Origin of the sequence: Pseudomonas sp. B21_DOA, assembly GCA_030544685.1 — a bacterium.
GTDB lineage: Bacteria > Pseudomonadota > Gammaproteobacteria > Pseudomonadales > Pseudomonadaceae > Aquipseudomonas > Aquipseudomonas fluorescens_AO.
The window spans coordinates 2,996,131-3,053,801 of the sequence record CP086683.1; the positions used below are offsets into that span (position 1 = coordinate 2,996,131).

General features: G+C 62.6%; 16 protein-coding genes and 15 pseudogenes (2 of these 31 only partly in view). 13 read left to right on the forward strand and 18 right to left on the reverse strand.

Annotation, left to right across the window (positions count from 1 at the left end; all coding sequences use genetic code 11):
• Positions 1 to 324: the 3' portion of a hypothetical protein gene (locus tag LJU32_13725; protein WKV86947.1), read on the forward strand. The gene continues 30 nt to the left of window position 1, outside the view; 324 of the gene's 354 nt are visible here — the last part of the coding sequence; the start codon falls outside the window, past its left edge; its stop codon occupies positions 322 to 324.
• 294 nt (positions 325 to 618) lie between these two features.
• Here LJU32_13725 and LJU32_13730 read toward each other — a convergent pair whose 3' ends face one another.
• The 5 genes and pseudogenes from LJU32_13730 to LJU32_13750 all read right to left on the reverse strand — a co-directional run bounded on the left by LJU32_13730 (position 619) and on the right by LJU32_13750 (position 4,931).
• Positions 619 to 1,038 carry a type II toxin-antitoxin system YafO family toxin gene (locus LJU32_13730; protein ID WKV86948.1) on the reverse strand — a complete coding sequence of 140 codons (420 nt, stop codon included), beginning with the start codon at positions 1,036 to 1,038 and terminating at the stop codon, positions 619 to 621.
• Between the two features lie 6 nt (positions 1,039 to 1,044).
• Positions 1,045 to 1,191 carry a hypothetical protein gene (locus tag LJU32_13735; protein ID WKV86949.1) on the reverse strand — a complete coding sequence of 49 codons (147 nt, stop codon included), beginning with the start codon at positions 1,189 to 1,191 and terminating at the stop codon, positions 1,045 to 1,047.
• A gap of 346 nt (positions 1,192 to 1,537) precedes the next feature.
• On the reverse strand, positions 1,538 to 3,103 hold the full coding sequence (locus tag LJU32_13740) for a methyl-accepting chemotaxis protein (protein ID WKV86950.1): 1,566 nt from the start codon (positions 3,101 to 3,103) through the stop codon (positions 1,538 to 1,540).
• A gap of 100 nt (positions 3,104 to 3,203) precedes the next feature.
• The gene (locus LJU32_13745) at positions 3,204 to 3,995 is read right to left on the reverse strand and encodes a CPBP family intramembrane metalloprotease (GenBank protein ID WKV86951.1); all 792 of its coding nucleotides are present in this window, start codon (positions 3,993 to 3,995) and stop codon (positions 3,204 to 3,206) included.
• 250 nt (positions 3,996 to 4,245) lie between these two features.
• Positions 4,246 to 4,931: pseudogene (locus LJU32_13750) on the reverse strand (DJ-1/PfpI family protein).
• 89 nt (positions 4,932 to 5,020) lie between these two features.
• On the opposite strand from LJU32_13750, the gene LJU32_13755 reads away from it, so the two are divergent.
• Entirely contained in the window at positions 5,021 to 6,004 is a 984-nt protein-coding gene (locus tag LJU32_13755; protein ID WKV86952.1) for a GlxA family transcriptional regulator, read from the forward strand.
• On the opposite strand, the pseudogene LJU32_13760 reads toward LJU32_13755, so the two are convergent.
• Positions 5,973 to 6,859 (reverse strand): annotated as a pseudogene (locus LJU32_13760) (alpha/beta hydrolase). The gene LJU32_13755 and the pseudogene LJU32_13760 overlap by 32 nt on opposite strands.
• A 90-nt stretch (positions 6,860 to 6,949) precedes the next feature.
• Here LJU32_13760 and LJU32_13765 point away from each other — a divergent pair.
• Positions 6,950 to 7,579, forward strand: coding sequence for a hypothetical protein (locus LJU32_13765; GenBank protein WKV86953.1), 630 nt, complete (start codon positions 6,950 to 6,952; stop codon positions 7,577 to 7,579).
• Here the strand turns inward: LJU32_13765 and LJU32_13770 are convergent.
• From LJU32_13770 to LJU32_13780, 3 pseudogenes are all read right to left on the reverse strand, one after another.
• Positions 7,551 to 7,939: pseudogene (locus tag LJU32_13770) on the reverse strand (hypothetical protein). The gene LJU32_13765 and the pseudogene LJU32_13770 sit on opposite strands and share 29 nt — an antisense overlap.
• A 309-nt stretch (positions 7,940 to 8,248) precedes the next feature.
• Positions 8,249 to 10,073: pseudogene (locus LJU32_13775) on the reverse strand (glycoside hydrolase family 15 protein).
• A pseudogene (locus LJU32_13780) lies at positions 10,066 to 10,865 on the reverse strand (SDR family oxidoreductase). Before LJU32_13780 ends, LJU32_13775 begins: the two co-directional pseudogenes overlap by 8 nt.
• Before the next feature lie 233 nt (positions 10,866 to 11,098).
• On the opposite strand from LJU32_13780, the gene LJU32_13785 reads away from it, so the two are divergent.
• Positions 11,099 to 12,271, forward strand: coding sequence for an MFS transporter (locus tag LJU32_13785; GenBank protein WKV86954.1), 1,173 nt, complete (start codon positions 11,099 to 11,101; stop codon positions 12,269 to 12,271).
• Between the two features lie 148 nt (positions 12,272 to 12,419).
• Here LJU32_13785 and LJU32_13790 read toward each other — a convergent pair.
• A pseudogene (locus LJU32_13790) lies at positions 12,420 to 13,551 on the reverse strand (cupin-like domain-containing protein).
• Between the two features lie 135 nt (positions 13,552 to 13,686).
• On the opposite strand from LJU32_13790, the gene LJU32_13795 reads away from it, so the two are divergent.
• From LJU32_13795 to LJU32_13820, 6 genes and pseudogenes are all read left to right on the forward strand, one after another.
• Entirely contained in the window at positions 13,687 to 14,427 is a 741-nt protein-coding gene (locus LJU32_13795; GenBank protein WKV86955.1) for an alpha/beta fold hydrolase, read from the forward strand.
• Positions 14,428 to 14,462: 35 nt separating this feature from the next.
• Positions 14,463 to 15,445 (forward strand): annotated as a pseudogene (locus LJU32_13800) (TauD/TfdA family dioxygenase).
• Between the two features lie 187 nt (positions 15,446 to 15,632).
• Positions 15,633 to 19,034, forward strand: a complete 3,402-nt coding sequence (locus tag LJU32_13805; GenBank protein WKV86956.1) for an amino acid adenylation domain-containing protein — start codon at positions 15,633 to 15,635, stop codon at positions 19,032 to 19,034.
• Positions 19,031 to 26,851, forward strand: a pseudogene (locus LJU32_13810) (amino acid adenylation domain-containing protein). The gene LJU32_13805 and the pseudogene LJU32_13810 overlap by 4 nt, the downstream one beginning before the upstream one ends.
• A 13-nt stretch (positions 26,852 to 26,864) precedes the next feature.
• Positions 26,865 to 39,179, forward strand: a complete 12,315-nt coding sequence (locus tag LJU32_13815; GenBank protein ID WKV86957.1) for a non-ribosomal peptide synthase/polyketide synthase — start codon at positions 26,865 to 26,867, stop codon at positions 39,177 to 39,179.
• A gap of 69 nt (positions 39,180 to 39,248) precedes the next feature.
• A pseudogene (locus tag LJU32_13820) lies at positions 39,249 to 40,210 on the forward strand (alpha/beta hydrolase).
• An 842-nt stretch (positions 40,211 to 41,052) separates the two neighbouring features.
• Here the strand turns inward: LJU32_13820 and LJU32_13825 are convergent.
• The 5 genes and pseudogenes from LJU32_13825 to pvdM all read right to left on the reverse strand — a co-directional run bounded on the left by LJU32_13825 (position 41,053) and on the right by pvdM (position 48,980).
• Positions 41,053 to 43,536 (reverse strand): TonB-dependent receptor, encoded by a 2,484-nt coding sequence (locus LJU32_13825; GenBank protein WKV86958.1) that lies wholly within the window; start codon positions 43,534 to 43,536, stop codon positions 41,053 to 41,055.
• A 115-nt stretch (positions 43,537 to 43,651) separates the two neighbouring features.
• Positions 43,652 to 45,300 (reverse strand): annotated as a pseudogene (locus tag LJU32_13830) (cyclic peptide export ABC transporter).
• A gap of 109 nt (positions 45,301 to 45,409) precedes the next feature.
• A pseudogene (locus LJU32_13835) lies at positions 45,410 to 46,296 on the reverse strand (formylglycine-generating enzyme family protein).
• A 36-nt stretch (positions 46,297 to 46,332) separates the two neighbouring features.
• Positions 46,333 to 47,619: an aminotransferase class V-fold PLP-dependent enzyme gene (locus LJU32_13840; GenBank protein WKV86959.1), complete on the reverse strand. Its 1,287-nt coding sequence runs from the start codon at positions 47,617 to 47,619 to the stop codon at positions 46,333 to 46,335.
• A complete protein-coding gene (gene pvdM, locus LJU32_13845; protein WKV86960.1) occupies positions 47,616 to 48,980 on the reverse strand; it encodes a pyoverdine-tailoring dipeptidase-like protein PvdM in 1,365 nt (454 codons plus the stop codon). Before pvdM ends, LJU32_13840 begins: the two co-directional genes overlap by 4 nt.
• A gap of 207 nt (positions 48,981 to 49,187) precedes the next feature.
• On the opposite strand from pvdM, the pseudogene LJU32_13850 reads away from it, so the two are divergent.
• Positions 49,188 to 50,810, forward strand: a pseudogene (locus tag LJU32_13850) (PvdJ/PvdD/PvdP-like protein).
• A gap of 99 nt (positions 50,811 to 50,909) precedes the next feature.
• Here the strand turns inward: LJU32_13850 and LJU32_13855 are convergent.
• The 3 genes and pseudogenes from LJU32_13855 to LJU32_13865 all read right to left on the reverse strand — a co-directional run bounded on the left by LJU32_13855 (position 50,910) and on the right by LJU32_13865 (position 55,440).
• A pseudogene (locus LJU32_13855) lies at positions 50,910 to 52,297 on the reverse strand (efflux transporter outer membrane subunit).
• 7 nt (positions 52,298 to 52,304) lie between these two features.
• A complete protein-coding gene (locus LJU32_13860; GenBank protein ID WKV86961.1) occupies positions 52,305 to 54,275 on the reverse strand; it encodes a MacB family efflux pump subunit in 1,971 nt (656 codons plus the stop codon).
• A 192-nt stretch (positions 54,276 to 54,467) separates the two neighbouring features.
• Positions 54,468 to 55,440: pseudogene (locus LJU32_13865) on the reverse strand (efflux RND transporter periplasmic adaptor subunit).
• A 282-nt stretch (positions 55,441 to 55,722) separates the two neighbouring features.
• Between LJU32_13865 and LJU32_13870 the strand changes: the two are divergent.
• Both LJU32_13870 and LJU32_13875 read left to right on the forward strand, forming a co-directional pair.
• A pseudogene (locus LJU32_13870) lies at positions 55,723 to 56,201 on the forward strand (sigma-70 family RNA polymerase sigma factor).
• A 133-nt stretch (positions 56,202 to 56,334) separates the two neighbouring features.
• On the forward strand, positions 56,335 to 57,671 hold the 5' portion of the coding sequence (locus tag LJU32_13875; GenBank protein WKV86962.1) for a SidA/IucD/PvdA family monooxygenase. It continues 1 nt past the right edge of the window; the window shows 1,337 of its 1,338 coding nt (coding positions 1-1,337); its start codon is at positions 56,335 to 56,337; the stop codon is cut by the window's right edge — 2 of its three bases fall inside, at positions 57,670 to 57,671.

The window sequence follows — 57,671 nt, forward strand, 5'->3', positions numbered from 1 at the left end:
CCACACGACCGCGCACTAGACCCGCAAAAAATCCAGGAAGCCACCGACCGCGCCCTCGATTACTACCTCAAACCCGAAGACCTGGCAGCCCCGCCAAGTTCGCCGAAATATCGTCCCATCTATGTTGTCGACCCCACGCTGGATGACGAAACCCTGTTGGTCGAGGCCTGCGAGTCGCTTTCATACGCCCATGCCATGGCCGGTAACATCGCCAACTCAATCGGTGGCCCGGAACGCAAACCACTGCTGGCGCTGCAACAGGTGATCATGCTCAACGAACTGTTGGTCAATCGGCTGCTGGACAAGCTGAAGTTGCCTCAATAATTTCATTGGCTGTTATGGCCTCTTCGCGAGCAGGCTCGCTCCCACAGGGGATTGTCGTCGGGCACATATCTGTGATCCCACTACGTTCCAAAGTGGGAGCGAGCCCTGCTCGCGAAGGTGGTCTGCCAAGCACTATCAATTTCAGACACGCAATTAAAAAAACCGGAAGCTTTCGCTGCCCGGTTTTGCAGTATCAAAGGATCGCAGCCTGCCACAGCCCCTACAGATCATCGGCATGGACGGTGCGCAGGTAGCGATCTTTCGCTTGTTGCCGGTCTCGATTAGCTCTTTGAGTCACAAATCATCCAGATCGGGAAAGATAATCCTGCCTAATGCCCAGGGTTCAACGATTTCACAATGCACGGTGCGCAAAAATGACCCCCACTCGCTTCGGTTATGGGCATCCGGGCCGGTGATCGTCAGTAGCAAGTACTCATCCCGAAAAGAGTCATAGGCATAAATCAGCCAAAAGTCATTGTCAGCATCATTTACCAATGCTGTCCGGTAATACTGACGATTGATTTTTGCCCATCGAGCCTGCAGTGCCTGTGTACTGGCAAGGTGGATATGGTGCATGTCGTTCAGATCGAGTCGTTCATCCCGTCCGAAAATGGCAGGTAATTCATCGCAGATTTTGTAGTTGTAGAAGTGTGCAGCGAAGTTTTGCCAGTTATTGATTCGTTCAAAAAGTGCAGAGATTTTGATTGCTGGCATTCAGGCCTACTTTGTGATCGGTAGCCTGCCAGTGATCACAAATTTATCGAACACTTTCTGCCCATCACGCGCGGCTTGCCGAACATCGAGGAATGTCAGTTCTTCACGAACTTCCTTTTTGCTGGGTTTGTCGGTTTTTCGGGTGGTGGCCATCGGAGCCTCCGAAGGATGTGTATTCATGCTGACCAGCTTATGTGAATAAGTTTTGACCGGCAAACAATAGAACCTGGCCTCAACGAGCACCAGTCGGCTCATTCTGGGCGAGTTGTAGGCAGTGTCTGCATTGCTTGAGGGAGATCGACTTCGGCAGAGAAGGCCTCTTCGCGAGCAGGCTCGCTCCAGGGGATTGTCGTCGGACACAAAACTGTGGTCCCGAGCAGTTCCAATGTGGGAGCGAGCCTGCTCGCGAAAGCGGCCTGCCAAACAACATCTGTTTCAGACAAACAACAAAAAACCCGGAAGCTCACGCCATCCGGGTTTTTTGTGATCGCCAGTTCAATCAGCGGTTAAACCGTTCCACCAACGAATACTGCGTGTTGGCCGTCTTCGTCAGCTCTTCGCTCAGCAACGCCGAGTTGTGCGCTTGCTCGGACGTCTGATCCGCCAGTTCCGAAATATTGCTGATGTTGCGGCTAATCTCCTCAGCCACGGCACTTTGCTCTTCCGTCGCGGCGGCGATCTGGGTGGTCATGTCGGTAATGTTGGCCACTGCTTCGCTGATGCCGACCAGTGCCTGATCCGCTTCCAGCACCCGCGCCACGCCTTCTTCGGCCTGGCGATGCCCGGCTTCCATGGTTTGCACGGCGCTGGAGGCGGTCTGTTGCAACTTGGCGATCAGGGCATGAATCTGCCCGGTCGATTCGCTGGTGCGTTGTGCCAGTTGGCGGACTTCGTCAGCCACGACCGCAAAACCTCGGCCCATTTCGCCGGCACGTGCAGCCTCGATGGCGGCGTTGAGGGCGAGCAGGTTGGTCTGGTCGGCGATGCCTTTGATCACGTCGACCACCCCGCCGATTTCGTCGCTGTCCTTGGCCAGTTGCGTCACGGTCAGGCCGGTTTCGCCGACGACCACTGACAGGCGCTGAATCGCTTCGCGGGTTTCCCCGGCGATGTCGCGGCCGCGGCCGGTCAGGCGGTTGGCTTCCTGGGTGGCGTCAGCAGTGCGCTGTACGTGGCTGGCGACTTCCTGGGTGGTGGCGGCCATCTGGTTGACGGCGGTGGCAACCTGTTCGGTTTCCACGCGCTGGCGTTCCAGGCCGGTCGAGCTGTTGTGCGCCAGGGCGTCGGACTGCTTGGCCTGATCGGTCAGGTGTTCGGCGGTGTCCTGCAGGCGAGTCAGGCAGGTTTTCAGGCGCGCTTCCTGACTGAGGATCGACATCTCCAGACGCGCCTGCGCGCCACGGCTGTCGGTGTACATCTGCGCGATCAGCGGATCGGAGGTGGTCTGTTCGGCCAGGCGCAGCAGGCGCTTGAGCCCGCGTTGCTGCCATTGCAGGCCCATCAGGCCCAGCGGCACCGACAGCGCGGCGGCGAGGGCAAAGCCCCATTGCGAGTTCAGCGTCGCGCCGATCATGAAGCTCAGCTGGCTGACCAGAATGAACGGCAGCCAATCCTGCAGGATCGGTAGCCATTTGTCCGTCGAAGGAATCGCCGACTTGCCCTGGTTGATGCGTTGGTAAAGCGCTTCGGCGCGACGGATCTGTTCGGCGGTGGGCTTGACGCGCACCGACTCGTAACCGACCACCTGGCTGCCATCAAACACCGGCGTGACGTAGGCGTTAACCCAATAGTGGTCACCGGATTTGCAGCGATTCTTGACGATGCCCATCCATGGCAAGCCTTGTTTCAATGTGCCCCACATGTGCGAGAACACCGCCGACGGCACGTCAGGGTGACGGACCAGATTGTGCGGCGCCCGGATCAGTTCCTCCCGCGAAAACCCGCTGATTTCAACGAACGCGTCGTTGCAGTAGGTGATCACGCCCTTGGCATCGGTGGTGGAAATCAACCGTTGCTGAGCTGGAAAGGTCCGCTCGCGTTGTGTAATGGGCTGGTTGTTACGCATGGTTTTTCAATCCGCAAGGCTTTGAAAGGTTGTCGGCGCTGACAGGTTTTTATTGAAGTTTTTTCAAATTCAGGGACGCCGTCGCAAAACCGCGCTTGCGTCAACTGGCCAGCATCGGATAGGTGAACAGGCCAAAGTGCAACAGATTCAGGCCGAAATGCGTGGCGATCGCCGCGCCCAGTCCGCCGAAACGATAGGCCAGACCATAGCCGACCCCGGCCACTCCTGCCAGCAACACCCAAGTCCAGCCGGCACCGGCATGCACCAGACCAAACAGCAGCGACGCCGACAGCAGCGCAAGGTTATCGCCGTAGGGCAGATGTTTAAGGCGACGGCTGAGTCCGCCCTGTATATAACCGCGAAACAGCGCTTCCTCGACCAGCGTCACCAGCAGCAGATTGTTCAGCACCCACAGCCAGGCCTGATCCGGCCACTTCGGCGCCCAGGCGATGACGCCCAGCAACAGCGCGCCGCCGAGGGCGAGAATCGCGCACAACGTAAGGGCGAGGGCGGTGGCATAAACAGTCAGGCGCAACGAACGCCGAGCGACGATCCACGGACAGACCAGCAGCAGCCAGAAGCCCACCAGCGGTTTGTCGAGGTTGAGGTACATCGCAAACGGCACGGCGTTGTCAGTGAAGCGTTGCGGGTTGATCGTGCGTCCGTTGGCGAAGCCCGGTAACCAGTGCAGCGCAAGTGCCACGGCCAAAACAATGAACAGGCCATGGCCAAGCCAGCGCGCAAACGGTACTTGTTGCTGGCGCACGGCGAACGCGGCGAACAGCAAAAGCCCCACGGAGATCAATGCCAGCCAACCGAGTTGGCCATAGCTCAGGGCCAATCCGTAACCGAGGCCGAGCAGCGCGAGATAAAGCCAGGGCAGCGCCTTCATCGAAAGTCCTTGTGCGAGATTTCTGGGAAGGGGCTTTCTACACGGGCGAGGGAGGTGGGACAAGTAAAGGTGTGGCGACAAACCGGGACAACGTAACGCTGGATAGTCATATACGGAACCTAATGTGGGAGCGGGCTTGCTCGCGAATGGGGTGTCACCGATACAGAACAGGTGACTGACACAGCGCATTCGCGAGCAAGCCCGCTCCCACATTGGATCATTTCAGTCAGAAATCGGTGGGCGTTCGGTATCAGCGCAGGCCCAGTTTCGCCGCCGCGCGCTCGGTAATTTCGGTGCGCAGTTTCAACGAAGGCGCCGCGCGCAACCGTGCTTCATCGACCACCGCAGTCGGCGCCACGTCCGGGCTGCCGGCATTGAACGGCGGGGCCGGGGCATATTCCAGTTGCAACTGCACCAGTTGCGCCGTGTCGGCATCGACCAGTTCCGCCGCCAGCACCAAAGCGAAATCGATGCCAGCGGTAATTCCGCCACCGGTAAACAGATTGCCGTCGCGTACCACCCGATCCTTCACCGCAATCGCCCCCAGCGTCGGCAGCAACTCGTGATATGCCCAATGCGTGGTCGCGCGCTTGCCCTGCAGCAGGCCAGCCGCGCCGAGCACCAGCGAGCCGGTGCACACCGAGGTCACGTAACGTGCCTGCGCGGCCTGGCGTTTGATGAAATCCAGCGTCTGCTGATCTTCCATCAGGGCCCGACGCCACTGCCGCCGGGCACGCAGATTACGTCCAGATCCGGGCAATCCTCAAAGGTCGTAGTCGGTTTCAGCAGCAGGCCGGTGCTGGCCGTCACCGGCATCAGGTCCTTCCAGATCAGGTGCACCTGCACGCCGGGCAACGAGGCGAGTACGTCGTAAGGGCCGGTCAGGTCGAGTTGCTGAACCTGCGGGAATAACAGAAAACCGATCTGCAGCGTCATCGTTCTTGCTCCGTTGAAAGAAGTGGACGACTGCACTGTAGGCGCGTAGGTTCTGGCGCATACGCCAATCACCCCACGAATTACGCCAAATGCCTAAAGCCATTCACGTCCTCGCGTTCGCCAACATGCAGATTCTTGATGTCACCGGACCGCTGCAGGTGTTCGCCTCGGCCAACGATCTGGCCCGCCAGCGCGGTTTGCCGATGCCCTATGCGCCGAGCGTGATCGCCAGTGGCGGCGGGGCGGTGATGTCATCGGCGGGGTTGGCGGTGCTCGCCGAACCCTTGCCACAAACGCCCAGCGACACCTTGATCATCGCCGGCGGCTGGGGCATTTATCCTGCCGCCGAAGACCCGCAATTGGTCGACTGGGTGCGCGAGCACGGCTCTCATTGCCGGCGCGTGGCTTCGGTGTGCACCGGGGCCTTTCTGCTCGCGGCCAGCGGCTGGCTCGATGGCCGCCGCGTGGTGACGCACTGGACGCGTTGCGAGCAACTGGCCGCGCAACATCCCAATCTGCACGTGGAAGCCAATCCGATTTTCATCAACGATGGCCCGGTGTGGACGTCCGCCGGGGTCACGGCAGGCATCGATCTGGCGTTGGCCATGGTCGAAGAAGACCTCGGCCGCGATATCGCCCTCGACGTCGCCCGGCACTTGGTCGTTTTCCTGAAACGCCCGGGCGGACAGTCGCAGTTCAGCGTGACGCTGTCGCTGCAGCAACAGGGCAACCGCTTCGATGAACTGCACGCCTGGATCGCCGAAAACCTGACCTGCGACCTCGGCATCCCGACCCTCGCCGAACAGGCCGGCATGAGCGAACGCAGTTTTATCCGCCACTACCGCGCCGACACCGGCCAGACCCCGGCGCGGGCGATCGAATTGATCCGCGTGGAAACCGCTCGACGACTGCTCAGCGATACCGGCCTGCCGGTGAAACGCATCGCCGCCAATTGCGGCTTTGGCAGCGAAGAGACGCTGCGGCGCAGTTTTCTGCGAGCGATTGGCGTGACGCCGCAGGCTTATCGGGAGCGGTTTTCGGTCAGCGTTGCAGCAGATCCAGTATCGCCTTGAGGGTTTCCTGGGGCGCTTCTTCGGGAATGTTGTGGCCGACACCCGCCAGCACGCGCCGCTCATAGAAGCCGCTGAAATGTTCGGCATCTTCATCAATCAGCGAAGGCGGGCCGACGCCATCATCGGCGCCGCACAGCGAAATGCTCGGCACGCTGATCACCGGCTGTGTGGCCAGCGCTTCTTCCATCCACTCCAGGGCTGGATCGCCCGGGGCGTAGCCGAAGCGATGCCGATAGGAATGAATCACCACGTCGACAAAGTCAGGATTATCAAAAGCGCCAGCGGTCAGCGGATAGCGTTCGTCCTTTCGCGCCCATGTCGGCGACCACAGCCGCCAGAGTAACTGACACAACTCCCGGCGATTCTGCTTAAGGCCCTCGACGCCACGGGGCGTGTGGAAGTAGTACTGATACCAGAGCCGATGCTCGTCTTCGGGGTCCAACGGCTGTTTCGCATGGGCGATGTCCTGCACGAGGTAGCCGTCGCCGCTGACCAGCCCGCGCACTCGCGCCGGAAACAGCGCCGCGACAACACACGCCGCCCGACCGCCCCAGTCATAACCGCAAAGCGTGGCCCGTTCGATGCCCAGCGCATCCATCAGATCGAGCAAGTCCTGCGCCATCGCAGCTTGCTGACCGGAGCGCAGGGTTTGCGCACTGTTGAACCGGGTCGGCCCGTACCCGCGCAAGTACGGCACGATGACGCGGTAGCCTTGCGCGGCCAGCGCCGGGGCGACTTCGTCGAAGGCGCGCGGGGAATAGGGAAGCCGTGGAGCAGAATCACTGCGGGGCCGCTGGCAGGGCCATGCTGTTCGTAGGCGATGATCAGAAAAGGGGTAAGGACTGACTGAATCATGACTGACAACTCCGTGCAAACGTCTTCCAAACCGTAGACCATCGGATAGACTGCGCAGCTCATTCTGTCGACTGGCTTCAAGGACGATACATGTCATTCAAAACGCTGCTTGTTGTGTTGGGACTCGTCGTGATGCTGACCGGTTGCGCATCGCCACCGGCACTGCCGGACACCCCGCAGCGCCGTGAACTGATGGAACGCATGTTTGCCAAGTCGACGATCATGCTGTCCTTCAAGGAGTTGGACGCGCGATCCGCCGCCGTGCCGGGCGAACCGCAACGCCAGCTCAGCGCCGATGAGGCATTGGCCCGACACAAGAAACAAATGAATGTCGACCTGCCGGCGGCGTACTGGGAGCAGCGCCGGGCAAACCTCGCGCAACTTATCGATGCCAGAGCAAAAGGTGAAGCCATCGGTCTGGCGGCATACAAGCAAAAGTACTTCGAGCAACTGTCCCAGGCGCCGACGCCAATGCTCGCGGCGCTGGCCAATGCGCCGAGGATGGACGCGCTGGCAGAGTTTCCATTGGTGCTGCCCAATGATCATCAGCTCAGTTACTTCTACCTGATGACCGTTGCGGATGAAACGTTTTGGGAAATCGAGCAGTTCTACCAGCACATGGCCGATCTGGACGCCCAGTACGGCGTCTGTGCCCTGTACCCGGATTGCTACCGCCCGGACTTCCGCACGGCTAAGCCTCAAGCTCCGCGATCTGATTGAAATATTTCGCCCGATCCGGCGTAAACGTCACCTTCATCTTCGTCCGCGAGCACGTCAGCGCGCGCTCCTGCGCCAGATCAATATCCAGATCCTCGCCGCGCAGACCCTGCCACTGCGCCAGATATTTCAGCGAGCCGTACTTCTCGTTTTTCTTCAGGCTGCGACTGACGCCGCCCTTCCAGCCGAGCACCGGCAGTTCTCCGGAGAGGCATTTCAACGCGAGGTCGGGAAAGCGTTCGGCGCGCTGGCGGCCGATTTCCCAGCATTTGATCAGGCCTTGGTCGGCGGCTTCCCAGAGCTGGGTGCGGCTCAGCCCGGTGCGAAGGGGGAGTCGATGCTGCGCTGGATGTGGTGAGGCATTCCGCTTCCTTGAATTCGGGGTGGCTGGACAGCTCCGCTGTGCCCGTTGCGTTGGATGGTAGGTGCGGATGTAACGGCTGGCAACAAGGTATTTCGGCGTGTAAGCGCACGTTGCGCGAGGCGTTTCAACGTGACGTGAGTGGTTTTTGCAGGTGCGGTTTTTTCACAGACTGTCGCCAGACGTAACCGGCGTAAGGGTTTGACAGCGGATACGGGCCTGAACCAGTTATCTGGCATGCAGGCCCATTGTGGAAAAATACCTGTCGATCAGGGATCAGTCTGACAGGCGCTGGCGAAAAAGCTCAGCGCCTACGGCTGCCAGGAACTCTTCTCGCCACTCAACTTGCGATCAAGGAAACTCGCCGCACTGATCAACGCCAGATGCGTCAGCGCTTGCGGCGTGTTGCCCAGATGCCGGCCATGGCTGTCGAACTCTTCGGCGTACAGCCCAAGCGGGTTGGCGTATCGCAGCAATTGCTCGAACTCCAGATGAGCCTTTTCTACTTGCCCGGCCCGAGCCAGGCATTCGACGTACCAGAACGAACACGCAGCGAACGCGCCTTCGGTGCCGCTGAGGCCATCGATGTTGGCGTCTTCGTTGCGATAGCGATAGACCATGCCGTCGCGCACCAGGGTTTTTCGATCGCCTCGAGGGTCGACAGCCAGCGCGGGTCCTTGGCGCTGACGAAACGTACCAGCGGCATCAGCAGCATCGAGCCGTCCAGCGCGGTGCCGCCCTTGTACTGGACGAAATGCCCGCGTTCTTCATCCCAGAAGTTGTCCCAGATGTCGGTGTAGATCGCTTGCCGGGTCTGATCCCAACGGGCGAACGGTGCCGGCAGCGAACGCTTGGAGGCCAGACGTATCGCCCGGTCCAGCGCCACCCAGCACATCAGCCGCGAGTGCAGGAAGTGATGGGTCTCACCGCGCATTTCCCAGATGCCGACATCTTCGCTCTGCCAGGTCTCGCAAACCTGATCGACCACCTCGCCGACGTGCCGCCAGCCTTCGTGGGAAATCGCGTCGCCGTACTTGTTGACCAGATACACGGCGTCCATCAGCTCACCGAAGATGTCGAGCTGGATTTGGTCATAAGCGCCATTACCGATGCGCACCGGTTGCGCCCCGCCGTGACCGGACAGGTGCGCGAGTTCGGTTTCCGGCAATTCCTGCTGGCCGTCGATGGCATAGAGGATGTTGAGTTTCATCGGTTTGCCGCAGCAATCGCTGACCCGTCCGCGCAGCCACTGCATGTAATGGTTGGCCTCGTCGACAAAACCCAGGCGCATGAACGCGTAAACGGTGAACGAGGCATCGCGGATCCATGTGTAGCGATAGTCCCAATTGCGCTCGCCGCCGGGAGTTTCCGGCAGGCCGAAGGTGGCGGCGGCAAGGATCGCACCGTGCCGGCGTGAGGTCAGCAGTTTCAGGGCGAGGGCGGAGCGGTTGACCATTTCCCGCCAGCGTCCGCGATAGTTGGATTGGCCGATCCAGCCACGCCAGAATTTCAGGGTGCGCTGCATGCACAGCTCGGCGGCGCCTTCAGTAAAGCGCGGGTCGTCGCTGCCGCCGAGCATGAATGCGGCGGTTTCGTTGTGCTCGAGGGTGAACTGCGCGACGGCGGCTTGCGCGTCGATTTGCAGCGCCTGATCCGAGGCAAGGCGTATCGACGGCTGGCCAACGGCGTGGAACGTCACGTCCTTGGCGCCCATCTCTGCCCGGGTGTCGGCGCGACCGTAGTCGTGGCGCACCGCGCAACGCAGGTTGAACGTCGCCGAGCCGCTGACCACGCGCACCCGGCGCATCAGCAGGGGCAGGGCGTCGACATCGTCACCGATGGGCAGCAGATCGGTGACTTCCACCACCGCGTGTTCGCTCAGCCAGCGGGTCTGCAAGACGTTGGTGTCGGGCAGATAAATCTGTTCCCGGCGCGCATCCGGCAAGTCCGGCGCGAGCTGGAAAATCCCTGCTTGCGGGGTGTCGAGCAGCGAGCAGAAAATCGTCGGGCTGTCGAACTCCGGCCAGCAGAAAAATCCACGCTGCCCTTGTCGTTGACCAGTGCGGCGCTGCGCATGTCGCCGATGATGCCATGGGCACCGATGGGACTTTGTTGTTCCACTTCAGGCTCAGCCATTGCCGCGAAACTCCGGATAGAGGCTCATCCCGCCATCGATGAACAGGGTGGTGCCGACGATGTAGTCAGACACATCGGAAGCGAGGAAAACCACTGCGTTGGCAACATCCTCGACATCGCCAATGCGTCCGTAGGGAATCAGTTCGAGGAGTTTTTCGCCGGCTTCGCCTGCGGTGGTGTCAGCGTTGATCGCGGTGCTGATCGCACCGGGCGCAATGCTGTTGATGCGGATGCGCTGGTGGCTGACTTCCTGGGCGAGGCTCTGCATCAACTGATCGACGCCGCCCTTCGATGCCGCGTAATTGACATGCCCGGCCCACGGAATGCGCTGGTGCACCGAACTCATGTGAATGATCTTGCCCGCCGCGCGCGACACGCCTTCGCGCACGCCCTGACGCTGGAAAATCCGCAACGCCGCCCGCGCGCAGAGGAACTGCCCGGTGAGGTTGACGCCGATTACCGTGTTCCAGTCGTCGAGCGTCATGTCCACGGCGGCAGCGTCTTTTGCAGGCCGGAATTGGCGACGAGAATGTCCAGCGAGCCGAAGGCTTCGACGGTCTTGGCGAACAGCCTTTCGACCTCTTCTTCCTTCGAGACATCGGCGCCGATGGCGAGGGCCTTGCCGCCTTCGGCGTTGATCTGTGCAGCCAGTTCTTCGGCGGGTTTGGCGCTGCTGTTGTAGTTGATCACGACCGCAGCGCCGGCGGCGGCCAGTGCTTTAGCGGCGGCATGGCCGATGCCGGAGCTGGCACCCGTGACCAGCGCCACCTGATGAGCGAGGGAAATCTGCATGACGATTCGCGCCTTGGTTCCAGAGACTTAAGTAGCTGACTGATGGCAGACGCTGAGAGTTCATTTGCTGGAAGCGGTGATTGCGCTGGCCCCTTCGCGAGCAGGCTCGCTCCCACAGGGGACGGCATTTCGAATGTGCGAGCGAAGGGGCCTTCACAGACCGCTAACAATTGCGCGCTTCCACGGCATTCAAGGCTATGGCAACTTGGCCGCCCCTGATGAGGCTGCAATCGATGGCAAATCCCTACCGCGAATTGTTCACCGCCCCCGGCGCCCGTGCGTTTGTGCTGGCCGGGATGCTGGCGCGCATGCCGATTTCCATGACCGGCATTGGCCTGATCACCATGCTCGCGCAGTTGAACGGTGGTTATGCGCTGGCGGGTGCGGTGGCGGCGACGTTTGCCTTGGCCACGGCGTTTTGCGCGCCGCAGGTATCGCGACTGGTTGACCGCTACGGGCAGGGGCGGGTGCTGCCGATCGCAGCGCTGACCGGTGGCGGTGGGTTATTGATGTTGCTGCTGTGCACGCGTTTGCAGGCGCCGGACTGGACCTTGTTCGTCTTCGCCGCGCTGGCCGGGTGCATGCCGAGCATGTCGGCGATGGTGCGGGCGCGCTGGACCGAGATCTATCGTGGCCAGCCGCAATTGCAGACGGCGTATGCGCTGGAGTCGGTGCTCGACGAAGTGTGTTTTATCGTCGGGCCGCCGCTGTCGGTGGGCCTGTCGGTCGCGGTGTTTCCCGAAGCCGGGCCGCTGGCGGCGCTGTTGGCCCTGGCCATCGGCGTGACGGTGTTTGTCGCCCAGCGCAGCACCGAGCCGCCCGTGCACGTGCAGGAGTCGCAGCATCAGGGCTCGATCATTCGCTCGACCGACGTGCAATGGCTGCTGGCGTTGATGCTGGCGATGGGCGTGATCGTCGGAGTCATCGATGTGGTCAGCGTCGCTTTCGCTCAACATCAGGGCCAGCCGGCAGCGGCGAGTATTGTCTTGTCGGTATACGCGATTGGCTCATGCCTGGCCGGCATCGCCTTCGGTGCGATGCGTTCGAAACTGCCGTTGCCGCGCCTGTTTCTCTACGGCGGCGTGGCGACGGCGGTGACCACGCTGCCGCTGCTTTTGGCGAGCAACATCCTCGGCTTGTCGATCGCGGTATTTATCGCCGGCCTGTTCTTTTCGCCGACGCTGATTGTGGCAATGGCGTTGATCGAACGCATCGTGCCACCGGCCAAACTGACCGAGGGCCTGACCTGGCTGGTGACCGGGCTGAGCATCGGCGTGGCGATCGGCGCCGCCGGTTCCGGCGCGCTGGTGGATGCGTTTGGTGCGCGCAGCGGGTTTTGGCTGGCGATAGCGGCGGGGGCGGTGGTACTGGTTTCAGCGTTTCAAAGTTTCCGTCACTTGAAATAACAATCCTGTTGTAGGAGCTGACGAGTGCAACGAGGCTGCGATCTTTTGACTTTGACTTTGGATTTTGAAGATCAAGATCAAGATCAAAGATCGCAGCCTCGTTGCACTCGTCAGCTCCTACGCTCCTACGCTCCTACAGGAAATGGGGTTACCAGCCTCGTCCTGAGTTGATCCAGAAGTTGACGGATAGCGAAGTCGACACCGACTCCACCTGATGGAACCAGCCCTCTGGCAAAAACAGCAGATCCCCAGCCTCCAGCGTCACCCGCAAAAACGTCACCTCCCGCGCTGCCGGGAAACGTTCATAGTCCGGCGCGTCCGGGTTGAAATCGCAGCCATCCAGGCCTCCCTTGGGCGCTGTCGACCAGGTGCCCAGCGCTTCGCGGTGATGCGGCGCGGCGAGGGTGAATTTTTCTGCCCCCAGACCTGGGCGAAGAGGTTGTCGGTGTCATCGCGGTGCAACGGCGTCAGCGTGCCCTTGGGGCCGATCCAGATCCGTGGCGGGATGAACAGCGAGGTGTCGAAGTAGGGCGGGTATTGGATCTGTTGCAGCAATTGCGCCGGCAGAATGTTGTTGCCCATGTACGCCGGCGGCTCGCCGTCCGCGCCCTTGACCGCCGGGCTGTCCAGCGAGGCGATGAATTCGGCCATCGAGGTCGAGCGGAAATCACGCTCGGTGGAAAAGGTCTTCTTCACGTAATCGCCGTGGCGGGTGATGCCCTGCAGTTCAGCAAAATGCACCAGCGATTCCTCACGGCTCAGGCTGAACAACGGCCAGTCGTGCAGGGCATTGCTGATCACCAACGGAATGCCGTTGGGCAGATAACGGGTTTCGAATTCGTGTCGGCTCAACTCGGCGCGCGCACGCCGTTCGATGCTGGTCTGCCGAGGCAGCGCAGCAGTGAGCTTTTCACTGAAGCGCGGCGGCGTCGGGTAGCGCTTGTTCATGTCGACTTTTTCCACCGTGCCGCCACCCTGGCGGGCGTGGTCGATGATCTGCGGCAACATCGTCGCCAGACCCATGTTGCCGCCGATCTTCAGGCGCCCGCTGGCGAACAGTTCCTCGACGTTGACCACGCCGGCCATGATCCCGAGAAAGTCTTTTTCCGCGACTTCGATGGTCACGTTCGGACGCGGGTGACGCCCGACTTCCGTGCGCTGGCTGGTCTTGATGTCATACCAGTACGCCTGCTGCGCGCTGAAAATGAACTGGAAAACCCCTCAATGCCGACCGCGCCGGCGTTGGCGAACAACTTGCCCAGAATGCTCTGCAGGTCCACGGTGATGCCCTCGCGATTGTTGTTTTTTCCTGAACAGGCAACGAGCGGCTGGCGGCGGAATTTAGCGGGCGGGCGACTAATTTGTCCGGCGAGTGATCCGTCTTTCTTGCAGACACATTTTTCAAGGAAAGCGCGGTGACCAAGCTGACATTGCTGTGCCTGCCCTATTCGGGCGCCAGCGCCATGGTTTACAGCCGCTGGCGGCGTCAACTGCCGACGTGGCTGCAATTGCAACCGGTGGAACTGCCGGGGCGTGGCGCGCGGTTCGATGAGCCCCTGCAAACCGACATGCGCGCACTGGCGCGGCAACTGGCGCGCGAGCACAAAGCGGGGCTGCAAGGCCCGTATGCGTTGTTCGGGCATAGCCTGGGTGCGTTGCTCGCCTGCGAAATGGCCCATGCCTTTCGCGAACTCGGCATGCCCGAGCCGCTGGCGCTATTTGCCTCCGGCACCGCCGCACCGACGATGCGCAGCGATTACGACCGCGGCTTTGCCGAACCGCGCAGTGATGCAGAGCTCATCGAACAGCTGCGCACCTTTCAGGGCACCAGCGAAGAAGTCCTCGCCAATAAAGAGTTGATGAGCCTGACCCTGCCGGTGCTGCGCGCCGATTTCATGATGTGCGGGCGCTTCACGCCTGCCCAGCGGCCCTTGCTCAATTGCCCGGTGCACGTGCTCGGTGGCAAGGAAGACCGCGCCACCACCGAACAACTGATCGGCTGGAGCAAAGAGACCCTGGGCAGTTTCTCGGTGGACATGATGACCGGCGGGCATTTCTTCATTCATGAGCACGAAGCGCGGGTCATTCGCGCGATCAAGACGCATCTGGAAGTGCATCACCGGCGCCTTGCGCAGGCCGCGCAACCGGCGTTCTGAGACGCGACTCATCTATCATTTTCAGGAGGCCAGTCATGGCTGTTGCTCTGGGATTTTCCGTTCGGCCGCTGCTGCCTGAGCGCGGGCGCTTGCCGCTGCTGGTCGAGGCGGGCGATGCCGACACCGATCTGTTGGCGGTATTCGATGAATTGCAGGCGTTGGTTGACGAGCACCTGCTGCGCGACGGTGGCGTGCTGTTTCGCGGCTTTCGCCTCGACGGCGCCGAGCAGTTCCGCCAGTTTGCCGCGAGTTTCGGCCATCCATTGCTCAACTACGAGTTCGGCTCGACGCCGCGCACCAACGTCACCCAAGGCGTGTACACCTCCACCGAATACCCGGCGCACCAAAGCATTCCGCTGCACAACGAACAGGCCTATTCCCGCGACTGGCCGATGAAGATCTGGTTCTACAGCATGATCGCCGCCAGGTCCGGCGGTGAGACGCCGATTGCCGACAGCCGCGAAGTCTACCGGCGCATCCCCGTGGCGATCCGCGAGCGTTTCGTCAGTAAAGGCCTGATGTATGTGCGCAACTTCGGCAATGGCCTCGACGTGGCGTGGGAAGACGTGTTCAACACCGAAGACCGTGAAGTCGTCGAGGCCTACTGCAAGGCTCACGGCATCGTCTGCGAATGGAAGGACGACGGTGAGCTGCGCACGCGGCAGACCTGTCAGGCGGTGGCGGTGCACCCGGTGACGGGCGACCACGTCTGGTTCAATCAGGCGCACCTGTTTCACATCTCCAATCTGCCAGCGGACGTACGCGAAAGCCTGCTCGACATCGTCGACGAAGAAGACCTGCCGCGTAACGTCTACTACGGCGACGGCTCGCCGATCGAAGACGAAGTGCTGGCGCAGATTCGTGCGGTGCTCGACGACTGTGCGATCAGTTTCCCTGGCAGGAGGGCGATGTGCTGATGCTCGACAACATGCTTTCGGCTCACGCGCGCTCACCGTTCGAAGGGCCGCGCAAAGTTATCGTGGCGATGGCCGAGGGGCATTCGCAGGACGTGCGCTGACCTGTTCGCAACCCTTCAACTCAAATGCCGAATCCGGGCCTGTACCGGCTTCGGCATTTGTCTGTCTGGCCTTTGTACCGTCGGGCCGTGATTGCCGCAGGCGCGCTAAATCATTGCGCGGGCCATTCGTTCTTGTTGATACGACCGGGTCTCCAGGTCACGCCGCCGATCAGCAAGGACTCCACGCATGAATGCCGCAGACGCACAGAAACTAGCCCGCCGCTTTATCGAATTGCCCCAGGACAAACGCCGTCTGTTCCTCGCCGGCATGGCCCGCGAGGGCATCGATTTTGCGCAGCTTCCGATGACCGCCTGCGACGGCATCGCCGAGCGTGACGGCCTGTCTTACGCGCAGCAGCGCATGTGGTTTCTCTGGCAGCTGGAGCCGACCAGCGCCGCCTACAACCTGCCGATGGCGGTGCGTCTGGAGGGCGATCTAAACGTCGAGGCACTGGAACAGGCCTTCAGTCGTCTGGCGGCGCGCCACGAATGTTTGCGCACCACCTTCGGCCAGGACGGCGAGCGTGCCTTCCAGCGCGTGGCCGCACCGCAGCCACTGAAACTGCCGGTGACTGACCTGAGCGAGTTGCCCCAAGCCCAGCGCTGGCCGCTGGCGCAGCAGCACATGATGGCCGAGGCGACCCAGGCCTTCGACCTGCAGAACGGCCCGCTGCTGAGCCTGCGGCTGTTGCGCCTGGCCGCGCAGGAACACGTGCTGCTGCTGACCCTGCATCACATCATCGCCGACGGCTGGTCGATGAACATTCTGATCGACGAATTCATGCGCACCTACGACGCGTTGGTGGCCGGGCGTGAACCGACCCTGGCGCCGCTGACCGTGCAATACCGCGACTACGCACTGTGGCAACGCAGCTGGCTGGAGGCCGGTGAGCGCGAGCGGCAACTGGACTACTGGCGCACGCAACTGGGTGACGAACATCCCGTGCTGGAATTGCCCACCGACCGCGCTTATCCGGCGCAAGCCAGCCATCAGGGCGCACGCCTGGAAACGGTGATCGACGCAGCCCTGCGCGAAGAGCTGAAAAACCTTGCGCAGCGTCAGGGCGTGACCTTGTTCGTGGTGTTGCTGGCAGCGTTCAAGACCCTGTTGCATCGCTACAGCGGCCAGACCGATATTCGTGTTGGCGGGCTGATCGCCAACCGCACCCGCAGTGAAACCGAAGGCCTGATCGGTTTCTTCGTCAACACGCAGATCCTGCGCAGCGCGGTCACCGCACAAACGCCCTTCACTGAGTTGCTGCAGAACCTGCGCCAGGCTGCACTGGGCGCTCAGGCCCATCAGGATCTGCCGTTCGACGCCTTGATCGAAGCCCTGCAACCGGCGCGCAGCCAAAGCCACAATCCGCTGTTTCAAGTGATGTTCAACCACCAGCCGCTGGTTACCGATTTGCATCAGGCGCAACTCGCTTCAGGCTTGCGCGTGGGTTATCTGAGCGAAGAGCAACTGGCCGGCAGCGCTCGGCAACACGCGGCCACCAGTGATCTGATGCTCGACACCCGCGAGGAGGGCGAGCAACTGTTTGCCGCCTTCACGTACGCCACGGATATTTTTGATGCCGCGACCATCGCCGCGCTGGCCGGGCATTGGCGCAACATTCTCCAGTCGGTGTGCCGTGATCCGCAGCAGTTGATCGGCGAAGTGACGATGCTCGCCGACAGCGAACGGCAAGCGCTGATACAAGCGACTGCACCCGTGCCTCGGTTTACCAGCGTGCAAAGCCTGTTCGAAGCGCAAGTCGCGCGCACTGCGCAAGCCCCGGCGGTGCTGTTGGCCACAGCGCCTGCGCCGACATTCAGCTACGACGAGCTCAACAGCCGCAGCAATCGTCTGGCCCATCAGTTGCGCGCACAGGGTGTCGGCCCGGACGTGCTGGTCGGCGTCGCGCTGGAGCGTTCGCTGGAACTGGCGGTGGCGCTGCTGGCCGTGCTCAAGGCCGGCGGTGCCTATGTGCCGCTGGATCCGCAGACCCCGGTCGAACGCTTGCGCCATGTGCTCGCTGACAGTGGTTTGAAACTGTTGCTCAGCGACCAGCAAAGCCTCGCCAGCCTGCCGCCACTCGACGGCATCGAGTGCCTGTGTCTGGAGCAATTGCCCGCCAGCGAGCAGAGCGACAACCTGCCGGTCACTGTCGAGGCTGACAACCTCGCGTACGTGATCTACACCTCTGGCTCCACCGGGCGGCCGAAAGGCGTGGCGGTCAGTCATGGCGCGCTGAGCGAGTTTATCGCCCGCGCCATCGACTACAGCGATCTGCGCGAAGGCGACCGGGTTCTGCAATTCGCCACCAGCAGCTTCGACGGTTTCGTCGAGCAGTTTTTCCCGCCGCTTTGCCATGGCGCGAGCGTGGTCATGCGCGACGCGCCGTTGTGGGACAGCGCGACGCTGCATCAGGTCATCATCGATCACGGCATCACTCTGGCCGACCTGCCGGCGGCCTACTGGTATTGGCTGGTGCAGGAATACGCGGCGAAACCGCCGGCCAGTTTCGGTGCGCTGCGGCAGATTCACGTCGGCGGCGAAGCCATGGCCGTGGATGGATTGCGCTTGTGGCAGCAGGCCGGCCTGGGGCATGTGCGTTTGCTCAACACCTACGGCCCGACCGAGGCCACGGTGGTCTCGACGATTCATGACTGCACCGCGCTGACCGCGCAGGACGTGTCGTGGCGCGGCATGCCGATCGGCCTCGGACTGGCAGCGCGGCGTCTGTACGTGCTCGACGATGATCTGAACCTGCTGCCGCAAGGTGCGGTGGGCGAGTTGTACATCGGTGGGCCGGGGCTGGCGCGCGGTTATCAGCGTCAGCCGAGCCTCAGTGCCGAGCGTTTCATCGCCGACCCGTTTGCCGACGGCCAGCGCCTGTACCGCACCGGCGACCGTGCACGGCTGCGCAGCGATGGCGCGCTGGAATATGTCGGTCGGGTCGATCATCAGGTGAAGATTCGCGGCTTCCGCATCGAACTGGGCGAGATCGAATCGCGCCTGCAGCAATCTCCGGGCGTTCGCGAAGCAGTGGTGCTGGCGGTGCCGTTCGCCGGCGGTGCGCAACTGGTCGCTTACGTGGTGACAGAACCTGCGGTGCTTGCCAGCGCGGCAACGCAAACGGCGTTCCGTCAGCAGACCCGCGCGGCGCTGCAAGCCAGCCTGCCGGATTACATGGTGCCGGGGCATCTGCTGTTGCTGGCGAACCTGCCGCTGACACCGAGTGGCAAGCTCGACCGCAAGGCCTTGCCAGCGCCGGATCCGGCGCAGTTGCAGGGCGATTATCGCGCCCCGCAATCGCCGGCCGAACAATGTCTGGCGCAGGTCTGGGCCGAGGTGCTGCACGTGCCGCGTGTGGGCCTGGACGATCACTTTTTTGAACTGGGTGGCCACTCGTTGCTGGCCGCGCAGGTGATCGCCCGGGTCAAGGAGCAGATGGGTGTGGTGCTGCCGCTGCGCAGCCTGTTCGAAAAACCGCTGCTGGCGGATCTCGCCGAGGTGCTCGGGCAACTGGCCGAGACGAGCGGCGACGACGACTGGTCCGACCTGGATCAGTTCATGAATGCTTTGCAAGGAGAAGAAGTATGAGCGGCACGATGGCGGAACGTATTGCAAAAGGTTCGTCGGCCTGCCGCTGGAACAGCGTCGGCTGTTTCTCGCCAAGCTGCGCGAGGAGGGCAAGGATTTCAGCCTGTTGCCGCTGCCGGTCAGCCGCCACGACTGCGCGCAGATTCCCTGTCGTTCGCCCAGCAACGCCTGCTGTTTCTCTGGCAACTGGAACCGCACAGCGCCGCATACAATATGGCCGCTGGCTTGCGTCTGAAAGGCCGGCTGGATGAGTCGGCCCTGAGCCGCTCGTTCGATCATCTGCTGGCGCGCCATGAAGTGTTGCGCACGGTGTTTCACACCGACGGTGATCAAGCGCATCAGCTGATTCTCGAGCAGCAAAGTATTGCGCTGGAACGCTTCGATCTGACCGGTACCGCCGCGCAAGAGCGCGAAGAACTGCTCGCGCAACACGTGCAAGACGTCACCGCGCAACCGTTCGATCTGCGCCACGGCCCGTTGTTGCGCGCCAGTCTGTTTGCTCTGGCCGACGATGAGTTCGTGCTGGTGGTGAGCATGCATCACATCGTCTCCGATGGCTGGTCGATGGACGTCATGGTCAAGGAGTTCGTGCAGTGCTATCCGGCGTTCAGCCTGCAGCGCGAACCGCAATTGCCGGCGCTGCCGTTGCAATACGCTGACTACGCGATCTGGCAGCGGCGCTGGCTGGAGGCCGGCGAGGGCGAACGCCAGCTCGACTACTGGCGTCAGCAACTGGGCGACGAACATCCGCTGCTGGAAGTGGCGCCGGACTTTGCCCGACCGCTGACACAAAGCTTTGCAGGACAGACCCTGAGTTTCGATTTCGGTGCTGACCTTTCGCAGCAGCTCAATGCCTTCGCGCGCAGCCAGGGCATCAGCCTGTTCATGCTGGTGCTGGCCGGGTTCTCGCTGTTCCTTTCGCGTCTGGCCGGCGAGCGCGACATTCGTGTCGGCGTGCCGAATGCCAACCGTGGCCGCGCCGAAGTCGAGGGGCTGATCGGTTTCTTCGTCAACACTCAGGTGCTGCGCTGCCAGGTCGATGAGCGCGGCAGTTTCGCCGATTTGCTCGCGCAGGTGCGTGAAGCGGCGTTCGGCGCGCAGGCGCATCAGGAATTGCCGTTCGAGCAACTGGTCGACGAATTGGTCGCCGAACGCACACTGGGCCACAACCCGTTGTTCCAGGCCAAGTTCAACCAGAACGTCGGTATGCAGAAACAGCGCTCGATGGCTTTGCCCGGCCTGACCGTCAGCGAATACCCGCTGGCCAAGGACGGCACGCATTTCGATCTGGCGCTGGACATCACCGACGACGGCGCACTGATCCATGGCCAGCTGACCTACGCCAGCGATCTCTATCGGGCGGAAACGGTCGCCGGTTTTGTACCGATGTTGCTGGATCTGTTTACACAGTTGCTCAACTCGCCGCAGGCGCCATTGCACACGGTTGCCACACCACGGCCTGCTGCGCTTGCCATTCACCGCGAACCGGCGTTGACGGTGTTGCAGCACTGGACGCGTGAAGTGGCCCGGCAGCCGCAGGCGCTGGCCGCTCGTGATCTGCAGAAGACAATGACGTTCCAGGCGCTGGATCAGGATGCCAATCGTCTCGCCCATTATTTGCGTGCGCAGGGCGTCAACGTTGGCGACCCGGTGGCGGTGCTGCTCGAGCGTTCGCTGGACTGGCTGACTTGCCTGCTGGCGATTCTCAAGGCTGGCGCGGTGTACATGCCGCTCGACGTCAAGGCGCCGAGCGCGCGCCTGAAGCAGATGCTCGGCGCTGCGCAGGCGCGGGCGCTGATCGGTGCTGAAGGCGACGCACGGCTCAGCGAATTGGCGGGTGAGGGCTGTCAGGGCCTAGAGTTTGTACCGGAGCAATGGCAGTCGCTGCCGGCGTCTGCGCCTGAGCTGACGCTGCATGCGCAATCGCCGGCCTACGTGATTCACACCTCCGGTTCCACCGGGCAACCCAAGGGCGTGCTGGTCAGCCACGGCGCGCTGGGCAGTTATGTGCGCGGCGTCCTCGAGCGTCTGGCGCCGGCGCCCGAGGTGAGCATGGCGCTGGTCTCGACCACCGCCGCCGACCTGGGCTTCACCGTGCTGTTCGGCGCGCTGTGCTCGGGCCGACTGCTGCATGTGCTGCCGGAAGAACTCGGTTTCGACCCGGACCACTTTGCCGAATACATGGCCCGCCACCGTGTCGGTGTGCTGAAAATCGTTCCCGGACATCTGGCCGCGCTGTTGCAGGCGGCCAAGCCTGCCGACGTGCTGCCGGAACACGCGCTGATCGTCGGCGGCGAAGCCTGTTCGCCGGCGCTGGTCGAGCGTGTGCAGCAACTGAAACCGGGCTGCCGCCTGATCAACCACTACGGGCCGAGCGAAACCACCGTGGGTGTGCTGACTCATGAGGTCGAAGTGCTTGCCGCACAAGCACGCAGCGTTCCAGTCGGCACGGCGTTGGCCGGTGCGCATGTCTATGTGCTCGACGATGTGCTCAACCTGGTGGCCGATCAGGTTGCCGGTGAGCTGTACATCGGCGGCGACAGCGTTGCCCTTGGCTACCTGAATCAGCCGGCACTGACCGCCGAACGCTTCCTGCCCGACCCGTTCGGCGCACCGGGCGCGCGGGTCTACCGCAGCGGCGACCGGGTCCGGCGCAATCGCGAGCAGGCAGTGGAATTCATCGGTCGTGCCGACGATCAGGTCAAAGTGCGCGGCTACCGTGTGGAGCCTGCGGAAGTCGCGCGGCTGTTGCTCAGCCTCGATGGCGTCAGCGAAGCCGCCGTGCTCGCGCTGCCAATGGATGACGATCCGGCGCGCCTGCAACTGCTGGCGTGGTGCGTGCCGGCACTGGGCGTGAAGGTGCAGGCGCAGGAGCTGCGCGAACAATTGCAGGCGCGGCTGCCGGATTACATGGTGCCGGCACAGTTGCTGTTGCTGGAAAAGCTGCCGCTGACTGCCAACGGCAAACTCGACAAGCGTGCCTTGCCAGTGCCCGGCGTGGTTAGCCAGCAGTTCGTCGCGCCGGTCGGTGAGATCGAGGAAAAACTGGCGGCGATCTGGGCCGAGGTGCTCAAGCTCGAACGGGTCGGCAGCAGCGATAACTTCTTTGAACTGGGCGGCGACTCGATCCTCAGCTTGCAGATCATCGCCCGGGCCAAGCGCCAGGGCATCAAGCTCAGCCCCAAGCAGTTGTTCGAAAAACAGACCATCGGCCAATTGGCTGCCGTGGCCAGACTGATCGAAGCCAAACCGGCTGCCGTCGCCGCACCTGTGGCACGTGGGCCGTTGCCGTTGCTGCCGATTCAGGTGCGCTTCTTCGACACGCCGATTGCCCAGCGCCAGCACTGGAACCAGTCGGTGATGCTGCAACCGACCCTGGCGCTGGACGCCGTACATTTGCGTAAGGCGCTGGCGGCGCTGGTCGAGCAGCACGAAGCGCTGGCCTTGAGCTTTGTGCAGTCGGGCGATAGCTGGCAGGCGTTGCCGCAGACTCAGCGCGATGCCGAACTGCTTTGGCTGCGCGAGCTGGACAGTCTCGATGCCTTGCCGGCCGTGGCCGACGCGGCGCAGCGCAGCCTCGATTTGCAACGCGGGCACTTGCTGCGCGCGGTGCTGGTCACTCTGCCGAATGCCGAGCAGCGTTTGTTGCTGGTGATTCATCACCTGGTGGTCGACGGCGTGTCGTGGCGCATTCTGCTTGAGGACTTGCAGCAGTCTTACCAGGCATTGGCGGCGGGGACGGCGGCGGTGTTGCCAGGCCAGAGCAGTTCGCTGCACAACTGGGCCGAGCAGTTGCATCGTTATGCGCAGAGTGAAGCGCTTGCCGGCGAACGCGATTATTGGCGCCAGACCCTGGCGGCGGAAGACGCGGCACTGCCACAAGATTTCGCCGTGGACAGCCAGACCCGCGCCCAGGCCGCTCGCGCCAGTACGCGCCTGAGCCAGACATTGACCGACAAGCTGCTGAAAGTCGCCCCGGCGGCGTACCGCACGCAGATCAACGACCTGTTGCTGACGGCTTTGGCGCGGGTGCTGTGTGACTGGAGCGAGCAGCCGTCGGTGTTGATCCAGCTCGAAGGCCATGGTCGTGAAGACCTGTTCGACGACATCGACCTGAGCCGCACGGTCGGCTGGTTCAGCAGCCTGTTCCCGGTGCGCCTGACCCCGCAGACGAGTCCCGCTGCATCGCTGTGTGCGATCAAGGAACAACTGCGCGCGGTGCCGGGCAAAGGCATCGGTTATGGCGTGCTGCGTTACCTCACGCGTGCAGCCGAGTTGCAGACGCTGGCGCAACCACGGGTGACCTTCAATTACCTCGGTCAGTTCGACGGCGCGTTCAGCGCTGAGCAGGGCGCGTTGTTCGTGCCAAGCGCTGACAGCACCGGCGCCAATCAGGATGGGCAAGCGCCGCTGGGCAATTGGCTGAGCGTCGACGGACAGGTTCTCGGTGGTGAGCTGGAACTGACCTGGACCTTCGGCAGCGGCATGTACCGCGCCGAGACCATTGAGGCGCTGGCCGAGGCTTACCGCCGCGAACTGCAACGCCTGATCGAACATTGCTGCGCGAGCGGGGCAGGTGGCGTGACTCCTTCGGATTTCAACCTCGCCAACCTGACCCAGGCGCAGCTGTCGGCATTGCCGATTGCGCCGCGTGACATCGTCGATCTGTACCCGCTGTCGCCGATGCAGCAAGGCATTCTGTTCCACAGCCGCAACGAGCCGGACAGTCCGGCCTATACCAATCAGCTGCGCGTCGACGTCGAGCAGCTCGACGCCGAGCGCTTCCGCCAGGCTTGGCAGCAGACCCTCGAAGCCCACGATATTCTGCGTACGGCGTTCGTCTGGCCGCAGGATGCCGCCGCGCCGGTGCAAGTGGTGCGCAGCCGCGTGCAGATGCCGTGGCAGGTGCAGGACTGGCGCGGTCGCGCTGGCCTGGATGTCGCGCTTGATCATCTCGCCACTGAAGATCTGCATAACGGCTTCGATCTGCTCGATGCACCGCTGTTGCGCGTGACGTTGGTGCGCACCGATGAGCACACTCATCACCTGATCTACACCTGCCATCACATCCTGATGGACGGCTGGAGCACTTCGCAGTTGTTCGGCGAAGTGCTGCAACGTTACGCCGGCATCGTGCCGAGCGCAGGGCAGGGGCGTTATCGCGATTACATCGAATGGCTCGGCCAGCGTGATCAGCAGGCCAGTCGACAGTTCTGGAGTGCGGCGCTGGCGGACCTTGAACAGCCGACGCGACTGGCCAGCGCCATGCCGGTCCGGCACGCGGCCAGCGGCTATGCCGATCACGAGCATGTGTTCAGCGAGCCGCTGACCGCCGATCTCAACCGCTTCGCCCGCGAGCAGAAAGTCACCCTCAACACGCTGGTACAAGCGGCGTGGCTGCTGCTGTTGCAGCGCTACACCGGCCAAAATCACGTGGCGTTTGGCGCGACGGTCGCCGGACGGCCAACCGATTTGCCGGGCGTCGAACAACAGATCGGTCTGTTCATCAACACCTTGCCAGTGGTGGCAGCGCCATCGCCGGAGATCGGCGTCAGCCAATGGCTGCAACAGGTGCAAAACCTCAATCTGGCCGTGCGCGAGCACGAACACACGCCGCTGTATGACATTCAGCGCTGGGCCGGTACGGGCGCCGGGGCGTTGTTCGACAGCATTCTGGTGTTCGAAAACTACCCGATGGCCGAGGCGTTGGCGCAGGGCCCTGAGACGGGCCTGAAGTTCTCGGCAATCCGCCGGCAGGAGCAGACCAACTATCCGCTGACGCTGGTGGCGATCACCGGCCGCGAGCTGAGTCTGGGCATAAGTTACGATCAGGCCAGCTTCGACGCTCAAGCGATCCGCGCGTTGAGTGCGCAGTTGCAAGGCCTGCTCGAGCAGTTCCTCGCCGACGCCACGCAGCCGCTAGGCGCGCTGCAACTGCTCGCCGAGCCACAACGGCAAAAGTAATTGAGTGGGGCAAGGCGCCGGTTGCCACGCCGGATCAACGCACGGTGCTGGCGCACATCGCCGCGCAGGTGCAACGTCAGCCGCAGGCGAACGCGGTGCTGTTCGCTGAGCAGTCCATCGATTACCAAAGCCTCGATACCCGGGCCAATCGTCTGGCGCACAAGCTGCAAGGCATGGGCGTCGGGCCGGAAGTGCGCGTCGGCGTGTGCATGCGCCGCACGCCGCAGATGCTGGTCGGCTTGCTGGCGATCCTCAAGGCCGGTGGCGCTTATGTGCCGCTTGACCCGGATTATCCGCAGGAGCGCTTGCTGCACATGCTCGACGACAGTCGCGCGGCGGTGCTGCTCACTGAGCCAGCGGCGTTGGCGATGCTGCCTGAAACTTTGAGCGCACAGGTGCTGCTGGTGGACGAGAACGTCGCCAGCGAATGCCCGGCCACTGCGCCGCTGGTTAACCTCGCGGCTGAAAATCTGGCGTACGTGATCTACACCTCCGGCTCCACCGGCAAACCGAAAGGCGTAGCCATCAGCCACGGCAATCTGTCGGCGCTGATTCAGTGGTCAGCGGGTGTCTATCGCGAAGAACAATTGTGCGGCGTGCTCGCTTCGACGTCGATCTGCTTCGATCTGTCGGTGTGGGAAATCTTCGTCACGCTGGCCTGCGGTGGCTGTCTGATATTGGCCGACAACGCCCTGGCGCTGGCCGATTTGCCGGCGCGCGAGCAGGTCACGCTGATCAATACCGTGCCGTCGGCGATTGCCGCGTTGCAACGGGCGGGACAGATTCCGGCTTCGGTCGGCACCATCAATCTGGCCGGCGAACCGCTCAAGCAGAGTCTGGTTGACAGCCTCTACGCCAGCACTCAGGTGCGGCAGGTCTACGACCTCTACGGGCCGTCGGAGGACACCACTTATTCGACTTTCACCCTGCGCACGCCGCAGGGGCGGGCGAACATCGGTCGGCCGCTGGATAACACCGTGGCCTACCTGCTCGACAGTCAGTTGCAGGTGCTGCCCGAGGGCGTGGCGGCCGAGCTGTACCTCGCTGGCGCCGGGGTGACGCGCGGCTATCTGCGCCGCGCCGCGCTGACCGCCGAACGCTTTGTGCCGAATCCTTACTCGAGCAACGGCGAGCGCCTGTACCGCACCGGCGATCTGGTGCGCCAGGGCGACGATGGCAACATCGAGTACATCGGTCGCGCCGACCATCAGGTGAAAATTCGCGGTTTCCGCATCGAGCTCAGCGAGATCGAAGCACGCGTGTTGGAACTCGACGATATTCGCGAGGCGGTGGTACTGGCGCAGGACGGCGCCGCCGGCAAACACCTGCATGCCTACCTCGTCGCGGCGCCGGACAGCGAGCGGTCGACACTGACCGAGCGGGTACGCAATGCGCTGGCCAGTCGCTTGCCGGCGCATATGCTGCCGGGGCATCTGCACCTGATCGCCGCGATCCCGCTGACGCCCAACGGCAAGCTCGATCGCAAGGCGCTGATGGCGTTGGGCGAGAGCCCGACGCAGGAGCAATACCAGGCGCCGCAAAGCGATCTGCAATGGGAGGTGGCGACGATCTGGCAGGAGGTTCTGGAAGTCGAGCGGGTAGGGCTGGCGGACAACTTCTTCCAGCTCGGCGGCCATTCGTTATTGGCGACGCTGGTGGTGACCCGGGTGCAGGAGCGCCTCGGCGACAAGGTGCCGCTCAAGGCGTTGTTCGAAACCGACACCCTCAAGGAGTTCTGCGCGCGGATCGAAGCGCTGCGCGTCGAAATGTCGCCCGTTCAGGATGAATTGGCTAAATCACTGGAGGCCCTCAAACGTCTATCCCTCGATGATCTGGAAAAACTGATTTCTTGAGAGGGAAAAACGCGTGCAAGAGTTAATCGAGTCGGTAGGACAACTTTCGGCTAAGCAAAGAAAGGCTCTGGCGGTTCTGCTCAAGCAGAAAGGCGTCAACCTCTTTGACATTGCCCCGGTTTTCAAGCGCACGGCTGAAGAGCCGTTGCTGCTGTCCTACGCTCAGCAGCGCCAGTGGTTCCTCTGGCAGTGGGCACCGCACAGCGCGGCCTACAACATTCCGACGGCCCTGCGCTTGCAAGGGCCGCTGGATGTGCCGGCACTGGAACGCAGCGTCGAGGCGCTGATCGAGCGCCACGAAACCTTGCGCACGGTGTTCTCTCAAGACAGCGCGCAACCCTTGCAAGTGGTCCTGCCCGCAGGACCTTTTACTCTCGATATTCATCACCTGAGCGCTGATCTGGCGAATGACCCGGAGCACTCGATCGAAGCTTTCGTCCAGACCCAGAGCCAAAAGACTTTCGACCTGCAGCACGGCCCGTTGCTGCGTGCCGCGCTGCTGCAGGTCAACCCCGATGACCATGTGCTGGTGCTGACCCTGCACCACATTGTTTCCGATGGCTGGTCGCTGCAAGTGATGATCGAGGAACTGGTGCAGCTCTATGCCGGTTTCAACCTCGGTCACGACGCCGGTCTGCCGGCCCTGCCGATTCAATACGCCGATTACGCCTTGTGGCAGCGCCAGTGGATGGAGGCCGGTGAGCAGGAGCGCCAACTGGCCTACTGGCAGGAAAAGCTCGGCGGCGAACAACCGGTGCTGGAACTGCCGCTGGATCGCCCGCGCGCGGTCGATCAAAGCTTTGCCGGCGCCAGCCATAACCTGATTCTCGACACGGCGCTAAGCAATGCCCTCAAGGCCTTTGCCCGGCAGGAAAACGTCACCCTGTTCGTGTTGCTGCTGGCTTCGTTTCAGGCCTTGCTGCATCGCTACAGCGGACAAAGCGATATCCGTGTCGGCGTGCCGGTGGCCAACCGTGGCCGGGTGGAAATCGAGCGGTTGATTGGCTTCTTCGTCAACACCCAGGTGCTCAAGGCGGACATCGACGCAGAGCTGCCGTTTATCGAACTGCTGCGTCAGGTCAAACAGACGGCGCAGGAGGCGCAGGCGCATCAGGATTTGCCCTTCGAGCAACTGGTCGAAGCGCTGGAACCGGGCCGCAGCCTCAGCCACAGTCCGCTGTTCCAGGTGATGTTCAACCACCAGGCCGAGCGCCGTGCCAGCGTCGCCACGCGCCTGAACGGCCTGAACATCGAACCGCTGGAGTGGCAGAGCCAGACTGCGCAATTCGACCTGACCCTTAACACCACCGAACAGGCCCACGGCATCGAAGCGGTGCTCAAGTACGCCACTGACCTGTTCGACGCAGCGACCATCGAGCGCCTGGCGCAGCACTGGACCGCGCTTTTGCAAGCGATCGTCGCCGAGCCGGCCCAGCGCATCGGCCAGTTGCCAATGCTCGATGCAGGCCAGCAGCAACAGCTGTTAGCCCTATGGAATCCGCCGCTGATTGAACAACCGCTGACCCAGTGCCTCCAGCAAGCCATCGAGGTCCAGGCTGAGCTGCATGCCGATGCGGTGGCGGTGACCTTTGTCGGGCAGCGCCTCACCTACGCAGAACTCAACCGCCGCGCTAATCAGTGGGCGCACACCCTGATCGAACGAGGTGTCGGCCCGGACGTGCGCGTCGGCGTTGCGGTCGAGCGTTCGCTGGACATGATCGTCGCCATTCTCGCGGTGCTGAAGGCCGGCGGCGCCTATGTCCCGCTGGACCCGAGCTACCCGGATGACCGCTTGGGCTACATGATCGACGACAGCGGCATTCACTTGCTGTTGACCCAGGGCCATTTGCTCGGGCAATTGCCGCTGCCGCCGGGGCTGGTCTGCCTCGATCTGGATCAGGCGCCGGAACACGGCATCGCAAGCAACCCGCCATGCCTGACCACGCCGGACAATCTGGCCTACGTCATCTACACCTCCGGTTCCACCGGCAAACCTAAGGGCGCGCTGCTGCCGCACGGCAACGTGATGCGTCTGTTCAGCGCCACCGAGCAACGGTTCGATTTCGGCGCGCAGGACAGCTGGACGCTGTTCCATTCCTACGCGTTCGACTTTTCCGTGTGGGAGATTTTCGGCGCGCTGTTGTACGGCGGCAAACTGGTGGTCGTGCCGCACGATGTCAGCCGTTCGCCGGAAGATTTCTACACGCTGCTGTGCGATGAAAATGTCACGGTGCTGAACCAGACACCTTCGGCATTCAAACCACTGATGCAGGTCGCCTGCGAGTCGAGCCGCAGCAATGCCCTGCGTTACGTGGTGTTCGGCGGCGAGGCGCTGGAAGTACAAAATCTGCGTCCGTGGTTCGAGCGTTTTGGCGACCGCGCGCCGACGCTGATCAACATGTACGGCATCACCGAAACCACCGTGCACGTGACCTACCGGCTGTTGTCGCTGGCGGATCTGCAGAGCAATCACAGCAGCCCGATCGGCGCACCGATTGTCGACCTGTCGTGGTACTTGCTCGACAGCTCGCTCAACCTGGTGCCACAAGGCTGCATCGGCGAGTTGTACATTGCTGGCGCCGGTCTGGCCCGTGGTTATCTGAATCAGGCCGGCATGACCGCCACCCGCTTCGTGCCCGACCCGTTCAACCGCAAGGCTGGCCAGCGTCTGTACCGTACCGGCGACCTCGCACGCCTGCGCGGCGATGGGGTGATCGAGTACATCGGCCGTATCGACCACCAAGTGAAGATCCGTGGCTTCCGTATCGAGCTCGGTGAAATCGAAGCGCAACTGCTCAAGCATCCGCAGGTGCGCGAAGCGGTAGTGCTGGCGGTGGACGGCCTCAGCGGTCAGCAACTGGCGACCTGGGTCGTGCCGGTTGAGGCATTGAACGCGGACGAGCAGGGCGCGCTGCGCGATTCGATCAAGCTGCACCTGCGCGAAACCCTGCCGGATTATATGGTCCCGGTCAGTTGGGCGTTCCTCGACCGACTGCCGCTGACCGCCAACGGCAAGCTCGATCGCAAACAACTGCCGCAGCCGGACGTTGCGCAGGTGCAAGAAGCTTACGCGGCGCCGCGCAGTGAACTGGAACAGCGTCTGGCGGAGATTTGGCAGGACGTGCTCAAGGTCGAGCGGGTCGGGCTTCACGATAATTTCTTCGAGCTGGGCGGCGATTCGATCATTTCGATTCAAGTGGTCAGCCGCGCGCGGCAGGCCGGCATTCGTTTTACGCCCAAGGATATTTTCCAGCATCAGACCGTGCAGCGTCTGGCCACCGTCGCGCAGCAGAGCGACGCGGTGCAGACGGAGCAGGGCGAAGTGCTTGGCGACGCGCCGCTGACGCCGATCCAGCAGTATTTCTTCCACAGCGACATCCCGGCGCGGCATCACTGGAACCAGTCGATCCTGCTGACCCCGGCGAAAACCCTGCAAGCCGGGGCGCTGCAACAGGCCCTGGCGCAGGTGCAAAAGCAGCATGACGCCTTGCGTCTGCGGTATCGCCAAACCGAGCAGGGCTGGCAGCAAAGCCACGGCGCGGCGGATCAGCCACAAGACTTGTTGCGCAGCTTTACGCTGGACGACAGCGCGGCATTGCCAGCGCTGTGCCTGGACCTGCAACGCAGCCTCGACCTGCATAACGGCCCGCTGATCCGCGCGGCGCTGATCGATTTGCCGGACGCCAGTCAGCGTCTGTTGCTGGTGATTCATCACCTGGTGGTCGACGGCGTGTCGTGGCGGATACTGCTGGAAGACCTGCAAAGCGCCTATCAGCAGATCAGCAGCGGACAGCGCGTGCATCTGCCGGCCAAGACCAGCGCGTTCAAGGACTGGGGCGTGCGTCTGCAAGAACATGCGCGAAGCGCGGCGCTGGGCAGCGAACTGAGCTACTGGCGCGAACAGTTGCGCGATGCGCCGCTCGGTTTGCCGCTGGACAATCCGCAGGGCCAATTGAACAACCGCTTCGAACGCAGCGTCGACACGCGACTGGACGCCGAACGTACCCGCCAATTGCTGCAACAGGCTCCGGCGGTCTACCGCACTCAAGTCAACGACCTGCTGCTGACCGCACTGGCGCGGGTGCTCTGCGAGTGGACCGCTAGCGACAGCGCGTTGGTGCAGCTCGAAGGCCATGGCCGCGAAGACCTCTTCGATGACATCGACCTGAGCCGCACCGTGGGCTGGTTCACCAGCATGTTCCCGGTACGCCTGACACCAAACGCCAGTCTGCAAACCTCGATCAAAGGCATCAAGGAGCAACTGCGCGCGATCCCCAACAAGGGCATCGGCTATGGCTTGTTGCGTTATCTCGGCACCGCCGAAGCACAAGCGGCACTGCATGAACTGGCGCAACCGCAGGTGACGTTCAACTACCTCGGCCAGTTCGATAACAACTTCGACGAAGACGCCTTGTGGCGGCCGGCCACCGAAGACAAGGGCGCCGGTCAGGACGAAAACGCGCCGATGGCCAACTGGCTGACCATCGATGGCCGGGTTTATCAGGGCCAGTTGAGCCTGACCTGGACCTACAGCAGCGACGTCTTCGAAGAAGCGACCATTGCCGCGCTGGCCCGCGCCTACGAAGTGGCACTGAACGAATTGATCGACCACTGCCTCAGCCATGCGGGCGGCCTCACGCCGTCCGACGTGCCGCTGGCCGGTTTGTCCCAGGCGCATCTGGACAGCCTGCCGATTGCCGCCCAGCGCATCGAGGACATCTATCCGCTGGCGCCGATGCAGCAGGGCATTCTGTTCCACAGCCTGTACGACGCGGACGCCAGCGCCTATGTCTATCAGATGCTGCTGGACATCGACGGCCTCGACGTTGCGCGGTTTCAGCAAGCCTGGCAGCGGGTGGTCGATCGCCATGAAGTGCTGCGCGCCGGTTTCATCTGGGGCCGCGACGGCCTCGATGCGCCGTTGCAGGTGATCAATCGCCAACTGACCCTGGAAATGCCGGAAATCGATGTGCGCGATGCCGCTGATCTGCCGGCCGTGCTTGAGGCGCGGGCGCAAGCCGACCGTGAACGCGGCTTCGATCTGCAGAATCCACCGCTGCTGCGCCTGTGCCTGCTGCGCACTGCCGACGATCGCCATAGGCTGATTTTCACTTGTCACCACATCCTCATGGATGGCTGGAGCAACTCGCGCATGTTCGGCGAAGTGCTGCAGGATTACGCCGGCCAGCCGGTGCCGAGCGCGCAGGGCCGCTATCGCGATTTTCTGGTCTGGCTGCAGGGCCAGGACAAGGCCGCCGCGCAGGACTTCTGGCGCGGGCAACTGGCCGAACTCGACGAACCGACCCGACTGGCCTCGGCGTGTCATGGACGCACCGTGCCGGGGCCGGGCAAACAGATGCATCGTCTGCATTTCGATGAAGCGTTGACCCAGCGCCTGAACCACTTCTCCCGTCAGCAACAGGTGACCCTCAACAGTCTGGTGCAGGCGGCATGGCTGCTGGTGTTGCAGCGCTACACCGGCCAGGCCACCGTGGCGTTTGGCGCCACGGTATCCGGGCGTCCGGTGGATTTGCCGGGCATCGAGGAGCAACTGGGGCTGTTCATCAACACCTTGCCGGTGATTGCCAGCCCGCAGGCCAGCCTCAGCGTCGGTGACTGGGTGCGCAGCGTGCAGGACAGGAACCTGTTGCTGCGCGACTACGAGCAGACGCCGTTGCAGGACATTCAGCGTCTGGCCGCATTGAGTGGCGAAGCGTTGTTCGACACCTTGCTGGTGTTCGAGAACTATCCGGTGTCCGATGCGTTGGAGGCCAATCCTGGCGGGCTGGGTTTTTCCGGTCTGGAGCATCGCGAGCAGACCAACTATGGCCTGACCCTGATCGCTGGCGCCAGCGAAGTGCTCAACCTTGATTTCAACTACCTCACCGAACACTTTGCCGAGCGCAGCGTGCTTGCTCTGGCGGTGCATTTGCGTGAAGTGCTGGAGCAATTTATCGCAGCGCCGCAACGGGCACTTGGCGAGATCGGTCTGCTGCCGCTGGCCGAACGGCAGACGCTGGCGCAGTGGAACGACAATCACGCGGCTTATCCGGCCGAGCGGTTGATCTCGCAGAGCTTTGAAGCACGGGTGGCGGCGCATCCGCAGGCACTGGCGTTGAGTCATGCCGGCGTGGCGCTGAGCTACGGCGAACTGAACCGCCGCGCAAACCAATTGGCCCGGCATCTGGTGACGCTGGGTGTCACCGCCGAAGTGCGCGTCGGCGTGGCGCTGCCGCGTTCGGCGGAACTGGTGATCGCCCTGATGGCGGTGCTCAAGGCCGGCGGCACCTACGTGCCGCTGGACCCGGACTACCCGGCCGACCGCGTGGCCTACATGCTCGATGACAGCCAGGCGAAAGTCCTGCTGACCCAGCAAGCGTTGCTGGCGCAACTGCCATCCAGCGAAGCCCACGTGGTGCTGGTCGAGGCCGGCGGCGAGGCGTTTGCATCGCAGGCGCCGGACAACCTGCCGGCGCGCGCCGACTCGGCCAATCTGGCCTACGTGATCTACACCTCCGGCTCCACCGGCAAACCGAAAGGCGTGGCCATCGCCCATCGCAACGTACAGGCACTGATTCATTGGTCCGCCGAGGTCTACAGCGAGGACGATCTGCAAGGTGTGCTGGCCTCGACGTCGGTGTGCTTCGACCTGTCGGTGTGGGAGATTTTCGTCACCCTGGTGCGCGGCGGATCCATGGTCATGGCGCGCAATGCTCTGGAGCTACCGGACTTGCCCGAGCGTGATCAGGTGCGCCTGATCAACACCGTGCCGTCGGCGATTGCCGCGTTGCAACGCATCGGCCAGATCCCGTCGGGCGTGCGCATCATCAATCTGGCCGGCGAGCCGCTCAAGCAGGCGCTGGTCGACACCTTGTACCGCGAAACTTCGGTCGCCCACGTTTACGATCTGTACGGGCCTTCCGAAGACACCACGTATTCGACCTGGACCCGTCGCGAACTCGGTGGCCAGGCCAATATCGGCCGGCCTTTGCGCAATACCACTGCGTACCTGCTCGATGAGCAATTGCAGGAAGCGCCGGTCGGCATCGCAGCGGAGCTGTATCTGGCCGGTGAGGGCATCACCCGTGGCTATCTGTTGCGCCCGGGCCTGACCGCCGAGCGTTTCGTGCCCAACCCGTTGGCGAGCAACGGCGAGCGTATGTACCGCACCGGCGACCTGACGCGCTTCATCGATGACGGCCGTATCGAATACGTCGGCCGCATCGACCATCAGGTCAAGGTGCGTGGCTTCCGTATTGAACTGGGTGAAATCGAAGCGCGTCTGCTGGCCCAGGCCAGCGTGCGCGAAGGCGTGGTGCTGGCGGTGGACGGCGTTGGCGGCCAGCAACTGCTGGCTTATGTGGTACCGGACGAGGCCGATCAAAGCCCCGCGCAACTGGACGCGCTGAGTGCTGAGTTGCAAGCCGCGCTCAAGGCGCATCTGCCGGACTACATGGTGCCGGCGCAGTGGCTGTTCCTTGAACAATTGCCGCTGACACCCAACGGCAAACTTGATCGCAAGGCCTTGCCGGCAGCGGATGCCAGCCAGGCGCAACGCGATTACGTGGCGCCTTCGACGGCGCTGGAGCAGCAACTGGCCGAGGTCTGGCAGGACATTCTGAAGATCGAGCAGGTCGGCGTGACCGACAATTTCTTCGCCCTCGGCGGTGATTCGATCATCTCGATTCAACTGGTCAGCCGCGCGCGTCAGCAGGGCATTTGCTTCACGCCCAAAGACCTGTTCCAGCAGCAGACGGTGCAGAAACTGGCCACAGTGGTTTCGCATGCAGACGCGCAATCCGCCAGCGCTGCCGACTACCCGTTGGCGCAACTGGATCAGGCGCAGCTCGATGCCTTGCCGGTGCCGGCGGAGCTGATCGAAGACGTCTATCCGCTGTCGCCGATGCAGGAAGGCATGCTCTTCCACACCCTGTCGGATAACGGCAGCAGCCTTTACGTGCAACAGGTCAGCCTGCCGATCAAGGGCCTCGACGTTGCGCGCTTCCGCCGGGCCTGGGAATTCATCATTGTGCGTCAGGCGATCCTGCGCACCAGTTTCCATTGGCAGGACGGCCTGGCCAAACCGCTGCAGGTCGTCCATCGCCATGCGCCGCTGCAGATGCAGGTGCTCGATTGGCGTGGGCAGGACTGCAGCGAGGCGGCGATTGCCGAGTTCGCCAGCGTTGATCGCGCGCTGGGCTTCGACTTGGCTGAAGCGCGATTGCAGCGGGTGACCCTGCTGCAGCTGGGCGCCGAGCAGTACCAGATGATCTGGACCAGCCACCACATTCTGATGGACGGCTGGAGCAGTTCGCGGCTGTTCGGCGAGGTCTTGCAGTACTACTCCACGGGCGAGGTGACTGGCGAAAACGGCCGCTATCGCGACTTCATTGCCTGGTTGCAGGCGCAGGATCAGGATGCCCAGGAGCTGTTCTGGAAGGCGCGTCTGGCGGTGGTCAACGAACCGACCGCGCTGAGTCAGGCGATGCACCCGCGTCACAGCGCCGACGTTACCGGCCACGATGCTATCTATTCGAACTGGGACAAAGCGCAAACCTCACGCCTGCTGGAGTTCTGCCGCGACCTGCGCATCACCCCTAACACACTGATCCAGGGCGCGTGGCTGCTGCTGTTGCAACGCTACACCGGCCAGCAGACGGTGACCTTCGGCGCCACCGTATCAGGGCGTCCGGAAAGTCTGCCGAACGTCGGCAACATGCTCGGCCTGTTCATTAACACCTTGCCGATCATTCAGACCCCGCAGGCCGATCAGCGTCTGGCCGACTGGCTGGGTGAAGTGCAGGCCTACAACCTCGACATTCGCGATTACTCCCAGGCACCGCTGGCCGATGTGCAGCGCTGGTCGAACCTCGGTGGTCAGGCGCTGTTCGACAGCATCGTGGTGTTCGAGAACTTCCCGATCGACGAGCGCTTGCAGGAAGAAACCGACACCGAGCTGACCTTCGGCAAATCCATTGGCCACGGCGTGACCAACGTGCCGATGGACCTTGCGGTGATGCTCGGCGACGAGTTGTCGATCGAGTACCTGTACCTGCGCAGCCACTTCAGCGCCGAGGCGGTAGATGGCATTCGCCTGACCCTGGAAAACACCCTCGCGGCGATGATGGCCGCGCCGTATGAGCGGCTGGGCAACTTGCAGCGTCTGTCCGCCGAACAATGGCAAGCGGCGCAGGCCTGGAGCGCCGAGCCGGCGCACCGCCATGAACCGCGCCTGTTGCCGGAGCTGATCAGTCGTCATGCGCAACAGCAACCGGATGCGATCGCAGTGCAATGCGCCGGCGAAAGCCTGACCTACGCAGAGCTGGAGCGGCAGGCCAATCGACTCGCGCAGTGCCTGATCGCCCACGGCGCCGGGCCGGAAGTGGTGATCGGCGTGGCATTGCCGCGTTCGCTGGAAATGCTGGTGAGCTTCCTCGCCGTGCTCAAGAGCGGTGCGGCGTACGTGCCGCTGGACATTGATTATCCGCCGGAGCGTCTGGCGTACATGATCGAAGATTCGCGCACGGCTTTGCTGCTGACACAAACCAGCCTGCGTGCGACGTTGCCAGCGCCGCAAGGCGTGCTTCGTCTGGAAATCGATCAACTCGATCGCAGTCTTTACAGTGATGCCGCCCCAGTCTGTGATGTTCACGAGCAGAGCCTGGCCTATCTGGTTTACACCTCCGGGTCCACCGGACGGCCGAAAGGCGTGGCCGTCACCCAGGGCCCCTTAAGCATGCACTGCCAGGCCATCGCCGAACTGTACGAAATGGACGCGAGCAGTTGCGAGTTGCACTTCATGTCGTTCGCTTTCGACGGTGCCCATGAACGCTGGCTGAGTACCTTGTACAGCGGCGGTCGTCTAGTGATTCGCGACGGATGCCTGTGGACCCCGGAGCAGACCTATCGGGCCCTGCACGATTACGGCGTGACCATCGCCTGCTTCCCGCCGGCCTATCTCAAACAACTCGCCGAGTACGCCGCCGCCAGCGGCATCGCACCACCGCCAGTGCGCATCTACTGCTTCGGTGGCGATGCGGTGCCGGAGCAGACCTTCGAACAGGTCAAAGCCGCGTTGCGTCCGCAGTTCTTCACCAACGGCTACGGCCCGACCGAAACCGTGGTCACGCCGACGCTCTGGAAAGTCGCCATCAGCCAGCACTGCGAAGCGGCGTATGCGCCGATCGGCCGCGCGGTCGGTGCGCGGTCGCTGTACGTGCTTGACGACGATCTGAATCCGCTGCCGCCGGGTTTTGCCGGTGAGTTGTACATCGGCGGTTACGGCGTCGCTCGCGGTTATTACGGGCGCCCTGACCTGACCGGCGAACGCTTCGTGCCCAACCCGTTTGCGCCCGGCGAGCGCCTGTACCGCAGCGGCGATCTGGTGCGGCGTCGCGCGGACGGCGTGGTCGATTACGTCGGGCGCATCGACCATCAGGTCAAGGTGCGTGGCTTCCGCATCGAGCTGGGCGAAGTCGAGGCCAGCCTGCGTCAGTTGCCGGCGGTCAGCGATGCGCTGGTGATTGCCCGCGACAATGCCTCCGGCAAGCAACTGATCGGTTATGTGGTCACCGCCACGGGTGATGATATCGGCGATGAACTCAAGGCCGGGCTGCGTGCTTCGCTGCCGGAATACATGGTGCCGGCGCAGATCGTCTGCCTCAGCGCGTTCCCGGTTACGCCCAACGGCAAACTCGATCGCAAGGCCCTGCCGGAGCCGGAGTTCAAAAGCGACGAATATGTTGCCCCGCGCACCGAGCAGGAACGCCTGCTGGCGGAAATCTGGGCGCAGGTGTTGCAGGTCGAGCAGGTCGGTATCAGCGATAACTTCTTTGAACTGGGCGGCGATTCGATCCTCAGCCTGCAAGTGATCTCGCGGGTGAGAAACCATCCGACCCTGCAGATGGAGCTGAAACTGCGTGATCTGATGCGCTACCAAACCATCGCCGGCATTCTCGAGCAGCAAGTGGCGAAGGAGGGCGCCGGGCAAGCGCTGCCGGACCTGACTCAGGTTGCCGCAGAGGGCGCGTTCAATCTGCTGCCGATCCAGCAATGGTTCTTCGCCGAAGGCATGGCCGAGGCGCATCACTACAACCAGTCGTTGCTGCTCAGCGCACGTCAGCCGCTGGATCTCGATGCACTCGAACAGGCGCTGGGCTTGATCGAACAGCATCACGATTCGCTGCGCCTGCGTTTTTCCAACGACGGCGGGCGCTGGTTGCAGCGCTATAGCAGCAGCGCCTCCGACGAGGCTGTGCTGTGGCGCCGCGAAGCGCAAAACAGCGAAGAGGTCGAAGTCTTGGCCAACCTCGCGCAGCGCAGCCTCAAACTCGATGACGGGCCGGTCTGGCGGGTCATGCATGTGGCCTTGCCGGATGGCCAGGCGCGGTTGCTGGTGGTGATTCATCACCTGGTGGTCGACACCGTGTCGTGGCGGATTCTGCTCGACGATCTGAAAGTCGCTTATGAGGCGTGCGTGCAGGGGCTGGCGCCGCAACTGCCGATTCGCACCAGCAGTTATCGTTCGTTTGCCGAGGCATTGCAGGCCCAGGCGCCGGTGATTGCCGAGCAAGAATTGAGCTATTGGCTGGAGCAACTGGATCAGCCCGGCGTTGATCTGCCTTGCGACAACCCGCGCGGCAAGAACCTTGTGCGGCAACAGGCGCAGGCACGGCTCAAACTGTCCCGCGAGCACACCGAACAACTGCTCAAACAGGCCCCGGCGGTGTACGGCACGCAGATCAACGACCTGCTGCTGTCGGCGCTCAGCCGTGCCCTGTGCCGCTGGAGCCAGCAACCGTCGGCGCTGATCCTGCTTGAAGGGCACGGGCGCGAAGACCTCTTCGAATCGATCGACCTGAGCCGCAGCCTCGGCTGGTTCACCAGCATGTTCCCGGTGCGCTTGCGCCCGGACGGCAACGACATCGGCCAGTCGATCATCGATGTGCAGGCGCAACTGGCGGGCGTGCCGCAGAAGGGCATCGGCTACGGCGTGTTGCGTCATCTGGCCGGGCCGGAAATCTCGGCGCAACTGGCCGGATTGCCGCAGGCACGGGTGACGTTCAACTACCTCGGGCAGTTCGACCAGAGCTTCGATGAACAGGCGTTGCTGGTGCCGGCACTGGAAGAGACCGGCGACAACTACAGCCTCAAGGCGAACCTGGGCAACTGGCTGGAAATCGTCGGCCAGGTCTATGACGGGCAACTGGCCTTGCGCTGCATCTACAGTAGCCAGCGTTACCGCGCCGGCACCATGGATGCGCTGATGAGCGATTACCAGCGCGAGCTTGAAGCGTTGATCGAACATTGCATGGCGCGGGTGGGTTGATCACCCGGCCTTTTGCGCGGGCGCTGCCCAGGCGCGCCCGTCTTATTGCGGACACAAGGATTTTTATCGATGTCGTTACACCCTGATCTGGAAGCTTTCCTCGACCTCGCGCAAGACAGCCAGGACGCCGGCCTGCCGGCCATGCACCAACTGACCCCGAGCGAGGCCCGCGCCACCTTCGAACAGACCACCGCGCAACTGCGCTGGCCGGCGCCGCAGGATCTTGAAGTCAGCGAGATTGAGACACAGGCCCGTGACGGTGCGGCGCTGGCGTTACGTTTGTATCGGCCCAACGGTGTTGAATCGCCGCTGCCGGTGCTGGTGTATTTCCACGGTGGCGGGTTTGTGGTCGGCAGTCTGGATTCCCACGACGGCGTCTGCCGCGAGTTTTGCCAGCGCACACCGTGTGCGGTGCTCTCGGTCGGTTATCGACTGGCGCCGGAGCATCGCTTTCCGACGGCGCTGGAGGATGGCGAGGACGCTGTAGCCTGGCTGGCGGAACAGGCTGCGAGTCTCGGCCTGGATGGTTCGCGCGTTGCGTTTGGCGGCGACAGCGCAGGCGCGACGTTGGCGACGGTGTTGGCCATTCAGGCCGTGCGGCAACCGCACACGGTGGCTATCGCGCCGAAGGCGCAGTTGTTGTGTTATCCGGTGACGGATGCTTCGCGGGTGCATGATTCTCGGCTGTTGTTTGGCGAGGGGTATTTGCTCGAGAACGACACGCTGGAGTGGTTTTATCAGCACTATGCGCGTGGGCCGGAGGATTATCTCGATTGGCGTTTTTCGCCATTGCTGGCGGAGGATTTGCGTGGGGTGGCGCCGGCCATTGCGGTATTGGCCGGGTTTGATCCGTTGCTGGATGAGGGGCAGGCTTATGTCGACAGGCTGCGTGGGCAGGGGTTGAGGTCGAGGTCGAGGTTTGTGCCGGGTTGACTCATGATTTGTTGCGGTTGGGGGCGGTGGTGCCTGGGTGTCTGGAGGTGTATTTGCGGGTGGGTGGGGCGCTTGCGCGGGCTCTTGGGGTTGGGTGAATATCCGTTGCTTTGGTAGCGGCTGCTGGCGGTTTCGCCTGACGGCGACTTACTTTTTTACAAGCGCCAAAAAAGTAAGCAAAAAACGCTAGCTCCTACGTTCGGCCCTCGCAGGCTCGGGTTCCTTCGCTGCGGGATCGATCCGGGCGCAGCGGCTACGGTTTGCTTCGCTGCACCTCCTTCCGCTGTGTTCGACTTCGTCGAACGGTCGCTGCGCTCCCACGCCCGGATCAATCCCTCCACTCAGCCTTCCGATGTCGCCGGTGGATCAAGATCAAGAGCACTCGAGCTTGCGCTCATTGTTGAGTGGTGCGGCTTCGCCGCGGCAGCTGCGCTGCCTTGCTTTTGCTTTTGTGGGAGCGAGCCTGCTCGCGAAGGCGTCCTGACAGCCGACCGATTTCTCTATGCCCGCACCTGATCCAACTGTAGGAGCCGCCGAAGGCTGCGATCTTTTGATCTGGCTTTTGCTTTGGCTTTTGATCCGGCTTTTGATCTTTTGCCCCTTCGGCAGGCTTCGTTACGGGATCGATCCGGGCGTGGGAGCGCAGCGACCGTACGACGCAGTCGTACACAGCGGAAGGAGGTGCAGCGAAGCAAACCGTAGCCGCTGCGCCTGGATCGGTCCCGTAACGAAGGTACCCCGAGCTTTAGCGAGCGGGCCGTACGCCGGGGCAAAGCCTTTTGGGTTACCTTTTTGGCGTTTGAAAAAGGTGACTCGCTGTAAGAGCGAAACCGCCAGCGGCAGCACCCGCAACAACGGATATGTCCCCAATCCCAAAAAACAAAATCAAAAAGCCCCGCATTTCACAATGCGGGGCTCTCTCACAGCTCAAATCAAAAAATCAGAAATCAGCCTTCACCGACATCACAAAATTGCGCGGATCCCCATAGAAGTTACCGAACCCCTCGGTACCAATGGTCGCGTAATAACGCTTGTCGAACAGGTTATTGCCGTTCAACGCCACCGACCAGGTGTCATCGATCCGATAACCAATGCGACCGTTCCAGACCGCATAACCCGCGCCGTCGACATTGTCCCCGCCCAGAGGCGAGACACGGTAAGTGCCTGTCTGCGCATTGACACCCGCACCAATGGTGACACGGTCCAGCGGCCCGCTCAGGGCGTAATCACCCCAGACGCGCAACAGGTGACGCGGCACGTAGGAGTTGTAGACCGCGCCATCCTGAGTCGCGTCGGCATCTTCCAGCACCTTGGTCTGGGTGTAGGTATAACCGGCCAGCAATTGCAGGCGGTCGATCACTTCACCGCTGACTTCAGCTTCAAAGCCCTGGGCGCGGACCTTGCCGGAGTTGATCTGGCAGGAGCTGTCTTCGCACCGCAGGTCATCCTGGGCCGCGTCTTTCTGGATGGTGCGGAACAGGTTGAACGTGGTGTTCAAGCGACCGTCGTACCATTCACCCTTGATCCCCAATTCGTAGCTCTGGCCAATCAGCGGCTTGAGCGTGCTGCCGTCGATGGTTTTGTACGAGCCTTGCGGGGTGAAGATGTCGGTGTAGCTGGCATAGGCGGTCAGGTTGTCGTTGAGGTCGTAGAGCAGGCCGGCGAACGGCGTGACCTGGCCGGTTTCGGTGGACTGGGTGTTGACCTCGGTGCCTTCGCCGCGGAAGTACTGCACCGAATCGGTATCGGATTTGTACCAGCTGACCCGGCTGCCGAGTACCAGAGTCATCGGGTCGGCGAGTTTCAGGCGGGCGATCGAGTAAGCGCCGTATTGCTTGATGTGCATGTCGACCGGGCCGCCACGGGAGGCGTTGGCCAGGTAGTAGCTTTCATCCGGCTGCGGGATGTTGTGGTTCGGGTTGAACACGTTCTGGCGCTGTGGCAATGCCGCCACCGCATAGAAGTCGTCCTTGTGCGAACGGCTGGCGTTGGCGCCGACGATCAGTTCGTGCTGCTGGCCGAAGGCGTCGAATTTGCCGTCGACGTAAGCATCGAAACCGTAGTCGCGCTGGTCGTAGTCATAGGTACTGCCAAGCATCAGCGTGTTGGTGGCGGTCGCGCCCAACGGCACTGTGCCGCTCGGGAAGGAATATTCCATGTCCTGAGTGTTGCGCGAGTAGACACCGGCGACTTTCAGCGACCAGTCATCGTTGAACTGGTGTTTGACGTCGGCGAAGTAGGTGGCGCGTTTGCTGCGCTGGTTGTTCCACGAGGTGTTCAGGCAGGTGGAGCGTTTCAAGTGCAGGTCGGAGCCGTCGGCGTAGCGCGGCAGGCCGCCCCAGCACGGGGTGGCGTCGACATCTTCATAGGCCATGCCCAGACCGAGGGTGGTGTCGGGGCTGAGGTCGAAGTCCAGGGCGCCGTAGTAGATCTGGTCGCGGCGTTCAGCCACATCGTAGAAATACTGACGGGTCTGCTGGGTCACCACGGCGCGGCCACGGACAGTGCCGGCGTCGTTCAGCGGGCCGCCGGTGTCGACCTGGCCGCGATAGTTGTCCCAGGTGCCGGCCGACAGCGACAGCTGTGTGTGCGGGGTGTCCTGGCCGCGCTTGCGCACGAAGTTGACGCCGCCGGCGGTGCCGCCCGCGCCCTTCATCATGCCGGCCGCACCGCGGAGGATTTCCACGCGGTCATAGATGGCCATGTCGCTGTTGAAGCTGTCCGCCTGCACATAGCTGCTGCCGATGTCCAGCGGCACGCCGTCGTACTGGTACTGGCCAGTCATGCGGAAACCGCGCGAGTAGAAATATTTGCCGCCCATTGGCGAGTCGTAGACGGTGATGCCCGGGGTCTTCTCCATCACCTGTTCGATGGTGTTGAGGTTCTGGTCATCGAGCATCTTGCGGGTCATCACCGTGACCGACTGCGGCGTTTCCTTCAGCGAGTGCACGCCTTTGCCGATGGTCACGCCGCCGGTGGTGTACGAGTTGCTGCCTTCGGTGGTGGCGCCGAGGCGGTTGGCGTTGACGTTGGTCGGCGCCAGCTCCATCGCACTGCCGCTGGTGGCCGGGCCGAGCACGGTGACGGTGTTGCCGTCACGCTGATAGCGGATGCCGGTGCCGCTGAGCATGGCCTTGAGCGACTCGTCATCCTGATAGCGGCCGTTGAGGGCGCTGGAGCGCAGGCCTTGCAGGCTTTCCGGGCTGTAGACGATTTGCAGGCTGGTCTGCTGACCGAGGGTTTGCAGGGCCTGGGCCAGCGGTTGGGCCGGAATGTTCAGGGTCCATTCCTGGGCCTGGACATACGGCGCTGCCGCGAGGGTCAGTGCCAGACCCAGGCCGCTACCGGCCAGGCGTGTGCGGGTCGCGCCGTGCATCAGCAGGGCTCGAGTCAAAGGGCGAAGCATGAAACGGGATGCGGACATGAGGTTAAGACCTTGGCAGGTATAGTTGTTAATGGTTCTTATTCATCTCATTAAGACGAGGAAGCCGCGGCAAACCGGAAAAGTTTTTTCTCCGGCCCGGTCGCGGCTGCCTCGATCAAGCGGTTTGCAGTTCGCTTCTGACCTTGCCGGCCTCCATGCGCACCAGTTGATCGGCGACGTCGAAGTAACGGTCGTCGTGGGAAATCACGATGATGGTTTTGCCCAGACGCTTGAGGTCGGGCAGCAGCTCGGTATAGAAGATCCGCCGGAAGGTCGGGTCCTGATCCGCCGCCCATTCATCGAACACCAGCACTGGGCGCTCTTCGAGCCAGGCGTTGACCAGTGCCAGGCGTTTGCGCTGGCCGGTCGACAGGTCGGTGGTGCTGAACGCGCCGTCGCGCACGCTGACCTTGTGCGCGATCTCCAGACGTTCGAGGTAGCGGGTGGCATCCTGCGGCACTTCACGATCGCCCTGGATCAAGTCATCGAACAGGTAGTAGTCGGCGAAGATCGTCGTGAAATTCTGCCGGTAATCATCGCGATTGACCGCAGTGATCGGCTTGTCGTTAACGCGAATTTCGCCCTCGGTCGGCGCGTACAGGCCCAGGAGCAATTTGATCAGCGTGGTTTTACCGCAGCCGTTCTCACCGACGATAAACACAATGTCGCCCTGTTCGATGCGCAGGTTCACCGGGCCGAGGCGGAACGGTTCGCTGCCTTCGACGGGCGGGAAGGCGTAGCGCACGTTGCGCAGTTCCAGGCTGTTGACGGCGGCTGGCTTGCTGCCCTGATCCTGCAGCAACAGGTGCGGCTCCGGTGAGGAGAACTGTTCGCTGAGTTCGGCAATGCGGCGGAAGGCAATCTGCGCGCGGCTGATGATCGGCAGGGTGCTGATCAGGTGTTCCAGCGGCCCCTTCATGTACAGCAGCACCAGAACGAAACCGCTCATCACCGCTTTGTCGGCACTCGGCCACAGCGATTGCAAGGCCAGGGCCATGCCGATGACCACGAAGAACAGCATCGAGCCAAACGACTTGGCGATGACGAAGGTGTTGATCGATCTGATCTGGGTGTCGCAGATTTTCTCGGCGGTTTTCTGAATGCCGGCGACGAACATGCGCTGGCGGCGCGGGCGGTGAATGCGCAGTTCCTTGGCGCCTTCGGCGATCGCGTTGTAATGCTTTTGCAGTTCGTCTTCGGAGTCGCGGGCGGCGTAGAAGCCGCGCATGCCTTTGGCCCTGGCGATGGCCTGGATGGTGGTGCCGATGGCGATGGCCACCAGCATCATCAGAAACATCGGCCACGACAGCATGGCCAGGTAGCCGAGGCAGCCAAGGGTCACGGTCATCGAAATCGCCAGCGGCGCGAAGGCGAAGGCGAAGTCGCTGATGGTGTCGACGTCGTGGGTCAGCACCGGAATCAGGCGATGGCTGCGATAGCGTTCGATCTGGTCGATCGGCGCCGACAGGACTTTCTCCCCAGCTCTTTGCGCAGTTTGGCGATGATGTGCTGGCCGACGTAGTTGGTGCCGATGTCCGACAGGATCGTGGTCAGCAGGGCCAGGGCACAGAGGCCGGCGAAGATCATCACCACCGTGCGGGTCAGGCCGTCATCGGAATGCAGGGCGTTGTTGATGGTCGCCAGCAGCACGGTGACGCTCAGGCCGCCGAGCATGCCGAGCACGATGGACGCCGAGACGATCAGGCGGAAGGGCTTGAGCAGGGCGAACAATTCGTTGATCGCCCCACGCGTAGGCTTGGTCATGGAGGATTCCTGCTTCGATGCGGAGGGAGTGCCGGTACTTAAGGAAAACGAATGGTCGCGGAGTTTCTTTAACCGAGCGCAGGCGTGGCTGCGCTCGTCGAGGGCAGTGTCAGAGGTCGCGTACTACGCGAAAGCCCAGCCAGTCGCCCTTGCTGGTCGGCCAGCTGCTGTTGCGGTTGCCCGAGCGCGAGAAGATCGGCGCTTCGCCCCAGTCGTTGCCGCGCATGACCTGGCGTTCGCAGTTTTCCTGGGTCCATGGGCGACCGTCGGCGGGCACGCCGGAGTAGTCCGGGTGGTAGCAATCGGCGGTCCATTCGTAGACGTTGCCGTGGGCGTCGAACACGCCAAACGCATTGGCCGGGAAGGTGCCGGCCGGCGAGGTGAAGTTGTAGCCATCTGCCGCGCCGTAAGTGTTGGCGTGCCTGGAAATCTGGTAATCCTTGCCCTCATCGAACGGGAACGGAAAGGCCCGGTGCTGCCGCCCCGGGCGGCGTATTCGCGGATCGATTCGCTTTGCAGGCGATAGGCGTGCCCGGTCTTTTTCGACAGCCAGTCGATGTAGCCCTGGGCTTCGGCGACGTTCATGCACACCGCCGGATCGCGTGGCGTCTGTTTGAATTCCGGCTTGCCGGCGGTGCAACGGCGCCCCGGGCGATCATCGAAGTCGTAGGGCTTGTTGCCGGTCTCGCGCACATAGGCGTCCCATTCGCCCACCAGCACCTGCGAGCGGCTGATAGCGAATGGTTTGCTGAACGTCACGGTGTGCAGCGGGCCTTCGTCGGGTTGGCGGCCGACTTCATCATCCGGCGTGCCCATGGTGTAGCTGCCGGTCGGCAGCACGACCATTTCCGGGCAGTCCTTGCAGTCCTTGAACACTTTGCCCGCAGCAGGCGCGGTCGCCGCCAGCGCGCTGCCGGGCAACAGCGCAGCGCAGAGGGCGCTTAGCGCCAGTGCGGGCAGGGCTTTGGAGAGGAGTGACGCGTGAGGCTTTTTCATGGGTCGTCTCTTTAAAAGGAAAACGGCAGTCGAGGGTCAGGCACGCAGCTTTTTGCCGAGGATGTCCATGAAGCGATCCACTTCGGCTTCGCTGTTGAGCAAGCCCGGGGCGGTGCGAATCACCGGCCCGACGTCGCGACTGACCGCGTCGCAGATCACCCGGTTTTGCATCAGCCAGGCCGCCACTTCATCGCTGTCCTGGCCCCTGATCCGGAAGAAGGTGAAACCGGCGGAGAACTGCGAGTCGAGCGGGGTCACCAACTCGATGTTGCGGTGCTCCTGCAAGCGTTGCTTGAGGTAACTGTTGAGCTGATGAATGCGCGTCTGCACCTCGGCTTTGCCCAGTTGCAGGTGCAACTTGAAGGCTTCGTCCAGCGCCCAGCGATGCTCGAAGGCGTGGTAGCCGCCCGGGGTCATGATGGTCGAGAAAGCCGTGGCCTCGGAGAAGGTCGGCACGCTGGGGCTGACGTATTTCAGTTCTTCCGTGCGGCTGCAGACGATGCCGGTGCCGCGCGGGCCGAACATCCACTTGTGCGTGCCGGCGATGAAAAAGTCGCAGTTCATCTGCGGGAAACTCAGGTCGTCGACGCCGAAACCGTGCACGCCATCGACCACGTAGATCAGCCGATCCTTGTCCTCGCGCTGACGGTTGTGCTCATCGACCAGCCGCGAGATCTCGCTGATCGGCAGCTTCACACCGCTGCCCGAATGCACCCAGGTCATGCCCAGCACGCGGGTCTCGGGGCGGATGTTGCGATTGATCGTGTCGAGTACCTGATCCAGAGAAATGCTCTGCGGGGTTTCGAACAGCTTGAGTTTGCGCACGCGCGTACCGTCACGACGGCTGCGGAAATCGAGAATGTTGCGCGTCGAGTAGTGCTCGTGAACCGTGGTGAGAGTTTCCTGATCCGCGCGCACCTGCACGCTGCCGTAGATCATCGCCAGGCCTTCGGTGGTGCTGCCGGTCAGGGCGATCTGCGCCGGTTTGGCTTGCAGATACTGGCCGGCCCAGTGGCGCACGTTTTCTTCGCGTTTCTCGGTGACGCCCAGATCCCAATCCATCGCCAGACCCGGATTCAGATCCAGCGCTGCGCGATGGCGCTCGATCGCTTCACGCACCGGTTTGGGATGTGAGGTGACGAGGAAATTGGCGAAGTGAATCGCCTGAGGATCCTGATCGAACATTTGACGCAACTGCGCCCATTTGTCCCGCGAGGCATTCGGTACGGCCGCGACGGCCGCCGGTGCAGTCAGGCTGGCGCCCAGGGGCAGGGCGGCGGCGAGCAGGCCGGCCTGTTTCAGAAAAGTGCGACGATCGGTCATGGTCGCGCCACCTCCTGGCGTGACGCCAGCGCCGGTTTCGCGGCTTTTTGTACCTGATCCCAGACGCGCATGAAGTTGCCGCCCCAGAGCTTGGCGATGTCCGCTTCGGAGTAGCCGCGCTGCAGCAGTTCGGCGGTGACGTTGCGGATTTCGCCGACGTTTTCCCAGCCCTTGATGCCGCCGCCATCGTTGAAGTCAGAAGCAATGCCGACGTGGTCGATACCGATCTTGCGTACCGTGTAATCGATGGCGTCGCCGAAGTCCTTGAGGGTGGCTTTCGGTTCCTCTTCGAGGATCGCGTAGAGGCCGCTGGCGTATTGGCCGAGCTTCTGCTCCGACCAGGCGGTGATGATCGGATCGCCCGGCATCAGCGCCATGGCCAGATTAGGCAGTGGCGGCAGATCGAAGCGCGCACGCAGCGCATTGAGTTTGTCCTGCGTGCCCTGGGTCAGCGGTTTCAGGTACTGCGAGAAGGCGACGACTTGCACCACGCCGCCACTGTTCTTGATCAGTTGCAGTTCTTTGTCGCTGAGGTTGCGCGGGATATCCACAGCCGCCCGGGGCGCCGAGTGCGAGGCCACCAGCGGTGTGCGGCTCAGTTCGGCGACTTGCTCGAGGGCTTTGCTCGACATCTGCGAAACATCGATGATCACGCCCAGATCGTTCAAGCGCTGCACCGCTTGTTTACCGATGTCCGACAGACCATTGAGGGCGTCGGGCGAGTCATTGAAAAACGGCAGCGGCCGCGACGAGTCGGCCCAGCTGTTGTTGCCGATGTAACTGAAGCCGAACATGCGCATGCCGCGCCCGGCCCACAGGTCGAGCTTGCTCAGATCGTTGCCCAGCGGGTAGGCGTTGAGCATGCTGATGAAAATCGCAAATTTGCCTTCGCCGTGCAGGCGGCGGAAATCATCCGGTGTGTAGGCGATGCCGGCCTGATTGGGAAAGTCGCGGACAATCCCGGAAATGATCTTGTAGCGCACTTCCTGCTGGTTGCGCGCCTCTTCGACAAAACCCTCGGTCGGACGGTGCGGGGCGTTCGGGCCGTTCCACATTTCCGGCCAGCCGAACACCGTCAACGCCGCGCCAGACAAGCGCCCACGATTGGCCTTGACCAGGTCGAACTGGCCCGAGCCATCCTTGTCGGCTTCGTGGTCGTGGCTGCCGAAACTCAGCGGCACGGTGATGTGGCTGTCGAACGACAGCAGGCGATCCTGCAACTCGGTCGCCTGTTTCATCACCTTCACCGGGTAGCCGGGGTTGTTCAGGTAATCCCAGGCCAGAAATCCTGCGCCGGCACTGATCGCCAGGGCCAGCGGCAGGCCGATGAATAGAGCCTTTTTCCAACGCGGTTTTGTCATTGCCATCTCATTCAGGTTCGCCGTCGAGGTGCAGGCGCAGGGGCCTTTGCTATCTGGGAAGAACGAGTGGCTGCACGGCTAATTTAGGTGTGCGTTACAAATGCCCGGCAGCGGCGCGGGTGATGATTGCCGGCGGCGTAAATTTCCGCGCCGAGCAAACGTTCTAGCTTGGATAAAGCCTGCTTCATGGCTGACACAGGTAGGGCAATGACGATCTCTCGACGCTGGTTCATGGCGGGCATGGCACTCACGGGCGCCGCGCTGCCTGCCGCTTTTTATGCACATCGTGAACTGACTCGCGAGGAGTTTCCGATCACCCCGGGCGAGGCCACGGTCGATCTGGCGGACACCGCCGGGCAACAGCTGGCGGACAATTTGCGTGGGGTCTGGGACATTCGCTTTACCGGTGCGGCGGCAGGGCTTGATGGTCTGCCGGCGCAAGGCCTGGAGCTGTTTCTAGACATTGCCCATCGTGGGCGCGGCTTGCGTGGTTATCTCGACACCGGCGCGAATCTGCGTGCCGAAGGGCCTGTGCGTTATCAAGTCATTGGCGATCTGGCACCGGGCAACGGCGCCGAGATGTATTGGCGCCTGCTGCGCACCGATGCGCCACTTGCGCCGCCGGTGTATGAATTCAAAGTCAAACTGGATGAAGTCTGGGCGGCGTTCGGCAATGCCGGCAGCGCCACGTTCACCGGGCAAGTGCTGCGTCTGGACCGGCCGTTGGCGTTTCCCGGGCAGGACAATCAGTTCATCGCTATCAAGCGGCGTTTTCCCGAGGCCCGTGAACGCACCGGGCTTAATCCGCAACTGTTGGCCTGGCTGGTGGCGCCCGAGCATCGGTTGTTCCACCAACTCTGGCACGCCACCCGCGACAAGTGGCACAAGCTCTCGGAGAAAAACGCGAAGCGCTGCGCGGCATCGGCTGGCAGCCCGGGCCGCGTGACAAGGAGCGCGACGCCCGTGGGCCAAGCAAGGATCGCAATGGCTCGGGCGTGGATTTTTCTTTATGCATCGGCACATGCTAGGCATCGCCCGTTCGATGCAGGATTTGCCTTCCTGGCCGGCGTTCCCGCAGCCGCAGCCTGAGCTGGAACGTGACCGCCAGGGCTTCGCCCGCTATTTCGACAATCACGACGGCAATTCGCTGCCGCCGACCTGGCTGGCCGAGGGCGATGACGAGTACACCAAATGGGTCAGCGACATCAAAGCGGCGGAGACCTTCCAGAGCAATTTCCTGGTTTGGGAATCCCAGTACCGTGACCCGCGATACTTATCGAAATTGACCCTTGGCCAGTTCGGTTCGGAAGTCGAACTGGGCCTGCACGACTGGCTGCACATGCGCTGGGCCTCGGTGGCGCGTGATCCGTCCAACGACATTCCGGTGCCGATGGCGCGCGATCAGGCGGACTTCGCCGCGCGCTGGTATGCGCCGGAAAACGACTTCCTCGGCGACCCTTTTTCCTCCCATGTGAACCCGGTGTTCTGGCGCTTTCATGGCTGGATCGATGATCGCCTGGAAGACTGGTTCCGCGCCCATGAACGTTTTCATCCGGGCGAAGTGAGCCGTCTGGAAGTCAACGGCGTGCCATGGTTTGCACCGGGGCGTTGGGTGGAAGTCGCCGACCCTGGCTCGGCCCCGACACCCACGGCTGCAGCACCGTGCCCGGCCTGCAAGTCGGCCGCTCAGTGGAGTTGGACCCGGAGACCATGAAGCTGGCGCTGCGTATCACTTTTGGCGACGAAGACAACATGACCGAACTGTTCCGCAAAGTGCCACAGCGCCCCTGGTATGCGCGGCACCTGAAGGTCAAGGGCCGACAGCTCTAGATTGGTTCAACACACACATATTCAGAATAGTTCGCAATCCCCTTGTGGGAGCGAGCCTGCTCGCGAAGGCGTCAGTTCAGTCGACGCGTTGCCCTCAGATCACCTCCCAACCACCCCCAACGCTTTGTACAAGGCAATGCTCGCCTGCAATCGCGACAGGCGCAGTTGTACGTTGAGGTCTTGCGCCGCATACAGCGTGCGCTGGGTTTGCAGGACGGTGAGCAGGTCTTCGGCGCCGGCCTGGTAGCGGCTCTGGGCGATGTCGAAGGCGGTTTGTGCCTGGTTCAGTTCTTCGCTTTGCCATTGCCGTTGTTCATCGAGGCCACGAATGCTGCTGAGGGCTTTTTCGACGTCGGCGAAGCCGTTGATGATTGCCCCGCGATAGGTCTCCAGCAATTCGTCCTGCCGCGCCTTGGCCTTGTCGCGTTCGGCGCTGAGGCGGCCGTTGTTGAAGATCGGCGCGGTCAGCCCCGAGGACAGGTTGTAGAACGTCGTGCGCAGCAAATCGGCGGCCAGATCAGCGCCGCTGCCGAGGCTGGCGGTCAGGGTGATTTTCGGCAGCATCGCGGCACGGGCGACGGTGACATCAGCCTGCGCCGCCGCCAGTCTGGCCTCGGCGCTGGCAATGTCCGGACGCCGACTGAGCAAGTCGCTCGGCACGCCGCTGGCGATGTCCGGCCAGTGCAATTGGGCGAAGGATTGCGTGGGCAACGGTAACGTTTGCACTGGTTGGCCGAGCAGAGCGGCGAGGCTGATCAGTGCTTCGCGGGCCTGTTGTTGCACCAGCGGCAGACGACGCTGTTGTTCGGCCACCAGGCTTTTCTGCTGGGCCAGTTCCAGCGCGGTGGCGCTGCCGGCGTCGAAACGGGTCTGCACCAGCTGCAGCACATTCTGCGCATTTTTCAGATTGAGTTCGGCAATGCGCGCCTGCTCACGCAAGGCCAGGGCCTGGGTGTAACTGTTGGCGACGCCGCTGAGCAAGGTCAGTTCAACAGTGGCGCGGTCGAACTCGCTGGCCTGCACGCCGAACACGGCACTGTCGCGGGCGGCACGCTTACCGCCCCAGAAATCGACTTCGTAGCTGGCGCTGAGCTCGGCATCGTAATAGTCCAGCGAGCGATTCTCGGGGCTGACATCCAATTGGCTGTAGCCCTTGCCGTGGATCAGTTTCTGCCGGTTGGCATTCAGCCCGGCCTTGAGTTCGGGCAGCAGCGGGGCGCCGGCGATGGTTGCGCTGGCCTCGGCCTGTCTGACCCGCGCCACGGCGGCGGCGAGGTCGTAGCTGCCCAGCCGCGCCTGTTCCACCAGCCGCTCCAGCTCGGGGCTGCCGAATTGCGTCCACCATTGCCGATTGCTCTGCAGCGCGCCGGGGTGTCGGCGGACTGCCACGCGCTCGGTGGCTGCACACCGCTGTCCAGGCGCGGCGCCGGGCTGCTGCAGGCCGCCAGCAACAGGCTGGCGGCAAGGAACGTCAGTCGCACTTTCATAGGTCGATCATTCACTGGTAAGGGCCGTGACCGGGTCAAGCCGGGCAGCTTTGCGGGCCGGCATGAAGCCGAAAATGACGCCGGTGACCAGCGCACAGGCAAACGCACCGATCACCGCCAGCCCTTGAAAGGCGATCGCCACGCCGCTGAGCAACAACACGCCGCCGACCAGCAGCGCCAGGCCGATTCCGGCAATTCCGCCGACCACCGAGAGCATCAGCGCTTCAGTGAGAAACTGCCGCAGGATGTCGCGCTGACGGGCGCCGGTGGCCATGCGAATACCGATCTCGCGGGTACGTTCGCGTACGGTCATGAGCATGATGTTCATCACGCCGATACCGCCGACCAGCAGGGAAATCGCCGCAATCGCCCCCAGCATCAGCGACAGCGTGCCTTGCGTGCGCGCTTCGGCCTGGATCATCGCGGCATTGTTGGTCAGCTCGAAATCCTTCTTGCCGTGGTGCCGACGCAACATCGCTTGTTCGATGGCCTGTTCGGCGTCCTTGACCTTGCGCGCGTCCTTCGCGGCAATCACCACGTATTGCGGATTGCGGCTGCCGAACAGGCGCGTGCTCGCCGCCGAATACGGCACGGCGATGCGGTTGTCGCTATCGGAGTCGCCGGAGCTGGCGCCTTTTTCCGCAAGCACGCCGAGGATCTGGAACGGCACGTTCTCGATGAGGATGTATTGACCGATGGGGTCGGCGACATCCTTGAGCAATTTGTCGCGGACCTTGGTGCCGATCACCGCGACGGCGGCGGCGCTGTCCTCGTCGGCCTGGGTGAAGTAACTGCCCTGGATCACCGGCCAGTTGAAAATCTGCGGAAAGTTGGTGTCATTGCCACCGACGTAACTGCTGTGGTCGGCATTGCCAAAGCGCACCCCGGCGGTCGAGCCGTTGACCGGCATGATCCGTTCCACCTGGGGCAGGGTGGACAGTTCGGCGACGTCGTCGAGGGTGATGATGCCCTCCGGTGTACGCGGGTTCGGCGCCGAACCGCTGAGGTAAATGATGTTGGAGCCGAACGCACCCATTTGCGCCATGACCTGCCGCTTGCTGCCTTCGCCAACGGCCAGCATCACCACCACCGAGGCCACGCCAATGACGATGCCCAGCAGCGTCAGCGCCGTGCGAAAGCGGTTGATCCACATCACCCGCCACGCCGCTTGTACAGCGTCGAGCAGTTCACCTTTCCAGGCGCCGGTCTGGCTGCTGCCGTTGCTCAGGCGCTGGCGCAGGTCGACCGCTTGCAACGCGCCGGGATTGGCCACAGGCGGCGCGCAGGCGTGCTCGGCGCTGTCACTGATGATCAGGCCGTCACGGATTTCGATGATGCGTTTGGCCCGTTGCGCCACTTCGCGGTCGTGGGTGATGAGGATCACCACATGGCCTTGATCGGCGAGTTCGTCGAGCAGGGTCATGACCTCGGCGCCGCTGTGGCTGTCGAGGGCGCCAGTCGGCTCGTCGGCGAGGATGATATGGCCGCCGTTCATCAGCGCACGGGCGATCGACACTCGCTGTTGCTGGCCGCCGGAAAGCTGATGCGGGCGATTGCCGGTGCGAGTGCCGAGGCCAAGACGTTCCAGCAGCGCGTGAGCTCGGGCATGCCGCTCGGCGGCCGGGGTGCCGGCATAGATCGCTGGCATCTCGACGTTTTCCTGGGCCGAGCCGGACGGGATCAGGTGATAGCCCTGGAAGACAAACCCGAAGGCTTCGCGGCGCAGCCAGGCCAGTTCATCACTGTCCAGATGAGCGACGTTTTCCCCGGCGAAGCGGTATTCGCCGCTGGTCGGTCGGTCGAGGCAGCCGAGGATGTTCATCAGCGTCGATTTGCCCGAACCGGAGGCGCCTACAATCGCAACGAACTCGCCGGCGTGGATCGACAGATCGATCCCGCGCAGCACTTCCACCAGCGGGCTGTCATCACCGCCATAGGCTTTGCGGATCTGCCGCAGGTCGATCAGGGGCGTGTGCATTCAGCCTCCATGACCAGTGGCCGGCGCGCTGAGAACATGCTCGCCCTCGGCCAGACCTTCCAGCACCTGGGTGCGCAGGCGATCGCTGATGCCGGTGCGCACTTCCCGCGCCTGAATATCACCGTTGGCAGCGACGATCTGCGCTCGCTGCCACTGCGGACGCGAGCCCGGTTGCAGGGCAGCAGTCGGCACGGTCAGGGTGTCTTGCGCCTGTTCGGCGACGAAGAACACCTGGGCGGTCATGTCGGTCATCAGGCTGTGATCGGCGTTGTTGACGTCGAGCAGCACGGTGTACAGCACCACCTCGTTCGCTGCCGCTGCGGCCGCTGGTAGGACTGCCGCCCTGATTCTGTTCAAGCGGACGTGGTGGCACCGGCAGGATCTGCCGCACGGTGCTGCTCCAGCGCCGAGTGCCGCCGCTGAGGGTGGTGAAGTAGGCGGTCATGCCCGGTTTGACGTGGCCAATGTCGGCCTCTGAAACCTCGGCCCACACCGTCATCGGCGACAGCCGGGCGATGCGCAGGATCAGCGGGGTCTGTTGTTGCGCGTTGAGGGTCTGGCCTTCGCGCGCACCGACGGCGACCACGGTGCCGCTCATCGGCGCATAGATGCGCGTGTAACCGAGTTCCGCCTCGTCGCTGCGCAGGCTGGCCTGGGCCTGACGGATCTGCGCCTGGAACATGTCGATGCGCGCCTGGGTTGCGCGAACCTCGGCGCGGGCGGTCTGCACGTCTTCTTCGCGGGTGGCGCCACCGGCGGCGAGTTTCTGCTGGCGCTGGTATTTCTGCTGCGCCAGATCGTGCTGGGCACGTTGCTCCTGCAGCTGCGCCTTGAGGTTCTCGATGGAAAAGCGCCCGGCATCGAGCTTGGCTTTCTGTGTCGACGGGTCGATTTCCAGCAGCAACTGGCCTTCCTTGACCGTATCGCCGGCCTCGACGTGAATCTTCTGAATCTGCCCCGAAGCCTGTGCGCCGACATCCACATAGCGGCGCGGCTGCAAGGTGCCGAGCGCTGTCACGCTGTTTTCGATATCGCCGCGGCTGACCTGCACAGTGGCAACGGCGTCGCGACCGGGTGGCAAGACTTGCCAGGCAGCGACGGCGATCACGGGAATCAGACAGAGGGCGGCAAACAGCGCGCGACGGGCGGGGCGGGGACGATTCATGCAGGGTTCCGGCCAGTGGTTGCGGCCCGTCGCAAGGCACGACAGACACAGGGGCTGTCCTGTAAACGAGGCATGGGCGACGGAATTTAGCCGCAGACACATCGAGTTACCGCAGCCGGGCCACGACTATTTGTCCGGGATATGGAATCAACTCTTTAAATCTATATGAGAATTACTATAAATTACGCACCTCAAGTTGCCACTATCTTGCTACTGCGTGATCCGCAGGTCTGATCAGTGCGCTCAAGGACAGAAACGGCATCGATGCGGTCGGGAGTCATGTTGGAAAACTACTATCGTGAGCTGGTGTGTTTCCTCAACGCCAGACTGGGCAACCGTCAGGTCGCCGAGGATGTGGTGCATGACGCCTATGTACGCGTGCTGGAACGCTCCAGCGAGGTACCGATCGAACAACCCCGGGCCTTCCTTTATCGCACCGCGTTAAACCTGGTTATCGACGATCACCGCCGCAACGCGCTGCGCCAGGTCGAATCGCTGGACGTGCTCGACAATGAAGAGCGCTATTTCACCCCGTCCCCCACGGCACCCTCGATCACGGACAGCGCCTGGAAATGCTTCAGCGCGCACTGGCCGAGCTGCCGCCGCTGTGCCGCGACAGTTTTCTGCTGCGCAAGATCGAAGGAATGTCCCATCCGGAAATCGCCCAGACCCTCGGCATCTCCCGGGCGCTGGTGGAAAAACACATCGTCAACGCCATGAAGCATTGCCGCTTGCGCATCCAGCAATGGGACGGCCAGTGAGCCGCGCCGGTTAAATTTCCTTTCATCGTCCTCGTTCCTACTCAACAGACGACCTGCTGACCTGATTCAGGCCGGTCAGGCCACCCAGGCTTTATTTCCCCGCGTTGAGGGGTTCATCCAGAGGACACTGGAAATGACACAGGCAATTGCATCGCCCATCGTTCACGACCTGATCGGCGTCGGTTTCGGCCCTTCGAACCTGGCACTGGCCATCGCTCTGCAGGAACGCGGCCGGATCCAGGGCGAACTGGATGTACTGTTCCTCGACAAGCAGGCCACTTACAGCTGGCACGGCAACACCTTGTCGACGCAGAGCGAGTTGCAGATTTCCTTCCTCAAGGACCTGGTGACCCTGCGCAATCCGACCAGCCCTTACTCGTTCGTCAACTACCTCAAGCACCACGGGCGTCTGGTCGATTTCATCAACCTCGGCACTTTTTATCCATGCCGCATGGAGTACAACGACTACCTGCTCTGGGTGGCCGGGCAGTTCACCGAGCAGAGCCGTTATGGCGAAGAAGTGCAGTTCATCGAACCGGTTTTGCACAACCAGCAGGTCGAGGCATTGCGGGTGATTTCCCGGGGCAGCGACGGCCAGCAATTCGTGCGTACCACACGTTCGGTGGTGGTCAGCGCTGGCGGCACACCGCGCATTCCAGAGGCGTTCAAGGCGCTGAAGGGCGATCATCGGGTGTTCCACCATTCGCAGTATCTGTCGCAAATGGCCAGACAGCCGTGCGTGAACAATCAACCGATGAGCATCGCCATCATCGGAGGCGGGCAGAGCGCGGCGGAAGCCTTTATCGACCTGAATGATTCATTCCCATCGGTGCAGGTCGACATGATCCTGCGTGGTTCGGCGTTGAAACCTGCGGATGACAGCCCGTTCGTCAACGAAGTGTTCTCGCCGGAGTTCACCGATCTGGTGTTCCAGCAGAACAGCGTCGAGCGCGAGCGTCTGGTCAACGAGTACCACAACACCAACTATTCGGTGGTCGACATCGACCTGATCGAACGCATCTACGGCATCTTCTACCGGCAGAAGGTTTCCGGGATTGCCCGCCATGCGTTCCGCACCCTGACCACCGTCGAGAGCGCCACTGCGACGGCAAATGGCATCGAACTGGCGGTGCGCAACAATGCCACCGGCGAAGTCACGGTGCGAATCTATGACGCCGTGGTGCTGGCCACCGGTTACGAGCGCCAGATGCACCGCAAATTGCTCGCGCCGCTGGAGGAATATCTCGGTGAGTTCGAGGTCGATCGCAACTACAAACTGATCACCGACGAGCGCTGCAAGGCCGGCATTTATATGCAGGGCTTCTGCCAGGCCAGCCATGGCCTGAGCGATACGCTGCTGTCGGTGCTGCCGATTCGCGCCGATGAAATCGCTGGCTCGTTGTACGAGCATGGCAAACAGCGCGGGCACAGTCGCTCGGTGGCGGAGCTGTTGTTGGCGACTGCCAGCTG

Excerpts from the sequence above, each read along its gene's own strand:
- LJU32_13735 (WKV86949.1), bottom strand. The coding sequence starts at position 1,191 with ATGGCCACCACCCGAAAAACCGACAAACCCAGCAAAAAGGAAGTTCGT.
- pvdM (WKV86960.1), bottom strand. The coding sequence starts at position 48,980 with ATGACAAAACCGCGTTGGAAAAAGGCTCTATTCATCGGCCTGCCGCTG.
- LJU32_13825 (WKV86958.1), bottom strand. The coding sequence starts at position 43,536 with ATGTCCGCATCCCGTTTCATGCTTCGCCCTTTGACTCGAGCCCTGCTG.
- LJU32_13805 (WKV86956.1), top strand. The coding sequence starts at position 15,633 with ATGAATGCCGCAGACGCACAGAAACTAGCCCGCCGCTTTATCGAATTG.
- LJU32_13740 (WKV86950.1), bottom strand. The coding sequence starts at position 3,103 with ATGCGTAACAACCAGCCCATTACACAACGCGAGCGGACCTTTCCAGCT.
- LJU32_13755 (WKV86952.1), top strand. The coding sequence starts at position 5,021 with ATGCCTAAAGCCATTCACGTCCTCGCGTTCGCCAACATGCAGATTCTT.
- LJU32_13840 (WKV86959.1), bottom strand. The coding sequence starts at position 47,619 with ATGACCGATCGTCGCACTTTTCTGAAACAGGCCGGCCTGCTCGCCGCC.
- LJU32_13860 (WKV86961.1), bottom strand. The coding sequence starts at position 54,275 with ATGCACACGCCCCTGATCGACCTGCGGCAGATCCGCAAAGCCTATGGC.
- LJU32_13765 (WKV86953.1), top strand. The coding sequence starts at position 6,950 with ATGTCATTCAAAACGCTGCTTGTTGTGTTGGGACTCGTCGTGATGCTG.
- LJU32_13730 (WKV86948.1), bottom strand. The coding sequence starts at position 1,038 with ATGCCAGCAATCAAAATCTCTGCACTTTTTGAACGAATCAATAACTGG.
- LJU32_13785 (WKV86954.1), top strand. The coding sequence starts at position 11,099 with ATGGCAAATCCCTACCGCGAATTGTTCACCGCCCCCGGCGCCCGTGCG.
- LJU32_13745 (WKV86951.1), bottom strand. The coding sequence starts at position 3,995 with ATGAAGGCGCTGCCCTGGCTTTATCTCGCGCTGCTCGGCCTCGGTTAC.